General features: G+C 61.4%; 51 protein-coding genes (2 of these 51 cut by a window edge). 28 read left to right on the plus strand and 23 right to left on the minus strand.

From position 1 onward, the window contains the following. The 6 genes from J4E42_RS04145 to J4E42_RS04170 form a co-directional block, all read right to left on the minus strand. Positions 1–290: the 5' portion of a gamma-butyrobetaine hydroxylase-like domain-containing protein gene (locus tag J4E42_RS04145; RefSeq protein ID WP_008025216.1), read on the minus strand. 88 nt of this gene lie to the left of the window's left edge; only the first 290 of its 378 coding nucleotides appear in the window; its start codon is at positions 288–290; the stop codon falls past the left edge of the window. Between the two features lie 119 nt (positions 291–409). Continuing rightward, on the minus strand, positions 410–1,747 hold the full coding sequence (gene hslU, locus J4E42_RS04150) for an ATP-dependent protease ATPase subunit HslU (protein ID WP_008025214.1): 1,338 nt from the start codon (positions 1,745–1,747) through the stop codon (positions 410–412). A 54-nt stretch (positions 1,748–1,801) separates the two neighbouring features. Then, positions 1,802–2,341, minus strand: a complete 540-nt coding sequence (hslV, locus tag J4E42_RS04155) for an ATP-dependent protease subunit HslV (protein ID WP_008025213.1) — start codon at positions 2,339–2,341, stop codon at positions 1,802–1,804. Positions 2,342–2,558: 217 nt separating this feature from the next. Next, positions 2,559–3,257, minus strand: coding sequence for an SPOR domain-containing protein (locus J4E42_RS04160; RefSeq protein WP_008025212.1), 699 nt, complete (start codon positions 3,255–3,257; stop codon positions 2,559–2,561). 1 nt (position 3,258) lies between these two features. Continuing rightward, positions 3,259–4,995 carry an arginine--tRNA ligase gene (argS, locus tag J4E42_RS04165; RefSeq protein WP_192226850.1) on the minus strand — a complete coding sequence of 579 codons (1,737 nt, stop codon included), beginning with the start codon at positions 4,993–4,995 and terminating at the stop codon, positions 3,259–3,261. A gap of 221 nt (positions 4,996–5,216) precedes the next feature. Next, positions 5,217–7,436 carry a primosomal protein N' gene (locus tag J4E42_RS04170; RefSeq protein WP_008025209.1) on the minus strand — a complete coding sequence of 740 codons (2,220 nt, stop codon included), beginning with the start codon at positions 7,434–7,436 and terminating at the stop codon, positions 5,217–5,219. A 286-nt stretch (positions 7,437–7,722) separates the two neighbouring features. Here J4E42_RS04170 and rpmE point away from each other — a divergent pair, with 286 nt between their 5' ends. The 3 genes from rpmE (at position 7,723) to J4E42_RS04185 (ending at position 10,217) form a co-directional block, all read left to right on the plus strand. After that, on the plus strand, positions 7,723–7,941 hold the full coding sequence (gene rpmE, locus J4E42_RS04175; protein ID WP_008025207.1) for a 50S ribosomal protein L31: 219 nt from the start codon (positions 7,723–7,725) through the stop codon (positions 7,939–7,941). Positions 7,942–7,952: 11 nt separating this feature from the next. Further along, positions 7,953–8,765, plus strand: a complete 813-nt coding sequence (locus J4E42_RS04180; RefSeq protein WP_207284669.1) for a thermonuclease family protein — start codon at positions 7,953–7,955, stop codon at positions 8,763–8,765. Between the two features lie 183 nt (positions 8,766–8,948). Beyond that, positions 8,949–10,217, plus strand: a complete 1,269-nt coding sequence (locus J4E42_RS04185) for a malic enzyme-like NAD(P)-binding protein (RefSeq protein ID WP_008025204.1) — start codon at positions 8,949–8,951, stop codon at positions 10,215–10,217. A gap of 259 nt (positions 10,218–10,476) precedes the next feature. Here J4E42_RS04185 and J4E42_RS04190 read toward each other — a convergent pair whose 3' ends face one another. Further along, positions 10,477–12,912 carry a penicillin-binding protein 1A gene (locus tag J4E42_RS04190; protein ID WP_404943241.1) on the minus strand — a complete coding sequence of 812 codons (2,436 nt, stop codon included), beginning with the start codon at positions 12,910–12,912 and terminating at the stop codon, positions 10,477–10,479. Positions 12,913–13,130: 218 nt separating this feature from the next. Here J4E42_RS04190 and J4E42_RS04195 point away from each other — a divergent pair, with 218 nt between their 5' ends. From J4E42_RS04195 to gspM, 24 genes are all read left to right on the plus strand, one after another. After that, positions 13,131–14,195 carry a pilus assembly protein PilM gene (locus J4E42_RS04195; protein WP_207284670.1) on the plus strand — a complete coding sequence of 355 codons (1,065 nt, stop codon included), beginning with the start codon at positions 13,131–13,133 and terminating at the stop codon, positions 14,193–14,195. After that, positions 14,195–14,761: a PilN domain-containing protein gene (locus J4E42_RS04200; protein ID WP_207284671.1), complete on the plus strand. Its 567-nt coding sequence runs from the start codon at positions 14,195–14,197 to the stop codon at positions 14,759–14,761. The genes J4E42_RS04195 and J4E42_RS04200 overlap by 1 nt, the downstream gene beginning before the upstream one ends. Then, positions 14,758–15,381: a type 4a pilus biogenesis protein PilO gene (gene pilO / locus J4E42_RS04205; RefSeq protein WP_008041857.1), complete on the plus strand. Its 624-nt coding sequence runs from the start codon at positions 14,758–14,760 to the stop codon at positions 15,379–15,381. Before J4E42_RS04200 ends, pilO begins: the two co-directional genes overlap by 4 nt. Next, on the plus strand, positions 15,378–15,905 hold the full coding sequence (locus J4E42_RS04210; RefSeq protein WP_008041856.1) for a pilus assembly protein PilP: 528 nt from the start codon (positions 15,378–15,380) through the stop codon (positions 15,903–15,905). Before pilO ends, J4E42_RS04210 begins: the two co-directional genes overlap by 4 nt. 13 nt (positions 15,906–15,918) lie before the next feature. After that, entirely contained in the window at positions 15,919–18,003 is a 2,085-nt protein-coding gene (pilQ, locus tag J4E42_RS04215; RefSeq protein ID WP_207284672.1) for a type IV pilus secretin PilQ, read from the plus strand. A 4-nt stretch (positions 18,004–18,007) separates the two neighbouring features. After that, positions 18,008–18,526: a shikimate kinase AroK gene (gene aroK / locus J4E42_RS04220; RefSeq protein ID WP_032828585.1), complete on the plus strand. Its 519-nt coding sequence runs from the start codon at positions 18,008–18,010 to the stop codon at positions 18,524–18,526. A 151-nt stretch (positions 18,527–18,677) separates the two neighbouring features. Continuing rightward, a complete protein-coding gene (gene aroB, locus J4E42_RS04225) occupies positions 18,678–19,778 on the plus strand; it encodes a 3-dehydroquinate synthase (protein ID WP_008041853.1) in 1,101 nt (366 codons plus the stop codon). Between the two features lie 10 nt (positions 19,779–19,788). Continuing rightward, positions 19,789–21,402 (plus strand): AAA family ATPase, encoded by a 1,614-nt coding sequence (locus tag J4E42_RS04230; RefSeq protein WP_207284673.1) that lies wholly within the window; start codon positions 19,789–19,791, stop codon positions 21,400–21,402. Positions 21,403–21,753: 351 nt separating this feature from the next. Beyond that, positions 21,754–26,199, plus strand: a complete 4,446-nt coding sequence (gene gltB, locus J4E42_RS04235) for a glutamate synthase large subunit (protein ID WP_008025189.1) — start codon at positions 21,754–21,756, stop codon at positions 26,197–26,199. Positions 26,200–26,232: 33 nt separating this feature from the next. Next, positions 26,233–27,651 carry an FAD-dependent oxidoreductase gene (locus J4E42_RS04240; RefSeq protein WP_192226859.1) on the plus strand — a complete coding sequence of 473 codons (1,419 nt, stop codon included), beginning with the start codon at positions 26,233–26,235 and terminating at the stop codon, positions 27,649–27,651. A 241-nt stretch (positions 27,652–27,892) separates the two neighbouring features. After that, complete coding sequence (gene hemE / locus J4E42_RS04245) at positions 27,893–28,960, plus strand: uroporphyrinogen decarboxylase (protein ID WP_008025187.1); 1,068 nt, start codon at positions 27,893–27,895, stop codon at positions 28,958–28,960. 291 nt (positions 28,961–29,251) lie between these two features. Then, positions 29,252–30,718: an N-acetylglucosamine-binding protein GbpA gene (gene gbpA / locus J4E42_RS04250; RefSeq protein WP_207284674.1), complete on the plus strand. Its 1,467-nt coding sequence runs from the start codon at positions 29,252–29,254 to the stop codon at positions 30,716–30,718. Positions 30,719–30,795: 77 nt separating this feature from the next. Next, positions 30,796–31,338, plus strand: coding sequence for a cytochrome b (locus J4E42_RS04255; RefSeq protein ID WP_207284675.1), 543 nt, complete (start codon positions 30,796–30,798; stop codon positions 31,336–31,338). A gap of 101 nt (positions 31,339–31,439) precedes the next feature. After that, a complete protein-coding gene (locus tag J4E42_RS04260; protein WP_310650438.1) occupies positions 31,440–31,844 on the plus strand; it encodes a type II secretion system protein N in 405 nt (134 codons plus the stop codon). A 7-nt stretch (positions 31,845–31,851) separates the two neighbouring features. Then, entirely contained in the window at positions 31,852–33,780 is a 1,929-nt protein-coding gene (gspD, locus tag J4E42_RS04265) for a type II secretion system secretin GspD (protein ID WP_207284677.1), read from the plus strand. Further along, positions 33,777–35,258, plus strand: coding sequence for a type II secretion system ATPase GspE (gene gspE / locus J4E42_RS04270; RefSeq protein WP_207284678.1), 1,482 nt, complete (start codon positions 33,777–33,779; stop codon positions 35,256–35,258). The genes gspD and gspE overlap by 4 nt, the downstream gene beginning before the upstream one ends. Positions 35,259–35,261: 3 nt before the next feature. After that, the gene (gene gspF, locus J4E42_RS04275) at positions 35,262–36,470 is read left to right on the plus strand and encodes a type II secretion system inner membrane protein GspF (RefSeq protein WP_207284679.1); all 1,209 of its coding nucleotides are present in this window, start codon (positions 35,262–35,264) and stop codon (positions 36,468–36,470) included. A 3-nt stretch (positions 36,471–36,473) separates the two neighbouring features. Beyond that, a complete protein-coding gene (gspG, locus tag J4E42_RS04280) occupies positions 36,474–36,929 on the plus strand; it encodes a type II secretion system major pseudopilin GspG (protein ID WP_207284680.1) in 456 nt (151 codons plus the stop codon). 3 nt (positions 36,930–36,932) lie between these two features. Next, on the plus strand, positions 36,933–37,400 hold the full coding sequence (gene gspH, locus J4E42_RS04285) for a type II secretion system minor pseudopilin GspH (RefSeq protein ID WP_207284681.1): 468 nt from the start codon (positions 36,933–36,935) through the stop codon (positions 37,398–37,400). After that, positions 37,393–37,776 (plus strand): type II secretion system minor pseudopilin GspI, encoded by a 384-nt coding sequence (gspI, locus tag J4E42_RS04290; RefSeq protein WP_207284682.1) that lies wholly within the window; start codon positions 37,393–37,395, stop codon positions 37,774–37,776. The genes gspH and gspI overlap by 8 nt, the downstream gene beginning before the upstream one ends. Beyond that, positions 37,769–38,311, plus strand: coding sequence for a type II secretion system protein GspJ (locus J4E42_RS04295; protein ID WP_207284683.1), 543 nt, complete (start codon positions 37,769–37,771; stop codon positions 38,309–38,311). The genes gspI and J4E42_RS04295 overlap by 8 nt, the downstream gene beginning before the upstream one ends. Further along, positions 38,308–39,159, plus strand: a complete 852-nt coding sequence (locus J4E42_RS04300; protein WP_207284684.1) for a type II secretion system protein GspK — start codon at positions 38,308–38,310, stop codon at positions 39,157–39,159. Before J4E42_RS04295 ends, J4E42_RS04300 begins: the two co-directional genes overlap by 4 nt. Next, positions 39,156–40,262, plus strand: coding sequence for a type II secretion system protein GspL (gene gspL / locus J4E42_RS04305; RefSeq protein WP_207284685.1), 1,107 nt, complete (start codon positions 39,156–39,158; stop codon positions 40,260–40,262). Before J4E42_RS04300 ends, gspL begins: the two co-directional genes overlap by 4 nt. Then, a complete protein-coding gene (gene gspM, locus J4E42_RS04310; RefSeq protein ID WP_207284686.1) occupies positions 40,259–40,690 on the plus strand; it encodes a type II secretion system protein GspM in 432 nt (143 codons plus the stop codon). Before gspL ends, gspM begins: the two co-directional genes overlap by 4 nt. Here gspM and J4E42_RS04315 read toward each other — a convergent pair. Then, complete coding sequence (locus J4E42_RS04315; RefSeq protein ID WP_225609813.1) at positions 40,683–41,915, minus strand: MFS transporter; 1,233 nt, start codon at positions 41,913–41,915, stop codon at positions 40,683–40,685. The genes gspM and J4E42_RS04315 overlap by 8 nt on opposite strands. Before the next feature lie 167 nt (positions 41,916–42,082). On the opposite strand from J4E42_RS04315, the gene J4E42_RS04320 reads away from it, so the two are divergent. Beyond that, a complete protein-coding gene (locus tag J4E42_RS04320) occupies positions 42,083–42,985 on the plus strand; it encodes a LysR family transcriptional regulator (RefSeq protein WP_008041827.1) in 903 nt (300 codons plus the stop codon). A 478-nt stretch (positions 42,986–43,463) separates the two neighbouring features. Here J4E42_RS04320 and J4E42_RS04325 read toward each other — a convergent pair whose 3' ends face one another. From J4E42_RS04325 to J4E42_RS04395, 15 genes are all read right to left on the minus strand, one after another. Next, complete coding sequence (locus J4E42_RS04325) at positions 43,464–44,690, minus strand: beta-ketoacyl-ACP synthase (RefSeq protein WP_192418157.1); 1,227 nt, start codon at positions 44,688–44,690, stop codon at positions 43,464–43,466. Next, positions 44,690–45,418, minus strand: coding sequence for a 3-oxoacyl-ACP reductase FabG (gene fabG / locus J4E42_RS04330; protein ID WP_207284687.1), 729 nt, complete (start codon positions 45,416–45,418; stop codon positions 44,690–44,692). Before fabG ends, J4E42_RS04325 begins: the two co-directional genes overlap by 1 nt. After that, positions 45,415–45,915: a hotdog family protein gene (locus tag J4E42_RS04335; protein WP_207284688.1), complete on the minus strand. Its 501-nt coding sequence runs from the start codon at positions 45,913–45,915 to the stop codon at positions 45,415–45,417. Before J4E42_RS04335 ends, fabG begins: the two co-directional genes overlap by 4 nt. Further along, the gene (locus tag J4E42_RS04340; protein ID WP_207284689.1) at positions 45,912–47,108 is read right to left on the minus strand and encodes a beta-ketoacyl-[acyl-carrier-protein] synthase family protein; all 1,197 of its coding nucleotides are present in this window, start codon (positions 47,106–47,108) and stop codon (positions 45,912–45,914) included. Before J4E42_RS04340 ends, J4E42_RS04335 begins: the two co-directional genes overlap by 4 nt. Beyond that, positions 47,105–47,632: a hypothetical protein gene (locus J4E42_RS04345; RefSeq protein WP_225609799.1), complete on the minus strand. Its 528-nt coding sequence runs from the start codon at positions 47,630–47,632 to the stop codon at positions 47,105–47,107. Before J4E42_RS04345 ends, J4E42_RS04340 begins: the two co-directional genes overlap by 4 nt. Before the next feature lie 89 nt (positions 47,633–47,721). After that, positions 47,722–48,447, minus strand: coding sequence for a class I SAM-dependent methyltransferase (locus tag J4E42_RS04350; protein WP_207284690.1), 726 nt, complete (start codon positions 48,445–48,447; stop codon positions 47,722–47,724). Further along, entirely contained in the window at positions 48,444–49,691 is a 1,248-nt protein-coding gene (locus tag J4E42_RS04355) for an NAD(P)/FAD-dependent oxidoreductase (RefSeq protein ID WP_207284691.1), read from the minus strand. Before J4E42_RS04355 ends, J4E42_RS04350 begins: the two co-directional genes overlap by 4 nt. Further along, a complete protein-coding gene (locus tag J4E42_RS04360) occupies positions 49,678–50,835 on the minus strand; it encodes a sodium:proton antiporter (protein ID WP_207284794.1) in 1,158 nt (385 codons plus the stop codon). Before J4E42_RS04360 ends, J4E42_RS04355 begins: the two co-directional genes overlap by 14 nt. Beyond that, positions 50,835–53,174, minus strand: coding sequence for an MMPL family transporter (locus J4E42_RS04365; protein WP_207284692.1), 2,340 nt, complete (start codon positions 53,172–53,174; stop codon positions 50,835–50,837). Before J4E42_RS04365 ends, J4E42_RS04360 begins: the two co-directional genes overlap by 1 nt. After that, complete coding sequence (locus J4E42_RS04370) at positions 53,158–53,862, minus strand: outer membrane lipoprotein carrier protein LolA (protein WP_207284693.1); 705 nt, start codon at positions 53,860–53,862, stop codon at positions 53,158–53,160. The genes J4E42_RS04365 and J4E42_RS04370 overlap by 17 nt, the downstream gene beginning before the upstream one ends. Further along, complete coding sequence (locus J4E42_RS04375; protein WP_207284694.1) at positions 53,859–54,284, minus strand: thioesterase family protein; 426 nt, start codon at positions 54,282–54,284, stop codon at positions 53,859–53,861. The genes J4E42_RS04370 and J4E42_RS04375 overlap by 4 nt, the downstream gene beginning before the upstream one ends. Continuing rightward, the gene (hutH, locus tag J4E42_RS04380; protein WP_008039899.1) at positions 54,277–55,821 is read right to left on the minus strand and encodes a histidine ammonia-lyase; all 1,545 of its coding nucleotides are present in this window, start codon (positions 55,819–55,821) and stop codon (positions 54,277–54,279) included. Before hutH ends, J4E42_RS04375 begins: the two co-directional genes overlap by 8 nt. After that, on the minus strand, positions 55,802–56,749 hold the full coding sequence (locus J4E42_RS04385; protein ID WP_192226881.1) for a glycosyl transferase: 948 nt from the start codon (positions 56,747–56,749) through the stop codon (positions 55,802–55,804). Before J4E42_RS04385 ends, hutH begins: the two co-directional genes overlap by 20 nt. Then, a complete protein-coding gene (locus J4E42_RS04390) occupies positions 56,746–57,480 on the minus strand; it encodes a glycosyltransferase family 2 protein (protein ID WP_008025129.1) in 735 nt (244 codons plus the stop codon). The genes J4E42_RS04385 and J4E42_RS04390 overlap by 4 nt, the downstream gene beginning before the upstream one ends. Positions 57,481–57,611: 131 nt before the next feature. Continuing rightward, on the minus strand, positions 57,612–57,671 hold the 3' end of the coding sequence (locus J4E42_RS04395; RefSeq protein ID WP_207284695.1) for an acyl-CoA synthetase family protein. 1,623 nt of this gene lie beyond the right edge of the window; only the last 60 of its 1,683 coding nucleotides appear in the window; its start codon lies beyond the right edge, outside the window; its stop codon occupies positions 57,612–57,614.

Genomic DNA, 57,671 nt, shown 5'->3' on the forward strand with positions numbered 1-57,671 from the left:
TCTTGGCGCACGCCCAACTGGTACAGATATTCCCAGGTGAACAGGCCGCTGTCGTGGCCGTCGTCGAAGGTCAATTTCAGTGCGTACTGACCGGCCGGTTCTACCTTGGTCAGGCCTACGCCGATCTTGCCAAATTGCAGGATAGGTTTGCCGTGGCCCTGGACCTCGGCGGAAGGAGAGTGCACGCGCAGGAACTCGGCGGGCAGGTGATGTTCCTCGCCGGACGCGTATTTCAGCGACAGGGTTTTCGAGGCTTTGTGCAGTTTGATGTCGGTGGGGAGTTGGGTCATGACCTGATGTCCGTCAGTGTGGAACTCTCGCGGTCCCTTGTAGGAGCCGGCTTGCCGGCGATGGCGATCTCAAGGTCCCCATCGCCGGCAAGCCGGCTCCTACACAGGTCTCACATGACCTACAGGATATAACGGGACAGGTCTTCGTTCTGCGCCAATTCGCCGAGGTGGTTGTTGACGTAGTCGGCGTCGATCAGGATCACCTTGTCATCGTGAGCGCTGGCCAGGTCGCCGGCGCTGAACGACACCTCTTCGAGCAGACGCTCAAGCAGCGTGTGCAGGCGACGGGCACCGATGTTCTCGGTTTTCTCGTTGACCTGCCAGGCGATCTCGGCGATGCGCTTGATGCCATCCGGCTGGAACTCGATGGCCAGGCCTTCGGTTTTCAGCAGTGCGCAATATTGCTCGGTGAGCGAGGCGTGCGGTTCGCTGAGGATGCGTTCGAAGTCTTCCGGCGTCAGCGCCTTCAGCTCGACACGAATCGGCAGACGGCCTTGCAGCTCAGGCACCAGATCGCTCGGCTTGCTCAAGTGGAATGCACCGGAAGCGATGAACAGGATGTGGTCGGTCTTGACCATGCCCAGTTTGGTGTTGACGGTGCAGCCTTCGATCAGCGGCAGCAGGTCGCGCTGTACGCCTTCACGGGACACATCGACGCCACCGGAGTTACCGCGCTTGGCCACCTTGTCGATTTCGTCGATGAACACGATGCCGTGCTGCTCGACCGCTTCCAGCGCCTTGGCCTTCAACTCTTCGTCGTTGACCAGGCGGCTCGCTTCTTCGTCGCGGACCAGTTTCAGCGCTTCCTTGACCTTGAGCTTGCGGCTCTTGCGTTTGCCCTTGCCCATATTGGCGAACAGGCTCTGCAACTGGTTGGTCATTTCTTCCATGCCCGGTGGCGCGGAGATATCGACGCCGGACACTTCGGCGACTTCGATTTCGATCTCCTTGTCATCCAGCTGGCCTTCGCGCAGGCGCTTGCGGAACAGCTGGCGGGTGTTGGAGTCGGCCGACGGGGCGTCATCGTTGTTGAAACCCATGCGCGCCGGTGGCAGCAGGGCGTCGAGGATGCGCTCTTCGGCGGCGTCTTCGGCGCGGTGGCGAACCTTGGTCATTTCCTGTTCGCGCAGCAGCTTGATGGCGGCGTCGGCCAGGTCACGAATGATCGACTCGACGTCGCGGCCGACGTAGCCGACTTCGGTGAACTTGGTCGCTTCGACTTTGATGAACGGTGCGTTGGCCAGTTTGGCCAGGCGACGGGCGATCTCGGTTTTGCCGACACCGGTCGGGCCGATCATCAGGATGTTCTTCGGCGTTACTTCAACGCGCAGCTCTTCCGGCAGTTGCATCCGGCGCCAGCGGTTACGCAGCGCGATGGCGACGGCGCGTTTGGCATCGTCCTGGCCGATGATATGGCGGTTGAGTTCGTGGACGATTTCACGGGGAGTCATGGACATAATATTTTGACGGACCTTAAACAAGATGAGTCGTGGCGTGGGGCCGAAACAGACTTACTCGTCGCCTTTGGCGCAGTCCTGCTCCTCAATGGTCTGGGTGTGGTTGGTGAATACACAGATGTCGCCGGCAATGCCGAGGGCGGTTTCGACGATTTCCCGGGCTGACAGGTCGGTTTTCTTCAGCAGCGCACTGGCGGCGGCCTGGGCGTAGGCGCCGCCGGAACCCATGGCGATCAGGCCTTGTTCAGGCTCAACAACGTCGCCGTTGCCGGTGATGATCAGGGACGCGTCTTTGTTGGCGACCGCGAGCATGGCTTCGAGGCGGCTGAGGGTGCGGTCGGTGCGCCATTCTTTGGCGAGTTCGACGGCGGCGCGAACCAGATGGCCCTGGTGTTTCTCCAGTTGACCTTCGAAGCGCTCGAAAAGGGTAAAGGCGTCGGCCGTGGCGCCAGCAAAACCGGCGAGGACTTCGCCGTGGTAGAGGCGACGAACTTTCTTCGCGTTGCCTTTCATCACGGTATTACCGAGAGAAACCTGGCCGTCGCCGCCCATGACGACTTTGCCGTGGCGGCGAACTGAAACGATGGTGGTCAAGGGAGAGTCTCCACGCAGCGGGGCGAAAATGCCTTATGCCAACTCATATGGGGGTGGTGGAGCGTTTTTCAACTGCGGGGCGGGAGAGGGGACGAGCGGTGGCGTACACGAAGATGTGTGGTGGGAGTGCTGACGCCAATCGCGAGCAGGCTCGCTCCCACAGGGTTGGCGCAAATCCTGTGGGAGCGAGCCTGCTCGCGATGAACGATAACGCGGATCAGCGGTTCTGGCGTTGTTGTAACAACAGGTTGCTGAACCCGGCGCCGGACAGTTGTTTCTGCGCGGTGGTCAGTTGTTCGCGGTTGCTGAACGGCCCGACCAACACCCGATACCACGTCTCGTCCTTCACCGTGCCGGACTCAACCGATACCGCTTGGCCGAGCAGGATGATCTGCGCGCGCACCTTGTCTGCATCAGCCTCCTTGCGGAACGAACCGGCCTGCAGGAAGAACTTGGTCACCGGTGCCGCCTTGGCCACGGGTGGCGGTGGCGGCGGGGTGATGCCAGCCAATGCCGCCTGAGCCCGCGCCGTGTCGATCTTCGCCGCTTCCGCCGGGGTTACCGGCGTGGTCGGTACCGCCGGCGTCGGCGGTGTTTTCTCCGGCACGGCATCCGGCGGCACGATGACTTCCGATTCCGGCAGCAAGGTGTAGAAGTCGTACTTCGGCTTCACCGGTTGCGTCGGGCTCGGCGGGGTCTTGTTGGCCTCGGCGACCTTGGTGGCTTTCTGCTGCTCGATCTTCTCGCGCTTGACGCTGTCGCTGCCCTTGCCCGGTTCCAGCTTCATCAGGAACACAATGAACGCGCCGACCGTCAGGCCGATGGCCATCCACAACCAACCCGGGATCGGTTGCTTTGCAGGAGCTTGGTAACGGCTGGCGCCACGCTTGGGTGCAGGTTTTTTCTTGGCAGCCAACTTACATACGCTCCAGAGTTTCCAGACCCAAGAGTTCCAGGCCTTGCTTGAGAGTGCGACCGGTCAGCGCGGCAAGACGCAAGCGGCTTTGCATTTGCGCCGGGGTTTCAGCACTGAGGATCGGGCAGTTCTCGTAGAAGCTGGAGAACAGGCCGGCAACGTCGTACAGGTAGGTGCAGAGGATGTGCGGCGTGCCTTTCTCGGACACGTTGTTCAGGATTTCGCCGAATTGCGCGAGTTTGGCTGCCAGCTCATGTTCATGCGCGGCTTCCAGGACGATCTGGCCTTCGACTTCGCTGAAGTCCTTGCCGAGCTTGCGGAACACGCCCGCCACGCGGGTGTAGGCGTACAGCAGGTACGGCGCGGTGTTGCCTTCGAAGTTCAGCATCAGGTCGAAGTTGAAGCTGTAGTCGCTGGTGCGGTGCTTGGACAGGTCGGCGTATTTCACTGCGCCGATGCCCACGACCTTGGCGATGTTGCGCAGCTCGTCTTCGGCCAGCTCCGGGTTTTTCTCTTTGACCAGGTTGTAGGCGCGCTCCTGGGCTTCGGTCAGCAGGTCGATCAGCTTCACGGTGCCGCCATCGCGGGTCTTGAACGGACGGCCATCGGCGCCGTTCATGGTGCCGAAACCCATGTGTTCCATTTCCATCGGGTGCGTCACGAAGCCAGCCTTGCGGGCGACAGCGAACACTTGCTGGAAGTGCAGGGCCTGGCGCTGGTCGACAAAGTACAGCGCGCGATCAGCCTTCAGCTTGCCACTGCGATAACGTACCGCCGCCAGGTCGGTGGTGGCGTAGAGGTAGCCGCCATCCGCCTTGACGATGATCACTGGCAGCGGGTCGCCGTCAGCGTTCTTGAACTCGTCGAGGAACACGCACTGCGCACCGTTGCTCTCGACCAGCATGCCGGCGGCCTTGAGGTCGTTGACCACGTTGATCAGGTCGTCGTTGTAGGCGCTTTCGCCCATCACGTCGGCCATGGTCAGTTTGACGTTCAGCAGCTCGTAGATTTTCTGGCAGTGCGACAGCGAGATGTCCTTGAACTTGGTCCACAGCGCCAGGCAATCCGGGTCGCCGGCTTGCAGCTTGACCACCAGGCCACGGGCGCGGTCGGCGAACTCTTCGGATTCGTCAAAACGGCCCTTGGCGGCGCGGTAGAAGTTTTCCAGGTCCGACAGCTCGTCGCTGGTGATCGGGTTTTCCTGCAAGTAAGCCATCAGCATGCCGAACTGGGTGCCCCAGTCGCCTACGTGGTTCTGACGGATCACTTCGTCGCCGAGGAACTCCAGAACGCGAGCCACGCCGTCGCCGATGATGGTCGAACGCAAGTGGCCGACGTGCATCTCTTTGGCGAGGTTCGGTGCCGACAGGTCGACCACGGTGCGTTGCGCCGGGCCGGCCTTGCGCACACCGATGTGCTCGTCGGCCAGTGCGGCGTCGAGGCGGGTGGCCAGGGCGTCGGTGTTCTGGAAGAAATTCAGGAAGCCAGGACCGGCGATTTCGGTCTTGGTGATGTTTTCGTCAGCCGGTAGCGCGGCGATGATTTTCTCGGCCAGATCGCGCGGCTTCATGCCGGCCGGCTTGGCCAGCATCATGGCGATGTTGCTGGCGAAGTCGCCGTTCTTCTTGTCACGGGAGTTTTCCACCTGGATCGCCGGCGTCAGGCCTTCAGGCAACACACCTTCGTTGACGAGTTGGGTGATGGCTTGTTGGATCAACTGGCGAATGGTGTCTTTCATGGTCTTCTCTTTCGACCGCAAGCGCGGCGGCGCTTCGATGCGCTGGTGGAAAAACTGGGCATTATCCGTTGCGAAGGCGGGCTTGCCAACTATAGCGGGCAGGTTGTGGATATGTGGTGATAAATAGACCGCTATCGCCGGCAAGCCAGCTCCTACATTGGACCGGTGAACGCCTCAAATCCCCTGTAGGAGCTGGCTTGCCAGCGATGGCGGCCGATTGATCAATACAAATCCACAGGATCGACATCCAAAGACCAGCGCACCGCCCGCCCGCTCGGCATCTGCTCCAGCACCAGCAACCAACTGGCCAGCAACCGGTGCAGCGGCGCCCGGGCCGTTGCCTGCAACAATAACTGCGCGCGATAACGCCCGGCCCGACGTTCCATCGGTGCAGGCACCGGCCCGAGCAATTCGATCCCGGTCAGATTCTGTTCGGCCAGCAAACGCTCGGCCTCGCTGCACGCCTCGTCGAGAAACCCTTCAGCCTGCCCCGGTTTGTGCGCTTCGGCCCGCAGCAGCGCCAAATGCGCAAACGGCGGCAAACCGGCGGAGCGTCGTTCGCTCAGCGCCTGTTCGGCGAACGCGAAGTAGCCTTGTTCAGTCAGTTGCACCAGCAGCGGATGGTCCGCCAGATGGGTCTGGATGATCACTTTGCCCGGCTCTTCAGCCCGGCCTGCGCGACCGGCGACCTGCACGATCAGTTGCGCCATGCGTTCGCTGGCGCGGAAGTCACCGGAGAACAATCCGCCGTCGGCATCGAGAATCGACACCAGCGTCACCCGTGGGAAGTGATGCCCTTTGGCAAGCATTTGCGTGCCCACCAAAATGCACGGGTGACCCTTCTGAATGGTCGCGAACAACTGATTCATCGCGTCCTTGCGCGACGTGCTGTCGCGGTCGACCCGCAGCACCGGAACATCCGGGAACAGAATGGCCAGGCGTTCCTCGGCACGCTCGGTGCCGGCGCCCACCGGCCGCAAATCCACTTTGCCGCACTTCGGGCAGTGCCGGGGCACGCGTTCGACGTAGCCGCAATGGTGGCAGCGCAGTTCGCCGGAGCGTTGGTGCACGGTCATTCGCGCATCGCAGCGCTGGCATTCGGACATCCAGCCGCAGTCGTGGCACAGCAGCGTCGGGGCGAAACCTCGACGGTTGAGGAACACCAATACTTGCTGGCCGGCCGCGAGTGTCTGGCCGATGGCTTGGTGCATCGGCCCGGAAATGCCGCTGTCGAGCGGGCGACTTTTCACATCCAGGCGCAGGAAGCGCGGTTGCTTGGCGCCGCCAGCACGCTCATTGAGGCGTAGGAGGCCGTAACGTCCGGTGTAGGCGTTGTGCAGGCTTTCCAGCGAAGGTGTGGCGGAACCGAGCACGATCGGGATGTTTTCCTGCCGTGCGCGCACCAATGCCAGGTCGCGGGCGTGATAGCGCAGGCCTTCCTGCTGTTTATAAGAGCCGTCGTGCTCTTCGTCGATGATGATCAGGCCGGGGTTTTTCATCGGCGTGAACAGCGCCGAACGGGTGCCGATAATAATGTCGGCGTCGCCGTCACGCGCTGCGAGCCAGGCTTCGAGGCGCTCGCGATCGTTGACCGCCGAGTGGATCAGCGCGATGCGTGCATTGAACCGTTGTTCGAAGCGCGCCAGGGTCTGCGGGCCGAGGTTGATTTCCGGGATCAACACCAGTGCTTGCTTGCCGGCTTCAAGGGTTTCGCGGATCAACTGCAAATAGACTTCGGTCTTGCCGCTGCCGGTGACGCCGGCCAGCAGGAACGCGTGATAACTGTCGAACCCGGCGCGAATCGCCTCATAGGCGGCGCGTTGTTCAGGGTTGAGCGGCAATTCCGGTTGCGCCAGCCAATGCTCGTGGCGGGCGCCGGGGGCGTGCTTGCGGATCTCCACTTGCACCAGATCCTTGGCCAGCAGCAGATCCAGGCTGTCCTTGCTCAGCATCAACTTGCTCAGCAACTGATGGGCGACGCCATGAGGATGCTGCGCCAGGGTTGCCAGCGCCTCACGCTGACGCGGGGCCCGGGCGATGCGCGGGTCATCGAGGCTGGCGCCAGGCGCGGCGGACCAGAAGCGTTCCTGGCGCGCTTCGGCCAGCTCGCCCTGACGCAACAACACCGGCAGCGCCCAGCTCAAGGTATCGCCGAGGCTGTGCTGATAATACTGAGAGGTCCACAGGCACAGCTTGAACAGCGCTGGCGGCAAGGGCGGCGTGGCGTCGAGCAGGGCCAGGGCCGGTTTGAGCTTTTCTGCCGGCACTTCGCTGGTGTCGGTGACCTCTACCAGAATCCCGATCATCTCCCGCCGGCCGAAAGGCACGCGCAGGCGCATGCCCGGTTGCAACTGGGCGCGCAGGACACCGGCCGGGGCACGGTAATCGAACAGGCGGCGCAGGGGCGAAGGCAGGGCGAGGCGCAAAATGGCGTCGGGCACGCGGGGGGTCTCGATCAACAAACAATAGGGGGGGGTGACATATAACCTGTGGGAGTGAGCCTGCTCGCGATAGCAATCTTGCAGTCAACATTGTGGCGACTGGCAGACCGCTATCGCGAGCAGGCTCACTCCTACAAGGGATCGCGTATTGGGTCGGGAGCCTAGCAGACGGTCGGTCTCAGCGACAGCTTGCGTGATTGAGATTGTCTGGTAGAATCCGCGGCCTAATTACGTGCGGTATTCAACAATAGTGTTGGGTGGCGGCACGCAGCCTGAGGAAGACACCATGAAAGCTGATATCCATCCAGAATACCCAGCCATCGCTGTTACCTGCAGCTGTGGCAACAAGTTCGAAACCCGTTCGACCTTCGGCAAAGCCCTGGCGATCGACGTTTGCAACGAATGCCACCCGTTCTACACCGGTAAGCAAAAGACTCTGGACACTGGCGGCCGCGTTCAGCGCTTCGCAGACCGTTTCGGTGCTTTCGGCGCGAAAAAGGCCTAAGGCCAATCATTTTGGAAGGTCGTTCCGGCTTCTCCAGACTGATAAAAAAGGCGTCCCTTGCGGGCGCCTTTTTTGTGTCCGCGATTTGGCTTTCGGGCGCCCAGGCCTTCTGCCCGGTACCGGATGGGCTGACGTCGGTCGCGGTGCAACGGGTGGTGGATGGTGACACCGTGCGCCTGAGCGATGGCCGCAGCGTGCGCATGATCGGCTTGAATACGCCCGAGCTGGGCAAGCAGGGCCGCTCCGACGAGCCGTTCGCCGTGGCGGCGCGCAAGCGCCTGGAAGCATTGGTGGCTGCCAGTGGCGGGCGGGTCGGTGTGCTGCCGGGTAAAGAGAGCAAGGATCACTACGGTCGTACCCTTGCGCATCTTTATGACGCCAAGGGTGCCAACCTCGAAGCGCAGATGCTCGCAGAAGGGCTCGGTTTCCAGGTGGCGGTCGCCCCGAATGTCGATCTGGTGGCCTGTCAGCAAGCAGCGGAACGCAGTGCGCGGCAAGCCGGGCTCGGTGTGTGGCGCCAGTCGCCTGTACTGAAAGCGGAGCAGATCAACACGTCCGGCTTCGCGCTGGTCAGTGGGCGTGTGAGCAAGGTTCAACGCAATCGCGGCGGTGTTTGGATCGAGTTGCAGGATTCTCTTGTACTGCGTGTTGCGCCCAATGTGCTGGGGCAATTTGATGGTGCGGCGCTGGAGCGCCTGAAAGGCAAGCAGGTCGAGGCCCGTGGCTGGGTCGTGGACCGTTCGCGCCGTGGCGGATTGCAAGCGGGGCAAGCGCGCTGGCTCCTTCCATTGACCGATCCGGCGATGTTGCAAGCGGCGCCTTGATAAAAAAATTGTAGACATTTTTATTGTCGATTGTGAACAGTCTATCCCTTGTGTTCCGTGGCTCTTGGCCCAAAGTCGTAGGGCGGGGCGCTTGACAGGGGTGACTGGTCAGTCTTGTGGGGACTTTGCGAGGCGCGTATCCTCGCTGACCAGTCTGTCCAACAGTAAAAGCGGAATGCCCCCATGTCTGATCTGAAAACTGCCGCTCTCGAATATCACGCCCATCCTCGTCCAGGTAAGCTGAGTGTCGAGCTCACCAAGGCCACCGCTACCGCCCGCGACCTGTCGCTGGCCTACAGCCCCGGCGTAGCCGAACCAGTACGCGAAATCGCCCGCGATCCTGAACTGGCCTACAAATACACCGGTAAAGGCAACCTGGTTGCAGTCATTTCCGATGGCACCGCGATTCTGGGCCTGGGTAACCTCGGCCCATTGGCTTCCAAGCCAGTGATGGAAGGTAAAGGCGTGCTGTTCAAGCGCTTCGCCGGCATCGACGTTTTCGACATCGAAGTCGACTCCGAAAGCCCGCAAGCCTTCATCGACACCGTCAAGCGCATCTCCATCACCTTCGGTGGCATCAACCTGGAAGACATCAAGGCACCTGAGTGCTTTGAGATCGAGCGCGCTCTGATCGAGCAGTGCGACATCCCGGTATTCCACGATGACCAGCACGGCACCGCAATCGTGACTGCCGCCGGCATGATCAACGCCCTGGAAATCGCTGGCAAAACCCTCGCCGACGCCAAGATCGTCTGCCTGGGTGCCGGTGCGGCCGCCATCTCCTGCATGAAATTGCTGGTGAGCATGGGCGCCAACATCGAAAACATCTACATGGTTGACCGTACCGGTGTGATCCACTCCGGCCGTGACGACCTGAACCAGTACAAGGCTGTCTTCGCTCACGCGACCGACAAGCGCACCCTGGCTGACGCCCTGCAAGGCGCAGACGTGTTCGTTGGCCTGTCCGGTCCGAACCTGCTGAGCGCTGAAGGCCTGCTGTCCATGGCGGCCAACCCGATCGTGTTCGCGTGCTCGAACCCGGATCCGGAAATCTCCCCGGAACTGGCACACGCCACCCGTAACGACGTGATCATGGCGACCGGCCGTTCGGACTACCCGAACCAGGTCAACAACGTACTGGGCTTCCCGTTCATCTTCCGTGGTGCCCTGGACGTTCGCGCCAAGCGCATCAACGAAGAAATGAAAGTGGCAGCAGCCAACGCCCTGCGTGAACTGGCCAAACTGCCGGTTCCTCAGGAAGTGTGCGACGCCTACGGCGGCATCAAGCTGGAATTCGGTCGTGAGTACATCATTCCGAAGCCAATGGACAAGCGTCTGATCACCCTGATCTCCGATGCCGTGGCCAAGGCTGCAATCGAGACCGGCGTGGCAACCCTGCCGTATCCGAAGAACTACCCGCTGAAAAGCGTGGATGATGTGTTCAACGGCTAAGCCGTAGTCGCATCAAACAAAAAGCCCCGGCTCTGGTGAGTCGGGGTTTTTTTATGCCTGCAGGTTTTGTGTTGTCGGTGAGGGCCTCATCGCTGGCAAGCCAGCTCCTACAGAGATTTGGTGAGCTGCTCATATCCCTTGTAGGAGCTGGCTTGCCAGCGATGACGGCCTGACAGGCGCCACATCTATGGCGCAATGCACAGAGCGAAAAAAGCCCCGCACTTCTCTCGAAGGCGGGGCTTTTTGGGTGGTGCTGCGATCAGAACAAATCGATCGGCGCCGCTTCATCCGCTGGCAGCGGGCTGCCCGGCGCATTGCCGTTACCCAGCTCATTCACCGACGGAGGCGTATCTTCGGCCTTGAACAGCTCGAAGTACGCTCCAGGCGTGCCTGGGGTGGCTGCCCGGCCGCTGACCGGGTCAACCCGCAGGCTGAGGATGCCTTCCGGCTCCGGTTGCGTGTGCGGCGGCTTGTCTTTGAGCGCGGCGCCCATGTAGTTCATCCAGATCGGCAGGGCAACGGTGCCGCCGAACTCGCGTTTGCCCAGGCTTTCCGGCTGGTCGAAACCGGTCCAGACGGTGGTCACGTAATCGGCGTTATAGCCCGAGAACCAGGCATCCTTCGATTCGTTGGTCGTACCGGTTTTGCCTGCAATGTCGGGGCGCCCCAAGGCCAGTGCGCGACGGCCGGTGCCGAGTTTGATCACGTCCTCGAGCATGCTGTTGAGGATGTAAGTGGTGCGACCATCGACAATGCGTTCGGCCACGGCCGGCGCCTGAGGTGTTGGCAGACCTGGAGCTTCGCCCGGCGTCGCGTTGACCGTAAAGGCCTCGGCGGTCGGCGCGGCGATGCCGTCGGTGGCCACATCGCCTTTCGGTACGCTTGGCGGATTGGCGACGAACAGCGTGTCGCCATTGCGGCTTTCGATCTTGTCGATGATGTACGGGGTGATCTTGAAGCCGCCGTTGGCGAACGTGCTCCAGCCGGTGGCGATTTCCATTGGCGTCAGGGTCGCGGTGCCCAGGGCCAGCGACAGGTTGCGCGGCAGGTCCTGCTTGTTGAAGCCGAACTTGCTGATGTAGTCGATGGTGCGATCGACACCCAGCGCCTGCACCAGGCGGATCGACACCAGGTTGCGCGACTTGTACAGCCCTTCACGCAGGCGGATCGGGCCGAGGAAGGTGTTGGTGTCGTTCTTCGGACGCCAGACCTTGTCCAGGTATTCGTCGACGAACACGATCGGTGCGTCGTTCACCAGGCTGGCGGCGGTGTAGCCGTTATCCAGCGCGGCGCTGTACACGAACGGTTTGAAGCTTGAGCCCGGCTGACGCTTGGCCTGCAGGGCACGGTTGTAGTTGCTCTGTTCGAAGGCGAAGCCGCCGACCAGCGAGCGAATTGCGCCGTTCTGCGGATCAAGGGAGACCAGTGCGCCCTGAGCTTGCGGGATCTGGCTGAATTTCAGCGAATTGTCCGGCTGACGCTGTACGCGAATCAGATCACCGACCTGAGCCACATCCGAGGGCTGCTTCGGATTGGCGCCCATGCTGTTGGTGTTCAGGAACGGCCGCGCCCATTTCATGCTGTCCCAGCCGATGTGTTCGTCTCCGGTACGAGTCAGCACTTGCAGGCCGTTCTTTTCGACCTGCGTGACGATGGCCGGCTCAAGGCCGCTGATGGTGCGCTGCTTGGTCAGCTCCGAGATCCAGGCCTCGCGGGTCTTGCCCGGCAGGCGCGACTCGGGACCGCGATAGCCGTGACGCTGATCGTAGGTCATCAGGCCTTCGTGGACGGCCGTGTTGGCCATTTCCTGCAGGTTGCTCGGCACGGTGGTCGTGACGCGGAAACCCTCGGTGTAGGCATCGCTGCCGTAGCGGCCGACCATTTCGGCGCGGGCCATTTCAGCAATGTACGGCGCGTTCACTTCCGGGGTCGGCACGTGATAGCTGGCGTTCAGCGGCTCGTTGATCGCGGCGGTGTAATCGCTCTCGGTGATCTTGCCGAGCTTGTACATGCGGCCAAGGATCCAGTCGCGACGTTCCTTGCTGCGAGCCGGATTGGCCAGTGGGTTGAAGCGCGACGGAGCTTTCGGCAGGCCGGCGATCATCGCCATCTGCGCCAGGCTGACGTCACGAATCGACTTGCCGTAGTAAACCTGCGCCGCGGCCTCGATGCCGTAGGCGCGGTTGCCCAGATAGATCTTGTTGACGTACAGCTCGAGGATCTCGTCCTTGGTCAGCTGCCGTTCGATCTGCAGGGCCAGGAGGATTTCAGTGGTCTTGCGCGAGAAGCTGCGTTCGCTGGTCAGGAAGAAGTTCTTCGCCACCTGCATGGTGATGGTGCTGCCGCCGGACTGGATGTGTCCGCTTTTGACCAATTGGGTGGCGGCACGCATCAGGCTGCTGGGATCGACGCCGTAGTGGTTGGCGAAATTGTCGTCTTCAGCACTTAGTAACGCATTAATGAAATTGGGGGGAATGTCGGCGAAACGGATCGGTGTACGGCGCATTTCGCCAAACTCTGCGATCAACTTGTTGTCGCTGCTGTAGACGCGCAATGGAATCTGCAACTGGATGCTTCGCAGTGCCTCCACAGAAGGCAATCCCGGACTAAGGTAAAGAAACGCGCCACTCAGACCAAGGAGCAGTCCGCAGAAAACGGCGACGATGGACCAACCGAAGAATTTCAGCAGACGAATCAAGGCTTTGGGATATCCAGGGCAAAGAATGAATTAGGCAGCAGGGTTCAGATAAACAGGGAACGACCCGCGCTTGCAGTAAAAACCGGAAAAAAACGCTGGGCATTATAAGCATTTTTACGTCGAGAGCGTCATTTGCGCTGCTGTCAAGACGGGTGGTTTGAACGCAACGGACATTACAGAGTCCGTAAGACACGGATAGTCATAGGGAATTGGTAGTGCTAGGACTCTTCAATAAAAAAGCCAATACGCTTTTGGGGATCGACATCAGCTCCACGTCGGTGAAACTTCTGGAGTTAAGCCGCCAGGGCGACCGCTATCGGGTCGAGGCTTATGCGGTTGAACCGCTACCCGCCAACGCAGTGGTCGAGAAAAATATCGCCGAACTCGAAGGCGTGGGTCAGGCCCTTTCATGCGTGCTGCTCAAGGCCAGAACCAGCCTCAAGAATGTGGCCGTAGCCGTGGCCGGTTCTGCCGTCATCACCAAAACCATCGAAATGGATGCAGGTCTTTCCGACGACGAGCTGGAAAACCAGCTGAAGATCGAGGCCGATCAATACATCCCTTATCCACTGGACGAAGTCGCCATCGACTTTGAAGTACAGGGCGTATCGGCACGCAACCCGGAACGGGTCAGTGTGCTGCTGGCAGCCTGTCGCAAGGAAAACGTCGAAGTCCGTGAAGCGGCGCTCGCACTGGCCGGCCTGACGGCGCGCGTGGTCGATGTCGAGGCTTACGCGCTGGAGCGCTCATTCGGCCTGCTGACCGGGCATCTGGCGGCGTCTCGCGAGGATCTGACGGTCGCCGTGGTCGACATCGGTGCGACCATGACCACCCTGAGCGTGCTGCGCAACGGGAAAATCATCTACACCCGCGAACAGTTGTTCGGCGGTCGTCAACTGACGGAAGAAATCCAGCGGCGTTATGGCCTGACCGTTGAGCAAGCGGGGCTGGCGAAGAAGCAGGGCGGTTTGCCGGACGATTACGTCAGCGAAGTGTTGCAGCCCTTCCGTGATGCACTGGTGCAGCAAGTGTCGCGTTCGTTGCAGTTTTTCTTCGCTTCCGGCCAGTACACCTCGGTCGACCATATCCTGTTGGCTGGCGGCACCGCTTCGGTTCCGGGGCTGGACCGATTGATCGAGGAGCGTCTGGGCACTTCGACGCAAGTGGCCAATCCATTCTCCGACATGACCCTGGGCAGCAAGGTCAACGCCGGTGCCCTGGCCAGCGACGCGCCGGCGCTGATGATCGCCTGCGGGTTAGCCCTCAGGAGCTTCGACTGATGGCGCGGATCAACCTTTTACCTTGGCGCGAAGAGCTGCGGGACGCACGTCGCAAACGCTTTTTGCTGGCGCTGGTCGGCGTGCTGGTGGGCGCTGTGGCAGTGGTGCTGGTCGCGGATCGGGCCATCAACGGCGCCATCGACCGACAGGTCGCCCGAAACGATTACATCGGTAAACAGATTGCGGTGGTCGACGAGCGGATCAAACAGATCAGCGACCTCAAGGCGCGGCGTCAGCAACTGGTCGAACGCATGCGCATCATTCAGGACCTGCAAGGCAACCGTCCGATCAGCGGGCGGATCTTCGATCAGTTGGCGCGCACCTTGCCGGATGGGGTCTATTTCACCGAGGTGAAAATGGAAGGTAAAACCCTGTCCATCACCGGCGCGGCAGAATCCAATAACCGTGTTTCCGACTTGATGCGCAATCTGGATGCATCGGACTGGTTCGATGCGCCCACCCTGACAGAGGTCAAGGCGACCACCGCAGGCCAACTGGATCAGGCCAACGTCTTTCAGTTGACCGTGCGCCAGGCCCAGCCTGCTGCCGTGGAGGCCGTTCAATGAGGCCGGCCGAATGGATCGAAGGGCTGCGCAAGATCGACATCAACGATCTGGACACCAACAACATGGGGTCCTGGCCGCCCGCCATCAAGGCGCTGGCGGGTCTTCTATTGATGATTCTGGTGTTGGCGCTGGGCTACAGCTTTTCCATCAGTGACCTTGAGAGCCAGCTTGAACTCAAGCGCGAGGAAGAGTCGACCCTCAAGGAGCAATTCGCCACCAAGGCCCACATGGCGGCGAATCTTGAGCTGTACACCCAGCAGATGAAGGAAATGGAGAACTCCTTCGGCGTACTCCTGCGGCAACTGCCTAGCGACACTGAAGTGCCCGGTCTGCTGGAGGACATCACCCGTACCGGCCTCGGAAGCGGGCTGGAGTTTGAAGAGATCAAACTGCTGCCAGAGGTGACCCAGCCGTTCTACATCGAACTGCCGATCCAGATCACCGTCACCGGTGCCTATCATGACCTCGCCACGTTCGTCAGTGGCGTGGCGGGGCTGCCACGGATCGTCACCCTGCATGATTTCGACCTGGCCCCGGCCAACCCCGAAGGCGGCGCGAAATTGCGCATGAGCATCCTCGCCAAGACTTACCGCTACAACGACAAGGGGCTGCAAAAATGAGCCCGGTTCGTATTTTTCCGATGATCGGGATGTTGGCCGCCCTGGCCGGTTGTGGTGGCAGCAACGACTTCAGTGATCTCGACGCTTACATGAACGAAATGCGTCTGCGTGCGCCCGGTAGGATTGAACCAACGCCGACATTCCGGTCTTACCCAACGTTCACCTACAGCGCGGCTAACTTGCGAAGCCCGTTTTCCCGGCAGCTCAGAGTTGATCTGGCCGGTCAGAAGCATGGCGCACGCAATGTCAAACCAGACCCCAGCCGGGTCAAGCAGTACCTCGAAGGTTTCAACATCGAGCAGTTTGAAATGGTCGGCACGATCTCCAATGCGGCGGGCTCCTTTGCGCTGTTGCGCGGGGCGGGCGGTGTGCATCGGCTGAAAGTCGGCGATTACCTGGGGCGCAACGATGGCCGAATCGTCGCCATCAGCGGCTCGCAAGTCGATGTGGTCGAAATCGTTCCTGACGGCGAAGGCGCCTGGCTGGAGCGGCCACGGACTATCCCTTTGAAAGAGCACTCATAGTGGAACTCGAATAATGAACAGGATTTTCGCAACCTTCGGTATTTCGCTATGGATAGCGTTGCTGTCGCCGATGGTACAAGCGGCCAACCTCAAAGCGCTGGATGTTGCCGCGCTGCCGGGAGACCGCGTCGAGTTGAAGTTGTCATTCGATGGCGCGCCGCCGGAGCCCCATGGTTACACGACGGAGCAGCCTGCGCGGATTGCGCTGGATCTGCCTGGCGTGGTCAGCCGGTTGGCGAGCAAGACCCGTGATCTTGGCGGCGGCAACGCCCGCAGCGCCACGGTGGTGGAAGCCAAGGACCGCACGCGGCTGATCATCAACCTGACTCAATTGACCCCGTACACCGCACGGGTCGAAGGCAACAACCTGTTCGTTGTGGTCGGGCGGGGAGGCAGTAACGCTGCCGCGCCTGCCGCCAGGCCTTCGCGGGTCGCCACGGCAACTGCGGCGCCGGCCAAGGCTTATGCGCCGGCGAGCAAGGCCATTCGCGGCGTGGATTTCCAGCGTGGAACCCAAGGCGAAGGCAACGTGGTCATCGACCTGTCGGACCCTTCCATCGCCCCGGACATTCAGGAGCGCGATGGCAAAATCGTCCTTAATTTTTCCAGAACCCAATTACCAGAACCTCTGCGAGTGCGCCTGGACGTCAAGGATTTCGCCACGCCGGTGCAGTTCGTCAACGCCAGTGCCACCGGTGATCGGGCGACCATCAGCATCGAGCCCAGCGGCGCCTTCGATTACTCGACCTACCAGACCGACAACAAGCTCACCGTCAGCATTCGCCCGATGACCGTCGATGACCTGCAAAAGCGCAACGCCGAACGTTTTGCCTACACCGGTGAAAAGCTCTCGCTGAACTTCCAGGACATTGACGTGCGCTCGGTGCTGCAACTGATCGCCGACTTCACCAACCTCAATCTGGTGGCCAGCGACACGGTGCAGGGCGGCATCACCTTGCGTCTGCAAAACGTGCCATGGGATCAGGCGCTGGACCTGGTGCTGAAAACCAAGGGGCTGGACAAGCGCAAGATCGGCAACGTGTTGCTGGTGGCGCCGGCCGACGAGATTGCCGCGCGCGAACGTCAGGAGCTGGAATCGCAGAAGCAGATTGCCGATCTGGCGCCATTGCGTCGTGAGCTGCTGCAGGTCAATTACGCCAAGGCGGCGGATATCGCCAAGCTGTTCACGTCGGTGACCAGTGCCGAGGCAAAAGTGGATGAGCGGGGTTCGATCACTGTCGATGACCGGACCAACAACATCATTGCCTATCAGACCCAGGATCGCCTCGACGAGCTTCGCCGGATCGTCGCGCAACTGGACATCCCGGTGCGTCAGGTGATGATCGAGGCGCGAATCGTCGAAGCCAACGTCGACTATGACAAAAGCCTCGGCGTGCGCTGGGGTGGTTCGTTGCAGAACAAGGGCAACTGGAACACGTCCGGGGTCAGCAACGGCGCCGATGCTTCGTCGACCATCGGCACGCCTGGCAGCACCAGTACCAACTCGCCGTTCGTCGATATGGGCGCCGCCGCCAATACCTCGGGGCTCGGCATCGCCTTCATCACCGACAATGTGCTGCTGGATCTTGAGCTGACCGCGATGGAGAAAACCGGTAACGGCGAAATCGTCTCACAGCCCAAAGTGGTCACGTCCGACAAGGAAACCGCAAAAATCCTCAAAGGCACCGAGATCCCGTACCAGGAGGCCAGCTCCAGCGGCGCCACATCGGTGTCCTTCAAAGAGGCCTCGTTGTCGCTGGAAGTGACGCCGCAGATCACCCCGGACAATCGGATCATCATGGAGGTCAAGGTCACCAAGGACGAACCGGACTACCTGAACAAGGTCCAGGATGTACCGCCGATCAAGAAAAACGAGGTCAACGCCAAGGTCCTGGTCAATGACGGCGAGACCATCGTAATCGGTGGCGTTTTCTCAAATACTCAGAGCAAGGTTGTAGATAAGGTGCCATTTCTCGGCGATGTGCCGTATCTTGGCCGCCTTTTCCGGCGTGACGTGGTTTCGGAGAAAAAATCCGAGCTGCTGGTATTTCTCACTCCGCGTATCATGAACAACCAGGCGATTGCTGTGAGTCATTGATTCTGTGCGAAATTTGATTCTTGTTGGACCGATGGGGGCTGGAAAAAGCACCATCGGCCGGTTGCTGGCCAAAGAGCTGCGCCTGCCATTCAAAGATTCCGATAAGGAAATTGAATTGCGCACGGGCGCCAATATCCCATGGATCTTCGATAAGGAAGGCGAACCGGGCTTTCGTGACCGCGAGCAGGCGATGATTGCCGAGCTGTGCGATTGCGACGGCGTGGTGCTGGCGACCGGTGGCGGTGCAGTCATGCGCGAAGCCAATCGTCGGGCGCTGCGTGCCGGTGGTCGGGTGGTTTATCTGCACGCCTCCGTGGAGCAGCAGGTCGGCCGCACTGCCCGCGACCGCAATCGGCCTCTGTTGCGTACTGCCGACCCGGCCAAGACCCTTCGGGATTTGCTGGAGTTGCGCGACCCGCTTTATCGGGAAATCGCCGACCTGGTGGTTGAAACGGATGAGCGGCCGCCGCGTATGGTGGTGCTCGATATTCTCGAGCGCTTGCAGCAGCTGCCTCCCCGTTAAAGCGCAGCGCGAAATGCGCTATCCTCGGCGTCCAGCCACGACCGCTCAAGGTTGTGGCGGATGGCTACCGAACGGCGTCACACCATCAGATGCCCTGGATACTCGATAACTCAAGGCGGGATGCCTGATTTCATCTTCACTGTGGGGACACATGCAGACACTCAAGGTCGATCTAGGCGAGCGCAGCTACCCGATTCATATTGGCGAAGGTTTGTTGGATCAGCCTGAGCTGCTGGCCCCGCATATTCGCGGACGGCAAGTGGCGATCATCTCCAACGAAACCGTTGCGCCGCTCTATCTTGAACGTCTGACCCGCAGCCTTGCGCAGTATTCGGTGATTTCCGTGGTGCTGCCCGACGGCGAAGCCTTCAAGACTTGGGAAACCCTGCAACTGATTTTCGACGGCTTGCTGACCGCACGACACGACCGTCGCACGACCGTGATCGCCCTCGGTGGCGGCGTGATTGGCGACATGGCCGGGTTTGCCGCCGCCTGTTACCAGCGTGGCGTCGATTTCATCCAGGTTCCAACCACTCTGTTGTCGCAAGTCGATTCCTCGGTGGGCGGCAAGACCGGGATCAATCATCCGCTGGGCAAAAACATGGTCGGCGCGTTCTATCAGCCGAACGTGGTGCTGATCGATACCGCCTCCCTCAATACCCTGCCGGCCCGCGAGTTGTCCGCCGGGCTTGCTGAAGTCATCAAATACGGCTTGATCTGCGACGAGCCCTTCCTGACCTGGCTCGAAGAAAACGTCGATCGCCTGCGCGCCCTGGACCAGGTCGCCCTGACCTATGCCATCGAGCGCTCCTGCGCGGCGAAGGCGGCGGTGGTCGGCGCCGATGAAAAGGAAACCGGTGTTCGCGCCACGTTGAACCTGGGCCACACGTTCGGCCACGCCATCGAAACCCACATGGGCTATGGTGTCTGGCTGCATGGTGAAGCGGTCGCTGCCGGTACGGTAATGGCGTTGGAAATGTCCACGCGTCTGGGCTGGATCAGTGAGCAAGAGCGTGATCGCGGCATTCGCCTGTTCCAGCGTGCCGGCCTGCCGGTCATCCCGCCTGAAGAGATGACTGAAGCCGATTTTCTCGAACACATGGCAATTGACAAGAAAGTGATCGACGGTCGTTTGCGCCTGGTGCTGCTGCGCCACATGGGCGAAGCAGTGGTGACCGACGATTATCCGAAAGAGGTTCTACAGGCCACGCTGGGAGCGGATTACCGCGCCCTGGCTCAGCTTAAAGGTTAATAAGATCCCGATGACTAGTTTGCACGCCGACGAGGCTTTCCTCGGCCATTACCAGTTGAGTCATGACCCTTTTGCTCCACGGGTGCCTGGCTTCAAATTCTTCCCGGCCCAGCGCAAACCTGTGCTGGGTCAGCTGCATCACCTGGCTCGTTACAGCCAGTTGCTGCTGGTGGTCACCGGCCCGCAAGGCAGTGGCAAGACCCTGTTGCGTCAGGCCCTGGTGGCCAGCACCAATAAACAGTCCGTTCAAAGCGTGGTGGCTTCCGCCCGTGGCGCCGGTGATGCGGCGGGCGTGCTGCGTCAGGTGGCTCAGGCGCTGAACGTCGCCGAGGCCGAGACCGGCGCGATTCTGGCTCAGGTCGTGCAGCTCGCGCTGACCGGTCAGGAAGTCTATTTGCTGGTGGACGACGCCGAGCAGCTCGACGAGTCCGCGCTCGAAGCCTTGATGGAGCTGGCCGCCGGTGCGCCGGAAGGCCGCCCGCACGTGTTCCTGTTCGGCGAATCCTCGCTGATCGCTCAACTTGAGGCGCTGAGCCTTGAAGAAGAGCGCTTCCACGTCATCGAGCTGCAGCCTTACACCGAAGAAGAAACCCGCGAATATCTGGACCAGCGGCTCGAAGGTGCTGGACGGGGTATCGAACTTTTCACCGCAGAACAGATCTCTGATATTCACGAAAGCTCCGACGGCTGGCCTGGCAACATCAACCAGGTTGCCCGCGATGCAATGATCGAAGCCATGATTGCCAGCCGCTCAGCGGTCAAGCGTCCAAGTATGGGGTTCAACATGCCGAAGAAACACGTATTGGCGATTTCCGCCGTCGTCGTGGTCGCGGTAGCCGCCGCCTGGTTGATGCCGGGTCGCAGCAAAGCACCGACCACCGGCGCACCTGCCAACGAACAGGCGCAACTGCCGCTCGGGCAGGGCACGCCACAACCTAACAGCGGTGGCGCACCTGCCGTGGAATTCGCCGGTAATTCGCAACCGATGCCATTGCCGTTGGTCGGCAACTCGCAGCCGGTCATGCGTGGCCCGCTGGCTGAAGCCGCCGGTGGCATCACCGAGGGCGACGATGGCGTGCCGGTAGAGGGTTCCAGCGCTACACCGCCGACCGTGACCACCATCGCGCCTCCTGCGGGCATCCAGGCCGGTCCTGCGCCGACGCCAGCCGCCAAGCCTACGCCAGCGCCTGCACCAGCGCCGACTCAGGTCGCGACGGCCAAGCCGGTTCCGACTACGCCTGCAGCGAAGCCGGCACCAGCGCCTGCGCCAGCCAAGCCTGCGGCCGTCGCAACCGCCAAGCCTGCCGAGAAACCTGCGGCTGCGGCCAAGGCTGCCGGCGGCACCTGGTACGCCGGTCAGGCTCCGGGTAACTACGTGGTGCAGATCCTCGGCACCAGCTCCGAGGCGACCGCGCAAAACTTCGTGAAAGAGCAGGGCGGCGAGTACCGTTATTTCAAGAAAGTCCTCAACGGCAAGCCGCTTTACGTCATCACTTACGGTAACTTCGCCAACCGCGATGCAGCCATTACCGCCATCAAGGCCTTGCCAGCGAAGGTTCAGGCTGGTAAACCTTGGCCTCGCACTGTCGCCAGCGTCCAACAGGAACTGGCAACAACTCGCTGAAGATTCGGCGGCCTTACCCAGGCCGCCTCTCCCGGCACCTCAAAATTTCTACAAGCGCATGCCGCCTCTACAGGCCGCGTGCCTTGTGGTGTCTGCGTCACAGTAGTCTTTGAGTCGTTGCAGTCAAAATTAAAAAAAGTTTTGACTAGCACAGCAGATCGCTTTAAACCTTTCACAAATGCGACATAGATTTGCGACATTTCGTCGTCAAATTTGTGAGCCTCTGTGTCGGTGTGTACAATGACCTCCCTTTTGCCCCCGCAAAGCTGGCGTACGTTCGGCGCGGATGGTAAGTGGTTGAATTGAAAAGAAATTTGCCTCGATAAGAGGCAGCCTGGTGAGAAAGTGTCTATGAAAGCAGGTCTGTACCAACCAGATGAATTCAAGGATAACTGCGGTTTCGGCCTGATAGCCCATATGCAGGGCGAGCCCAGTCATACCCTTTTGCAAACGGCCATCGAGGCCCTGACCTGCATGACCCACCGCGGTGGGATCAACGCCGACGGCAAGACCGGTGACGGTTGCGGTCTGCTGATTCAAAAGCCGGACGTGTTCCTGCGAGCCATCGCCCAGGAAACCTTCGGCGTCGAACTGCCCAAGCAATATGCGGTGGGCATGGTCTTCTTCAACCAGGACCCGGTCAAAGCCGAAGCCGCTCGCGAGAACATGAACCGCGAGATCCTGGCCGAAGGCCTGACCCTGGTCGGCTGGCGCAAAGTGCCGATCGACACCAGCGTCCTCGGCCGCCTGGCCCTTGAGCGCCTGCCGCAGATCGAGCAGGTCTACATCGGCGGTGAAGGCCTGAGCGATCAGGACATGGCGATCAAGCTGTTCAGCGCCCGTCGTCGCTCGTCCGTGGCCAACGCCGCCGACGTCGATCACTACATCTGCAGCTTTTCGCACAAGACCATCATCTACAAAGGCCTGATGATGCCGGCGGATTTGACCGCCTTCTATCCAGACCTCAGCGATCAGCGCCTGCAAACCTCGATTTGCGTGTTCCACCAGCGCTTTTCCACCAACACCCTGCCGAAATGGCCGCTGGCCCAGCCATTCCGCTTCCTCGCCCACAACGGCGAGATCAACACCATCACCGGCAACCGCAACTGGGCCCAGGCCCGTCGCACCAAGTTCACCAACGATCTGATGGATCTGGAGGAACTCGGCCCGCTGGTGAACCGCGTCGGTTCCGACTCCTCCAGCATGGACAACATGCTCGAGCTGATGGTCACCGGTGGCATCGACCTGTTCCGTGGCGTGCGGATGATCATTCCGCCTGCGTGGCAGAACGTCGAAACCATGGACCCGGATCTGCGTGCGTTCTACGAATACAACTCGATGCACATGGAACCGTGGGACGGCCCGGCCGGCGTAGTAATGACCGACGGTCGTTACGCGGTGTGCCTGCTCGACCGTAACGGTCTGCGTCCGGCGCGTTGGGTCACCACCAAGAACGGATTTATCACCCTGGCGTCCGAAATCGGTGTCTGGAACTACCAGCCTGAAGACGTGATCGCCAAGGGCCGCGTTGGCCCGGGCCAGATCTTTGCCGTGGACACCGAAACCGGCCAGATCCTCGACACCGACGCAATCGACAACCGTCTGAAATCCCGTCATCCATACAAGCAATGGCTGCGCAAGAATGCCCTGCGCATCCAGGCGACCATGGAAGACAACGACCACGGTTCGGCGTTCTACGATGTCGATCAACTCAAGCAGTACATGAAGATGTATCAGGTCACGTTCGAAGAGCGCGATCAGGTGCTGCGTCCGCTCGGCGAGCAAGGCTACGAAGCCGTTGGCTCCATGGGCGACGATACGCCGATGGCCGTGCTGTCCCAGCGCGTGCGCACGCCGTACGACTATTTCCGTCAGCAGTTCGCGCAGGTGACCAACCCGCCGATCGACCCGCTGCGTGAAGCCATCGTCATGTCGCTGGAGATCTGCCTCGGTGCCGAGCGCAACATCTTCCAGGAGTCGCCGGAACACGCCTCGCGCGTAATCCTCAGCTCGCCGGTCATTTCCCCGGCCAAGTGGCGCTCGCTGATGAACCTCGATCGTCCGGGCTTCGAGCGCGCGATCATCGACCTCAACTACGACGAAAGCGTCGGCCTCGAAGCTGCCGTGCGCAACGTCGCCGATCAGGCTGAAGAAGCCGTTCGCGCCGGTCGCACCCAGATCGTCCTGAGCGACCGTCACATTGCACCGGGCAAGTTGCCGATCCACGCTTCCCTGGCCACTGGCGCGGTACACCACCGCCTGACCGAAAAAGGCCTGCGTTGCGACTCCAACATCCTGGTGGAAACCGCCACCGCACGCGACCCGCACCACTTTGCGGTGTTGATCGGCTTCGGCGCCTCGGCGGTCTATCCGTTCCTGGCTTATGAAGTGCTGGGCGACCTGATCCGTACCGGTGAAGTGCTGGGCGACCTCTATGAGGTGTTCAAGAACTACCGCAAAGGCATCACTAAAGGCCTGCTGAAGATCCTGTCGAAGATGGGTATCTCGACCATCGCTTCTTACCGCGGCGCTCAACTGTTCGAAGCCATCGGCCTGTCCGAGGAAGTCTGCGACCTGAGCTTCCGTGGCGTGCCGAGCCGCATCAAGGGCGCACGTTTCGTCGACATCGAAGCCGAGCAGAAAGCCCTCGCCGCCGAAGCCTGGAGCCCGCGCAAGCCGATCCAGCAAGGCGGCCTGCTGAAGTTCGTCCATGGTGGCGAATATCACGCCTACAACCCGGACGTGGTCAACACCCTGCAAGCCGCTGTGCAGCAGGGCGACTACAGCAAGTTCAAGGAATACACGTCGCTGGTGGACAACCGTCCGGTGTCGATGATCCGCGACCTGTTCAACGTCAAGACGCTGGCCACGCCGCTGGACATCAGCGAGATCGAACCGCTGGAATCGGTGCTCAAGCGCTTTGACTCCGCCGGTATTTCGCTTGGCGCACTGTCGCCGGAAGCTCACGAAGCCCTGGCCGAAGCCATGAACCGCCTCGGTGCGCGTTCCAACTCCGGCGAAGGCGGCGAAGACCCGGCGCGCTACGGCACCATCAAAAGCTCGAAAATCAAGCAAGTCGCGACTGGCCGTTTCGGTGTCACCCCGGAATACCTGGTCAACGCTGAAGTGCTGCAGATCAAGGTCGCCCAAGGCGCCAAGCCCGGCGAAGGCGGTCAACTGCCAGGCGGCAAGGTCAACGGTCTGATCGCCAAGCTGCGTTACGCAGTGCCGGGCGTGACCCTGATTTCGCCGCCGCCGCACCACGACATCTACTCGATCGAAGACTTGTCGCAGCTGATTTTCGACCTGAAACAAGTCAACCCGAAGGCCCTGGTCTCGGTGAAACTGGTAGCAGAAGCGGGCGTCGGCACCATCGCCGCCGGTGTGGCCAAGGCCTACGCGGACTTGATCACCATTTCCGGCTACGACGGCGGCACCGGTGCATCGCCGCTGACCTCGATCAAATACGCGGGCGCTCCGTGGGAACTCGGCCTGGCCGAAACCCACCAGACCCTGCGTGGCAACGACCTGCGCGGCAAAGTCCGGGTACAGACCGACGGCGGCCTGAAAACCGGCCTCGATGTGATCAAGGCGGCCATCCTCGGCGCTGAAAGCTTCGGTTTCGGCACCGCGCCAATGATTGCCCTGGGTTGCAAATACCTGCGTATCTGCCACCTGAACAACTGCGCCACCGGCGTCGCGACTCAGAACGAGAAGCTGCGCAAGGATCACTACATCGGCACCGTCGACATGGTGGTGAATTTCTTCACCTACGTCGCCGAAGAAACCCGTGAGTGGCTGGCCAAGCTGGGCGTGCGCTCCCTCGAAGAGCTGATCGGTCGCACCGATCTGCTGGAAGTCCTCGAAGGCCAGACCGCCAAGCAGAACCACCTGGACCTGACCCCGTTGCTGGGCAGCGATCACATCCCGGCAGACAAGCCTCAGTTCTGCCAGGTCGACCGCAACCCGCCGTTCGACAAAGGCCTGCTGGCCGAGAAAATGATCGATATGGCCACCTCGGCCATCAACGACATGAGCGGCGCCGAATTCGCGCTGGATATCTGCAACTGCGACCGTTCGATCGGCGCGCGGATCTCCGGTGAAATCGCGCGCAAGCACGGCAACCAAGGCATGGCGAACGCGCCGATCACCTTCCGCTTCAAAGGGACGGCCGGTCAGAGCTTCGGTGTGTGGAACGCCGGCGGTTTGAACATGTACCTGGAAGGCGATGCCAACGACTACGTCGGCAAAGGCATGACCGGTGGCAAACTGGTCATCGTTCCGCCGAAGGGCAGCGCCTACAAGACTCAGGACAGTGCCATCATCGGCAACACCTGCCTGTACGGCGCCACCGGCGGCAAGTTGTTCGCTGCCGGCACTGCGGGCGAGCGTTTCGCAGTGCGTAACTCCGGTGCTCACACCGTGGTGGAAGGCACTGGCGATCACTGCTGCGAGTACATGACCGGTGGTTTCGTCTGCGTCCTGGGCAAAACCGGTTACAACTTCGGCTCAGGCATGACCGGCGGTTTCGCCTACGTGCTCGATCAGGACAACACCTTCGTTGACCGGGTCAACCACGAACTGGTGGAAATCCAGCGGATCAGCGGCGAAGCGATGGAAGCCTACCGTAGCCACCTGCAACGCGTGCTGAACGAGTACGTCGAGGAAACCGACAGCGAGTGGGGTCGTGAACTCGCGGAAAACCTCGATGACTACCTGCGCCGTTTCTGGTTGGTCAAGCCCAAGGCTGCCAGCTTGAAAACGTTGCTTTCCAGCACCCGTGCCAACCCGCAGTGATATGCGCCTGAAGAGTTTGATGAGGTTTTAACAATGGCTGAACGTCTGAATAACGACTTCCAGTTCATCGACGTCGGGCGCAAAGATCCGAAGAAGAAACTGTTGCGTCAACGCAAGAAAGAGTTCGTGGAGATCTACGAACCCTTCAAACCCCAGCATTCGGCCGATCAGGCCCACCGCTGCCTGGGTTGCGGTAACCCGTATTGCGAATGGAAGTGCCCGGTGCACAACTTCATTCCGAACTGGCTGAAACTGGTGGCCGAGGGCAACATCCTCCAGGCCGCCGAGCTGTCGCACCAGACCAACACCCTGCCGGAAGTCTGCGGCCGGGTGTGCCCGCAGGATCGTCTGTGCGAGGGTGCCTGCACCCTCAACGACGGCTTCGGCGCGGTGACCATCGGTTCGGTCGAGAAGTACATCACCGACACCGCGTTCGCCATGGGCTGGCGCCCGGACATGTCCAAGGTCAAGCCGACCGGCAAACGTGTCGCGATCATCGGCGCAGGCCCGGCCGGCCTCGGTTGTGCCGACGTGCTGGTACGCGGCGGCGTGACCCCGGTGGTGTTCGACAAGAACCCGGAAATCGGCGGTCTGCTGACCTTCGGCATCCCGGAGTTCAAGCTGGAAAAGACCGTGCTGAGCAATCGCCGCGAAGTCTTCACCGGCATGGGCATCGAGTTCCGCCTGAACACCGAAGTGGGCAAGGACGTGTCCGTCGAGCAACTGCTCGAAGAATACGATGCCGTGTTCATGGGCATGGGCACCTACACCTACATGAAGGGCGGCTTTGCCGGTGAAGACCTGCCGGGCGTGCATGACGCGCTCGACTTCCTGATCGCCAACGTCAACCGCAACCTGGGCTTTGAAAAGTCGCCGGAAGATTTCGTCGACATGAAAGGCAAGAAGGTTGTGGTACTGGGCGGCGGCGACACGGCGATGGACTGCAACCGTACGTCGATCCGCCAGGGCGCCAAGTCGGTGACCTGTGCGTATCGTCGTGACGAGGCGAACATGCCTGGCTCGCGCAAAGAGGTGAAGAACGCCAAGGAAGAAGGCGTGAAATTCCTCTACAACCGCCAGCCGATCGCCATCGTGGGTGAAGACAAGGTTGAAGGCGTGAAGGTGGTCGAGACCCGTCTCGGCGAGCCGGACGCCCGTGGCCGTCGCAGCCCCGAGCCGATCCCGGGCTCCGAAGAGATCATTCCGGCCGACGCCGTGGTCATCGCTTTCGGTTTCCGTCCAAGCCCGGCGCCGTGGTTCGAGCAGTTCAGCATCCAGACCGACAGCCAGGGCCGCGTAGTTGCGCCTGAACAAGGTCAGTTCAAGCACCAGACCAGCAACCCGAAAATCTTCGCCGGTGGCGATATGGTTCGCGGTTCCGACCTGGTGGTGACGGCGATCTTCGAAGGCCGCAATGCGGCTGAAGGGATCCTGGACTACCTGGGCGTCTAATTAGACGACGCCAAACCCTGTGGGAGCGAGCCTGCTCGCGATAGCGGTGGATCAGTCAACAGAGATGTTGAATGTGAAGCCCTCATCGCGAGCAGGCTCGCTCCCACATTGGTTTCAGGGTGTTGCCAAACACTGTATTCCCCCGCGACAAATTGACCCGATAGACAAAAGGCTGACCTGCATCCGTGCCTTTTGCGTCGAGCTCTGAGAAAATGCCCGCACTTTTTTTCCGGATGCCGACATGACTGCCCTGAAGAACGACCGTTTCCTTCGCGCCCTGCTCAAGCAACCTGTAGACGTCACCCCTGTGTGGATGATGCGTCAGGCCGGTCGCTACTTGCCTGAATACCGCGCCAGCCGTGCCAAGGCCGGCGACTTCATGAGCCTGTGCATGAACCCGGCGTTCGCTTGCGAAGTCACCATGCAACCGCTCGACCGCTATCCGCAACTGGATGCGGCAATCCTGTTCTCCGACATCCTCACCATCCCGGACGCCATGGGCCAGGGCCTGTACTTCGAAACCGGTGAAGGTCCGCGCTTCAAAAAAGTCGTCAGCACGATGGCCGACATCGAAGCCCTGCCGATTCCTGATCCGCACAAAGACCTCGGTTACGTGATGGACGCGGTCAGCACCATCCGCCGCGAACTGAACGGTCGTGTACCGCTGATCGGTTTTTCCGGCAGCCCATGGACCCTGGCCACCTATATGGTTGAAGGCGGTTCGTCGAAAGACTTCCGCAAGACCAAAGCCATGCTCTACGACAACCCGCAAGCCATGCACCTGCTGCTGGACAAGCTGGCGCAGTCGGTGACCTCGTACCTCAACGGCCAGATCATGGCCGGCGCGCAAGCGGTGCAGATTTTCGACACGTGGGGCGGCAACCTGTCGGCGGCGGCGTACCAGGAATTCTCCCTGGCCTACATGCGCAAGATCGTCAGCGGCCTGATCCGCGAACACGAAGGCCGCAAGGTTCCGGTCATCCTGTTCACCAAGAACGGCGGCCTGTGGCTGGAAAGCATCGCTGATGCCGGTGCTGATGCGCTGGGCCTGGACTGGACGTGCGATATCGGCAATGCCCGGGCTCGCGTTGGCGACAAAGTTGCCTTGCAAGGCAACATGGACCCGACCGTGCTCTACGCCAAACCGGAAGCCATTCGTACCGAAGTCGGACGGATCCTCGCCAGCTACGGCAAGGGCAGCGGCCACGTGTTCAACCTGGGTCATGGCATTACGCCGGAAGTCGATCCGGAACATGCGGGTGCGTTCCTGCGCGCGGTGCATGAGCTGTCGGCGCAGTATCACGAGTAGTCCTCGCAGGTTCCATCAAGCCTGTCCGGCCAACGCCGGGCAGGCTTTTTTTTGTCTGAAATACCGTGTGCCAGCCTAATCCGTTTCATCCTGTAAGAATGTTTTCTCTCTTTGTCAGACAACTGAAGAGAGAGAGTAATCCCCATGTAAGCGGAGACTTGTCCTACATAGAATTCGTGCTCATCTCAGTAAGGTTTCAGACCTTCGTCCGGTGCAACCCACCGAACGAGATTACGAACAGCGGCGTCCTTGTGGCGCCTTAATTTTCGATAAGTAGTCTGGAACACACTCATGAAAAAGACCTTCTACAAGGGAGGTGCGCTAAGCGCATGCTCCTCTTCAATGATCCTGTTATCGGCAATGCTGGCGTCTCAAACTGTTTCGGCCCATGGCTATATGGAAGTGCCGCCTTCGCGCGCACTGCTGTGCCAGAAAGGGGTGAACACCAACTGTGGTTCCGCGCAATACGAGCCTCAAAGTGTTGGCGAAACATTCAAAGGTTTTCCGGCTGGTACAGGCGGTGCGCCTTTGCAAGGGCCGATCGATGGCAAGATTCCAAGTGGCGGTCATCCATCGTTCTCCGCTATGGATGCTCAGTCCGCTACCCGTTGGCAATTAACGGAAATCAAAGACCGCAACATCGATTTCCAATGGCGCTACACCCAGGCTCACCCGGCCACCAAGCATGAGTACTTCATCACTCGCAACGGCTGGAACGTTAACGAATCCCTCAAGCGCGCCTCGTTCGAAAGCACCCCGTTCTGCGTCGTCGAGGGGAATCATCAGCTGCCGGTGTCCGGCGCCAAACACAACTGCAACATTCCTGGCGACAAATCCAGTCAGCACGTGATTCTCGGGATCTGGACCGTCGGTGATACCGACGCGGCGTTTTACAACGCTGTCGATGTGAACATCCTCGGCGAACCGTCGTTGCCCGGTGGCTGGTCTTCCGTTGGCGGCATCACGCCATCGGCCCAATTGCAGATCGGCGACAAGGTCAAGGCCCGTGCATTCTCTGCCAACGGTGTCAGCCCGAATTACGACGTCGAGATCTCCATCGACACTGCCGAGGAAGGCTCGCCGAACAACTGGGCGTTCAAACTCGCAGAAAAAATCAACAGCACCCAATCGCTTATCCGTGCCGGTATTCGTGATGAGAGCGGCAACATCGAACCGGTCCGGGGTAACAACACCCTCTACGCCCAGAAAGAAAGCGGCGTAACCCGATTCGAAGTTCAGCTGGACATGAAGGAAGACACCGCCGCGCGCATGTCGGTGGCCTCCCAGCAAGCCGAATACGTTCTGGACAAAGGCCTGGCCAACGTCCAGTTCAGCATGATCTCGAACCGTGCGATGAACGTCGAAGCGACCTTGTTCGACGAGAACAACAAGCCGGTCGGTTCCGTCGCGAAGCAGGTAGACAGCGGTCCGACCTGGCTGACCATGGATGTTCGCAGCAATCCCGGCAAACACACCCTGACGCTGGTCGGCACCACGCTGGATGGCCGCACCACTCGCCAGGACACCCAGCCCACCCACATGACCGGTGAAGGCGCGGGCATCGAGCACGACTTCGTGTTCCCCGAAGGCATCAGCGAGTACACCGCCGGCACCAAAGTGCTGCAACCGAAGACCAATGAAATCTTCGAATGCAAGCCATTCCCCGCGTCCGGTTACTGCAAGCAATACACCCCGACGGCCAACGGCTTTGAGCCCGGTGTAGGGGGGCACTGGCACATGGCGTGGGACAAAATCTAAGTCTCTCGTAACACTTCAGGCGATCCGGAACAGGATTGCCTGAAGGCTTATCTTCCTGTTGAAAAATCGAGTTGAAAATGACGGTTTCGGGTTACGCCACCCAACGCGTATGGCTGCACTGGATGTCGGCGGCGGTGATCATCTGGACGCTGGCGTCCGGGTTCTATGTGGCCTTTGTGGACGTGCCAGCCCGCGTCGGTGAGCGGGTTGCCTTTATCAATGTGTCGCTGACGACGGTGTTCATCCCGTTTTTTGTCTGGCGGCTGTTTATTTTTGTCGTTCACGCCCGGCAGACGAGCGTGAACACCTTGTCGTCCATGGAAAAACTCGCGCTGTTTGCCCACACGCTGATCTACCTGACGGTGACTGTCGTGCTGGTGACCGGTGTGTTGATGATGGACCGCCCGATTGATGTATTCGGGTGGGTCGATATTGCGCAGCCGCTGAGTGATCCAGCGCTTATCGCGCTGTTTGTCACCATGCACGTTTGGTCATGCCTGGTGCTTTCACTGCTGATCGCGATGCATGTCGGTGCGGTGATTTTCCATGAACTGTGCGGTCACCGCGTACTGCGGCGAATGTCCTTGTGCAGCAATGTTCGCAGTGACCGCACCGAGTGAACGGGCGGCTCTGTACCCTCGGCCTGCTGCTGGTGACAGTCGCGTACGGAGCCTTTCTGGTGTGGCAAGAGTGGGGGTTTCGTCAAAGCCGTGTCGCACCAATGCCCACCGTTGCAACGATAGCGACGCCACCGTCCCCTGCACCTCTGGATACCACTGCGGTGGCGACGGTGCTCGGTCTGACGGCGGGAGCCACGTTGTTGGCCAGCGCCGAGCCGCTGACCCTGCAGGCCAGTTTTGTCCTGGCCACAGGGTTGTCCAGAGCGCTGCTGGCAGACGCTCAAAGCTCGCGGATTTATCAGGTGGGCGATCCGTTGCCGGGCGGCAGCGTCCTGCGCCGCGTCGAGGCGAATCGGGCGGTGTTGTGGAACAAGGGGCGAGAAGAAGTGCTGACGCTGCAGACGTCTGCCACGCAGCTCTTGCGTCGATTAGACGCGCAAACCGAGGCTCCGGCCCCCGCGACTCCTGCGCATTTTCTACGCCCGCTCTCCGGGCCGTCAGAGTGATCAACCCATGAACTTTTCCATCAGCGCGAAGGCGTTGCGCATCCTGCTTTTTCTCGCCGCGTTGGCGCTGTCACTCTTTCACGGTGCGGTACGGGCCGAGGAAGAAAAATGGCAACTGGCGATGAACAATGCCGAGCTGCGCGACATCGTCGAGGAAATCTCCACCATTCTCGGGACCACGGTGGTGCTTGATCCCAGAGTCTCCGGGCGCATCACCGTCATGTCCCGTCAGGCCCTCGACCGCGAAGGTGTTCGCCGATTGTTTTATTCGGTGCTGGATGCTCACAACTTCACGGTCATCGACGAGGGTGACCGGATCCTGATTACGCCGGTCACCGAAGCGAAAACCCGCGCCGGCCAAGGCATTGCAAAAAACGCCACGGCTTCGCAATTCATCACCCAGGTCGTCGAACTGAACACCAGCAGCGCTTCCGACATTGCCGGCCTGGTTCGGCCGCTGGTGTCGGCCAACGGCTATGTCGGTCCTTCGGTGTCAGCCAATGCGCTGGTGGTCACCGATACTGCGGCCAATGTGAACCGTATCGCGCAGGTGGTCCGGCAACTGGATTCCGGGCAGAACAACCAGCATGCCGTGGTGCAAATGCAGCACGCACAGGCTGCTGATGTAGCGACTGTCATGGAGTCCTCGCTGGGCAAACGCAGCGCTGATACGGCGATCCAGGTGCTGGCCGACGCCAGAACCAATCGGCTGATTCTCATTGGTCCACCGTCGGTTCGCCAGCGCCTGATCGACCTCGCACGCCGTCTCGATACCCCCGCGACCGCCACCCTCGACAATGCGCGGGTGATTCGCCTGCGTCACAGCGATGCCAGGCAATTGGCCGAAGTCCTCGAAACGATGGGGCAGGGCCGAAAGCCGGCAACGGCCGTCGGTGGCGCCCGGGATAACTCAGCCGGCACGACGTTCATGATCAAGGCCGACGAAAGCCAGAATGCGCTGGTGCTGATCGCCGAACCGGCGCAAATCCGCACCATCGAGGACATCGTGCGTCAGTTGGACCAGCCTCGGGCGCAGGTGCTGATCCATGCCGCCATCGTCGAGATTTCCGGGGACATCGCCGAGGCCGTGGGTGTTCAGTGGAGCGTCAGCGGCAGCGATGCAAAAGGCTTCATCAACTTCCCCGGCACCGACATTCCAATCATCGGCGGGCTGAACTTTGACGAGAAAAAAACCGCTCCGGATGGGGCCATCCTGCAACTGGGCAATGACCGCTTCGGCGCGTTGGTTTCGGCGCTGGCCAGCAACACCCGCAGCAACCTGCTGTCCACGCCGAGCCTGCTGACCCTGGACAATCAGGAGGCAGAAATCATCGTCGGCCAAAACGTCCCGTTCAAGACCGGCTCCTACGCCACCAACAGCAACGGCGCGGACAATCCGTTCACCACGGTCGAGCGCAAGGACGTGGGCATCAGCCTGAAGATCAAGCCGTACATCAACGAAGGCTCGACGTTGCGCCTGGAGGTCGCGCAGGAAGTGTCGGACATCGCGCCTTCGGTTTCGGGCATCGATTCTTCGGACCTGATCACCAACAAACGTGCGCTCAAGAGCACGATCCTGGCGGACGATGGCGAAATCATCGTCATCGGCGGGCTGATCAGGGACAGCGTCCGCACCCAACAGAGCGGCGTACCATTGCTGCGCGACATTCCCTACCTCGGTGCGCTGTTTCGCTGGACCCGCGACACCCAGACCAAAAGCAACCTGATGGTGTTTTTGCGGCCAACCATCGTGCGCAGCAAGGAAGACCTGTCAGACGTCAGCCAGCAGCGTTACAACGCGCTGCGTGAATTGAGCAAGCCCGGCGCGCGAGGGAACAACTCCTTGCTGCTGCCGGCCGAGGCGCGTCAGTTGTTCGACCCCGCGCCCGGCGCCCCCGTGTTCGATTTGCGTAAGCAAGCGGCGGAATCGCCATGAGCGAATCGCGTGAATCCCTCCAGCCATTGCCCTTCGGTTTCGCCCGGCGTTTCGGCGTACTGCTGGAGCACGACGGGCCGGGCTCAAGCCTTGTACTGCGCGCCAATGCGCCGCTCACGGCCTTGTCGGAAGCCCGTCGGGCAAGCGCTCGGAATCTGCCGATGCGGGTGCTTGAGCCTGATGTGTTCGCCGCACGTCTGGCCGTCGCTTATCGCGAAGGTCAGAGCGCGGCCGAGCAAGTTGCCCAAGGGCTGGACGAAGAGCTGGACCTGCTCAGTCTGGTCGATCAAGTCCCGCAAACCGCCGACTTGCTGGAGCAGCAGGGCGACGCGCCGATCATCCGGTTGATCAACGCACTGCTCAGCGAAGCGGTGCGCGAGCACGCGTCGGACGTGCACCTGGAAACTTTCGAGCAATACCTGTCGGTACGCATGCGCGTCGACGGGCAATTGCGCGAAATGCTCAGGCCACGACGTGAACTGGCCACCTTGCTGGTGTCGCGGATCAAGGTCATGGCGCGCCTGGACATTGCTGAAAAACGGGTCCCGCAGGATGGTCGAATGGCCCTGCGACTGGCCGGGCACGAAGTCGATGTGCGGGTCTCCACGCTGCCTTCGGCCCACGGCGAACGGGTGGTGCTGCGCCTGCTCGACAAGCAGGCCGGGCGCCTGGAATTGCCGCGACTCGGCATGCCTGCCGATACCCTCGCCGCGTTGCACCAGTTGCTCGCAAAACCTCACGGCATTCTCCTGGTGACCGGGCCCACCGGTTCCGGCAAGACCACCAGTCTGTACGCCGCACTGAGCAGCCTGAACGATCAGACACGCAACATTCTCACGGTCGAAGACCCCATCGAATATCACCTGCCGGGTGTGGGGCAGATGCCGGTCAATCCGAAAGTGGACATGACGTTTGCCCGCGGCTTGCGGGCGATCTTGCGACAGGATCCGGACGTGGTGATGGTCGGCGAAATCCGTGATCGCGAGACGGCGGAAATCGCCGTCCAGGCATCGCTGACCGGGCACCTGGTGCTCTCGACGTTGCACACCAACAGTGCCGTCGGTGCAGTGACGCGGCTGGTGGACATGGGCGTCGATGCCTACCTGCTGGCGTCGTCGCTGGTGGGCATTCTGGCCCAGCGTTTACTGCGCACGTTGTGTCCTCATTGCAAGACGGCGTACAGCGCCGATGAGGCTACATGCGAGCGCCTCGGGCTCGATTCGGCAGCGCCGGCGCAGCTGTTCAGGGCAGTGGGATGCGACCAGTGTCAGCACGGTTATCGCGGGCGGATCGGGATCTACGAGCTGATCAGCGTGACGCCCGCCGTCTCGGTTCTGATTCATCAAGGTGCGAGCGAACAGGCGTTGATAGAAGAGACGCGCAAGGTCTCCCGCAGCCTGTTTCAGGACGGTCGCCAGCGGGTGCTGGAGGGCGCGACCAGCCTCGACGAATTACTGCGCGTGACCCAGGAGGACTAGCGAGTGCCGACGTTCGATTACCGCGCTGACGATGCCCTGGGCCGACGCTGCAAAGGCCGACTTGAGGCCGACGGCCCGCGACATGCCCGGCAACTGATGCGTGAACGCGGCTTGTGGCCGCGTGAGTTGAGCGAGGTTAGGGCAGGTGGCGACACGGGGACGCAGCCTCGCAGCGGACGCCTGAGCGCGGCGGATCTGGCGCTGTTGACCTTGCAGTTGTCCACCCTCGTACAGGCGGGGCTACCGCTGGAGGAAGCCCTTGAAGCGGTGACGAAGCAGAGTGCGAAGCGCAAGGTTGCCGGTTTGTTGTCGGCAGTCAGGAGTCGGGTGATGGAAGGTCATGCCCTGTCGACGGCGCTGGCTCAATTTCCCAAGGCGTTCCCCGAATTGTTCCGCGCCACTGTCGCGGCTGGCGAACGTTCCGGTCACTTGGGGCAGGTGCTGGAACAACTGGCCGCTTACACCCAGGCCCGCGAGGCGTCGCGGCAGAAAATCCAGATGGCCCTGGTGTACCCGTTGATCCTGATGTTGGCCAGTGTCGCGATTGTTGGTTTTCTGCTCGGCTACGTGGTGCCGGACGTGGTGAAGATCTTCGTCGACAGTGGCCAGCCGTTGCCCTGGCTGACACAGGCGCTGATTGCCCTCAGCAATGGGCTGCGCAATCACTTTCTGCTGTTGATGGGCGTGCTGGCGACGTTGCTCGGCCTCTGGCGCTGGAGCCTGCGCCAGCCGGCCTGGCGCCTGCGCTGGCATCGTCTCGCGTTGAAACTGCCGGTCATGGGCGAGGTGCTGCGGGCGATGGAAGCCGCGCGGTTCGCCAGCACGCTGGCAATCCTCGGCAAAAGTGCAGTGCCATTGGTGGACGCGCTGGAGATCGCGGCGGCCGTCATCGGCAACCTGACCATCCGCAGCCGCATGGCCGATGTCGCGCGCTCGGTCCGTGAAGGTGGAACGCTGACTCGCGGCCTGGAACTGAGCGGCGACATCCCGCCGATGATGCTGCACATGATCGCCAGCGGCGAACGCGCCGGTGAGCTCGATCGCATGCTGGTGCGGGCCGCCGAGCAACAGGAAAGCAGTCTGGCGGCGCGTATCGCACTGGTCGTGAGCCTTTTTGAACCGGCCATGCTGGTGCTGATGGGCGGCGTGGTGCTGCTGATCGTCATGGCCATCCTCCTACCGATTCTCAGCCTCAACCAATTGGTGAATTGACCCATGAATGCTGCACAGAGAAACAGTCCTCGCGCCCAACGCGGTTTTACCCTGATCGAAATCATGGTGGTGGTCGTCATCATCGGCGTGCTGGGGGCCATCGTGGTGCCGCAGTTCATGAGCCGTCCCGACCAGGCCAAAGTCACCGCCAGCAAAATTGATCTCCAGGCCATCGCCACGGCCCTCGAAATGTATCGCCTCGACAACTTCAACTACCCCTCGACGCAGCAAGGGCTGGAAGCCTTGAGCAAACAACCTTCCGGCCTGCCGGCGGCGAGGAACTGGAACCCTCAGGGTTATCTGAAAAGCCTGCCGGTCGATCCGTGGAACACGCCCTATCAGTACCTCAATCCCGGTGTGCATTCGGTGGACGGCAGCTATGACTTGTACTCCCTCGGTTCCGATGGCGTGAAGGGTGGCGAAGGGCATGCGGCCGATATCGGCAACTGGGGCGACTGACTCATGCGCCAGCGTTGTCGGGGATTCACCTTGCTCGAACTGATGATCGTGATCGTTTTGATCGGCGTGCTGTTGGGCATGGTGAACTTCGCCATCGGGTCGAATCCGGCGCGTCAGGCCCGGCAGGAAGCGCACGGGATCGTGGGCGTGATTCAACAGTTGCGCGAACGCGCAGTGCTCGATGGCCAGGAGTTCGGCCTGCGGCTGAGTGTCGAGGGTTATCGGGTGATGAAGCTCGATGTTCAGGGCTGGGAACCGTTGGCGGCTTTTTATCGATGGCCCGAAAACGTGCGGCTACGGCTTGAGCAGGACGGTCATCCGGTAACCCTTGGCGCCGACGATGGACCCCCTCAGGTGCTGATGTTCAGCAACGATGAAACCAGCGTCTTTACGCTGTCGTTTGGCAGCGACAAAAAGACGTGGCTCAGCCTGTCCAGCGATGGCCTTGGCCAGGTGGTGATCGATGGCTAGCCGGCCGTTTGCTTCACGCATGCGTGGCTTCACCTTGCTGGAAATCATGGTGGCCCTGGCGATCTTTTCGACGCTGGCGGCCGCCGTGTTGTCGGCGAGCCAATACGTACTCAGGCAAACCGGCACGGTCGAGGAACGGCTCTTCGCCGCGTGGCTGGCAGACAACCATCTGAATGAACTGCGCCTGCAAACCGGATGGCCCCTCGACCAGCAACAACGGATCGTGTCGATGGATCGCCGCGACTGGTTGCTGCGCCAGCGCATCAGCGTTTCGCCTGATCCGCGCCTGCTCAAGGTCGATGTTGACGTCAGCCTTTCCGGGCGTGAGCAAACCGTACACCGCGCCAGTGGCTGGATACCTCATCGTGATGAATAAGCAGAGCGGTTTCACCTTGCTGGAACTGGTCATCGCCATGGCGATCTTCGCGTTGCTGGGCCTGGCCAGTTGGGGGCTGTTCGATGGCGTGGTGCGCGTGCAACGAGGGACGACGGCGCATGAGCGTGAGTTCCGAAGCCTGCAACGGGCGGTGGCGGTGATCGAACGGGATGTGCTGCACGCCACCGATCAACCTGTCGTGCTCCAGCAATCGGTGTTGCAGTTGCAGCGCAGCCATTGGCGCAACCCTTTGGACCAGCCGCGCAGCGAGCGCCAGTTGCTGACCTATCGACTCGATAACGGCACGCTGTGGCGTGAAAGTCAGGGGGAGGGGGTGCCGATCGTGCAGCGGCAAAAACTGCTGGGCGATGTTCGAGACTTGAGTTGGCGGGTGTTTGACGCACAGTCCGGTTGGCGCAGCGATTGGCCATCCGGGCGGGGCGTGAAGCGGCCGATGGCGGTGGAAGTGCAATTCTCTACCGGCCGTTTCGAGGCGATTCGTCGGGTATTGCTGTTGCCCGGCGCGTTGCCATGAGGAGGCATCAACGCGGCATCGCGTTGATCAGCGTGTTGCTGGTCATGAGTCTGGCGCTGTTGATCACCAGCGGCTTGCTGCGCAGTCATCGCCTGTCGCTGCACAGCAGCGGCCAGGCCCTGCAGCACATTCAAATGCGCCAACTCGCCGTTGCGGGGGAAAGCTGGGCGCTTTTGCGCTTGCGGGACATGGCGCAGGGCTCGCAAAAAAACGTCGACCTGACCCAGGACTGGGCGCGGATGACTCCCGACTTCGACGTCGAAGGTGCGCAGATCCGCGTTGATATCGAGGACCTCGCCGGGCGCTTCAATCTCAACGCATTGTTGACTCAGGGGCAGACCGACCAAGTCACCCTCAACCGCTGGGCGCGCTTGCTCGACGTGCTGGATCTCCCACCGCTGCAACTTGCTCAGGTGGGCGCGTTCCGAGAACTGAGCCAACTGCGCCTGCTACCGGGGGTTGACGCTCATGTGCTGCGTCAGCTTGAGCCTTGGGTGGCGATGTTGCCCGGCCACGCAACGCTGAACGTCAACACGGCCCCGGCGTTGGTGCTGAGGACGCTCGATGACGTGGACGCGACCACGGCTGCGGCGCTGGTTCGTCAGGCTTTGACGACGGGATGGGCCAGCGTACAGGCCTTTACGCAAGACCCGCTGCTCTCCGGTGCAGGCCTGAGCAGTCATGGGCTTGGCACCGGCAGCCGCTGGTTCCGCATCACGGTGCAGGTCACTCAGGGGCAGCGCCGATTGCGGCTGGCCACGGAGGTCGAACGCGACGCCGACACCCACCAATTCAACGTTCTGCAACGACGCCTTCTTCCTTTGACTGCCCACGAGATGCCGCGATGAATACCTGGCTTTACCTGACCGCCGAGGGCCTGGGCGAACCGTCGGCAGACTGGCCTTGCTGCGTCTGGTCCTCGACTGGGCAACGCCAGTCCATGCCCTTGAATCAAGCGGTGCAGTTGCTGGACGGGCAGGCGGTGGACCTGCTGTTGCCCATGGAATTGTGCAGCTGGGTGCGCAGCGATCCGTGGCCTTCCAAACGCCAGCCCGGCGCGCAAGCCGTCGCGTTTGCCGTGGAAGATCAATTGAGCGAGGCGTTGGAAAAGCTGCACCTGAGCATCGGCGCTCGCGATCAGGAAGGGCGTTATCCAGTCATGGTGATCGACCGTCAGCGGTTTGCCGCGATGCTCGCTTTACTGGCCGAAGAGGCCGTCGAGGTGCGTTCGGTGTTCGTCGATGCCGATGTTTTGCCCCTGGATCAGGCACTCGGTGTTTGGTGGTTCGGTCGATGGCTGGTCGGCGGAGGGCTGCCGGCCCGCCTGGCGTTGACGGACGACGGGTTGACGTTGCTTGGGCCGGCCTTGCCTGCGGGGATTCAATGGGTCGACGAGCGTCAGGGCGCCAGCGATGTCGATCAATACCTGGCCCAGCGTCCAGCGCAGGCCATCAATCTGCTGCAAGGCGAATTCGCCCTGCGCAACAAACGTCTGCCCTGGCGCCTCGGCGGTTTGACGATGCTGACGTTGCTGTTGCTGACCTGGGGCGCCAGCGCTTCGCGAATCCATTTTCTGGAGAGTGAAACACGCAGGCTCTACAGCCAGAACGAGCAACGGTTCAAGACGCTTTACCCCGAGCAGAGCCGCATCGTCGATCTGGCAACGCAGCTCAACGCACTACAACAGCAGACCGCCGAGCCGCAGCGCACACGCGTCGCCGAGCTGGTGACGCTGGTCGAGCAGGTGATTGGCGCAAGCAATGTCGAGGTCCGGCGCATCGAGTTTCGTGCCGGCGATGGCTGGAAAATCCAGCTGAGCGCCAACAGCTTTGCCGAGCTGGAACAACTGCGCGAGCGCGGGCGACAACAAGGCGTGCCACTGCGGCTCGACAGTGCGAGCAAAGAGCGCGACCGCGTGCAGGCGACCCTGACAGTGGAGGACCGGACATGAAAGCGGCCTGGCAACGGCTGTCCCTTCGCGAGCAACGACTGTTGCTGGCCATGGGCGCATTTTTATTGGCTGTCGTGGCGTTCAGCCTGATCTGGCAACCGACACGCCAACGCCTGGAAACCATGGAGCGCCAGCACCAACAGCAACTGGCCGTGTCTGCGCAACTGCAACGGGCACAACCGCGAAGCCCCCCGCCCGTCGTCACCCATCAGTCGTTGTCGCTGCGTGTCAGCGAAAGCGCCACAGAAGCGAGGCTTGAGATCCATCAGATGGACACCGACAACGACGTGTTGCGCCTGACCCTCAGCGGCGACGCGCAGGCGTTGCTGCAATGGCTGGACCGCACCGAACGTGACGGCGTCGCCATGCAATCGCTGACCCTGGAAAAGCGCGATGCGGTGCTTGAGGCGCGGGTGGTGCTCAGGTAGTCGAACCGTTCCCCGGCAGCAGCGGCAGGCGGGCCAGTTTCAACGCAACCAGCAACGCCACCACCAGCAGCGCACCGATGAACACGCCAATCCCGTTCCACCCGCCGAGGTGCCAGAACACACCGCCCGCCGTACCGGCAATGCTCGACCCGGCGTAGTAACTGAACAAGTACAACGACGATGCCTGACCCTTGGCTTTCGTGGCGCGGCGGCCGATCCAGCTGCTGGCCACCGAGTGCGCGCCGAAGAAACCGAAGGTGAAAATCAACATGCCAATGATCACCACGGGCAGCGGCGTGAGCATGGTCAGGGCGAGACCGGCGAGCATCAGCACGATGGTCGACCAGAGCATTTTGCGGCGTCCGAGTTTGTCGGCCAGCGAACCGATTTTCGCCGAACTGTAGATGCCCGACAGGTACACCACCGACAGCAGCCCGACAAAGGCCTGGTCCATGTGGTACGGCTCGGCCAGCAGGCGATAGCCGATGTAGTTGAAGAGCGTGACGAACGCGCCCATCAGCACGAACGCTTCAAGGAACAACAGCGGCAAACCGGCGTCGCGAAAGTGCATGGTGAAACCGTCGAGCAGGCTGCGCGGGTGCAGCGAGCGGGCGCGGAAGTTGCGCGATTCGGGGAGGATTTTCCAGAACACCGCCGCCGCGATCAGTGCCAGGCCGCCGATCACCAGCATCGCCGTGTGCCAGCTGACGAAGTCGATCAACACCCCGGTAATCAAGCGCCCGCACATCCCGCCAATCGCGTTGCCACCGATGTACAGGCCCATCGCCAGACCGATGTGTTGCGGGTGGATCTCTTCGCTCAGGTAGGTCATGGCGACCGCCGCCAGGCCACTCAACGACAACCCGATCAACGCGCGCATCACCAGCACGCCGTGCCAGCTCGGCATCATGGAACTGGCGATGGTGCACAGCGCCGCGGCAAACAGCGCCGCCACCATCACCGGTTTGCGCCCGACCCGGTCGGAGATCGGCCCGGTGATCAGCAGGCCGATGGCGAGCATGGCCGTGGCCACCGACAGAATCAGGCTGCTCTGCGCCGCGTTAATCGAATATTCGTGGGACAGCAGCGGCATCATCGGTTGCACGCAATACAGCAGCGCGAAGGTCGCAAAGCCGCCGGAGAACAGCGCCAGTACCGTGCGCATGAACATCGGCGTGCCCTTTTCGATGTAGATCTCCTTCAGTTCAGAGACGGCATCGTCCAGCGCGGCGGGCGGAACTTCATGGGCGAGTGGGGCGACAGCAGTTTTCACTTCAGACCTCGGGGGAGCGCAGCCGGTCAGGCAATGAAAAAAGCATATAGCTGCCTAATGATTCAATCCAATATATTGTTCGACCTGTTTGAGAGGTTTTACGACCTAATGGAGTTTTCATGGAATTGCGTCACCTGCGCTACTTCATTGCCGTCGCCGAAGAACTGCACTTCGGCCGCGCCGCCCAGGTGCTGGGCATCTCGCAACCGCCGCTGAGCCAGCAGATTCAGGCGCTGGAACAGGAAGTCGGTGCGCGATTGTTCGAGCGAACCAATCGTCGGGTCGAGCTCAGTGAGGCCGGGCGATTGTTTCTGGAAGAAGCCCGGTTGGTGCTGGCGCAGGTCGACAAGGCGGCGGATGTGGCGCGGCGGGCGCAGTTGGGTGAGCTGGGGGAGTTGAAGATCGGATTCACTTCATCGGCGCCATTCAACTCGACCATTCCCCAGGCGATTTTTTCATTCCGCCAGCGGTTCCCGGCGGTGCACCTGAACCTGCGGGAAATGAGCAGCACCCAGGTCGCCGAGGCGCTGGTGGACGAGTCGATCGAGGTCGGGATCATGCGGCCGTTGGGTTTGCCGGATTCGCTCAGCGTGGTGGAGTTGATGCGCGAGCCGCTGGTGGCCGTGCTCAGCTCCAAGCATCCGCTGGTGCAGGACAGTGAAGAGGGAATATTCCTGTCAGCTCTGGCCCTGGAACCGTTCGTATTTTTCCCACGCAGTTACGGCAGTGGTCTGTATGCACAATTGCTCAGCCTGGCGCGGGACGCCGGTTTCAGCCCGCACTTCGCGCAAGAGGCGGGTGAGGCGATGACCATTATCGGGTTGGTGGCTGCGGGGCTCGGCGTGTCGGTGCTGCCGGCGTCTTATCAGCGGATGCGGATTGATGGCGTTGTGTACCGACCCCTGCTCGACCCTGCAGCGGTTTCGGCGGTGTGGCTGGTACAGCGCAAGGATCAGAAATCCCCAATGGCCAAGGCGTTTGTGGACCTGCTGACACTCAAGGTCGAACCCCTCAAGTCATGAACGACACAAACCTGTAGGAGCCGGCTTGCTGGCGATCGCGGATTGTCAGTTGGCATTGATGTCGACTGATCCACCGCTATCGCCAGCAAGCCGGCTCCTACAGATTTTGCATTTTTTCAGTAGCAGTTGTGGGACGTTTCCTAAGACATCTCTAACGAGCTGAATGACCCCACAACATCGTCACACCCGCAAACCTGTAGGAGCCGGCTTGCCGGCGATGGCGGAATATCAGGCGACATCGATGTTGAATAACAATCCGCTATCGCCAGCAAGCCGGCTCCTACAGGTTTTGTATTCTTTCAGTAGTAGTTGTGGAACGTTTCCTAAGACGTCTCTAACGAGCTGAATGACCCCACAACGTCGTCACACCCGTAAACTTGTAGGAGCCGGCTTGCTGGCGATCACGGATTGTCAGTTGGCATTGATGTCGACTGATCCACCGCGATCGCCGGCAAGCCGGCTCCTACAAGGGATTGCGTTACGACCAGCGCTTGAAGATCAACGAGGTGTTGACGCCGCCAAACGCAAAATTGTTGTTCATCACATACTGATTACTCATCTGCCGAAACTCGCCGCGCAGGTAATCGAGCTTGCCGCAGTGCGGATCGACCTCATCGAGGTTGAAGGTGTGTGCGTACAAATCGCGGTTCATCATTTCGATGCTGAACCAGGATTCCAGTGCACCGCAGGCGCCGAGGGTGTGGCCGAGGAAGCTCTTCTGTGAACTGATCGGCATGTGTTCGCCGAACAGGCTGCTGGTCGCCAGTGTTTCAGCGATGTCGCCCTGTTCGGTCGCGGTGCCGTGACCGTTGACGTAGCCGATGTCCGATGGCTGCAAACCGGCGTCTTCCAGGGCCAGCTCCATCGCGCGGCGCATGGTGGCCTGCTCTGGACGGGTGGTGTGCTGGCCGTCGGCGTTGCTGCCGAAGCCGACGAGTTCGGCGTGAATGTGTGCGCCGCGTGCCAGCGCGTGTTCGAGCTCTTCCAGCACCAGCATGCCGCCGCCTTCACCGATCACCAGGCCATCGCGGCCGCTGTCGTAAGGGCGTGGTGACGTCTGTGGTGCGTCGTTTTTCAGGCTGGTGGCGTAGAGCGCGTCGAAGACCATGGCTTCGGTGGGGCACAGCTCTTCGGCGCCGCCGGCGAGCATCAAGGGCAAGCGGCCGAACTTGATCGATTCGTAGGCATAACCGATGCCCTGACTGCCACTGGTGCAAGCGCTGGAGGTCGGGATCAATCGGCCGGTGAGGCCGAAGAAGATGCTGATGTTGGCCGCCGTGGTGTGCGGCATCATGCGCACGTAGGAGTTGGCGTTCAGGCCTTCGGCCACCGAGTTGAGCAGCATGTTGCCGAATGCCTTGATTTCGTCGGTGCTGCCGGTGGATGAGCCGCAGGCGACGCCCATACGCCCGTCCTTGATCGAAGGGTCACCGAGCAAACCGGCATCGGCCAACGCCTGTTCCGCCGCGCCGACGGCCAGGCGCGAGACGCGGCCCATGCTGCGCAGTTGTTTGCGGGTCCAGTGGCTCGGCACTTTGAAATCATCAATGGGACCTGCCAGGCGCGTGTTGAGCTCGGTGAAACGGTCCCACTCGTCCATGCGGCGGATGCCGCTACGGTTGGCTGCGAAGTTGCCGGCGATGGTTTCCCAGTCGCTGCCCAGTGAGGTGATGCCGGCCATGCCGGTGACGACGACGCGCTTCATCAGCACAGGCCTCCGTTGACGGCCAGAACCTGCCGGGTGATGTACGACGCTTCCGCCGACATCAGGAAATTCACCGCGCCGGCCACCTCTTCCGGGGTGCCCATGCGCTGTGCGGGAATCATTTTCATCAGTTCTTCCACTGGCACGTTTTCGTCGAGCATGGCGGTGTCGATCAGGCCGGGTGCGACGCAATTGACGGTGATTTTGCGCTTGCCCAGTTCAATCGCCAACGCTTTTGCCGCGCCGATCAAACCGGCCTTGGAGGCACTGTAATTGACCTGCCCGCGATTGCCGATCAAACCGGAAACCGAGGTGATGCAAACGATTCGCCCGGCGGCGCGACGACGGATCATCGGCATCATCACCGGGTGCAGCACGTTGTAGAAACCGTCGAGGTTGGTGCGCATCACCACATCCCAATCATCCTCGCTCAGCGCCGGAAAAGCACCGTCACGCGTCAGGCCGGCGTTGAGCACCACGCCGTAATAGGCAGCATGGCTTTCCACGTCGGCTTCGAGAATGGCTTTGCAACTGGCGCGGTCAGACACGTCGAATTGCAGGATGCGTGCGTTGCGGCCCAAGGCTTCGATTTCGGCCTTCACCCCTTCGGCGTCAACCAGGCCGCTGCGGCAATGCAGCACGATGTCATGCCCGGCCTGAGCCAGACGCAACGCGATAGCGCGGCCGATGCCACGGCTGGAACCGGTGACCAGTACGGATTCAGTCATGCCTGCGTTCCTTGTGAAAAGCCTTGTGAAAAGCCTTGTGAAGAGCTTTGTGGGGTTTCATGAAGATATTGAGCGGCTTGCGGTGGACGAAACACGTTCAGACGGGCGGTAGCGTGAATGCCGGGGGCGTTGATGTGGCATTCGAACACGCCCATGCCGTTGTCGTCTTCCAGCGAACGCAGCCCATGGATAGTCAGCTCGGTGCCGGCGGGAAAGTGGTCGACATTGCATTCGAATTTGCGGGTGCCGAGCAGGAAGCCCAGCTCCACCGCATCGCCTCGCTGGCGCGCATGGCAGCCGGCGAAGGCGGCGACGCTCTGGGCCATCAGTTCGATGCCGACCCACGCCGGCAGGCTGCCGTCGGGACGGTTGAACAGGCCATCGGGCTTGACGGTGAGGCGGGTGTGGATCTGCTCGTCATCGAACGCGAGGATCTGATCGATGAGGATCATGTCGCCAGCGTGCGGCAGCAGTTCGGCGAGCGGCCAGTCAATCATGGGGCGTCTCCGATAATCAGGCTGACGTTATTGCCACCGAAGGCAAAGGAGTTGCTCATCAGGTAGCGAGGTGCAATGGACGCCAGGCGATCGGCCGGGGTCACCCAATTCAGGGCTGGCAGTTGCGGGTCAGGCTGGCCGTCCCAGACATGTGGCGGCAACGTATGTGTTTGATTGTCAGCGCTCAGGCTCAGCCAGCAGAACGCCGCTTCCAGCGCGCCGGCCGCGCCGAGGGTATGACCGGTCATCGGTTTGGTCGAAGAACACGGCACGCCGGCCGGGAACAAGGCCGACACCGCGAGGCTTTCCATGGCGTCATTGTGTTGGGTGGCGGTGCCGTGCAGGTTCAGGTAGCCGATCTGTTCGGGTTGCAGGTTCGCGCGGCCCAGGGCTTTGCGCATCGCTTGCAGGGCGCCACGGCCGGTCGGTTCCGGCGCGGAAATGTGGTGCGCATCTGAGCTGGCGCCACTGCCGAGCAGTGCAATCGATTGTTTATCGCCAGCCACTTTGGTCATCAGGAACAGCACCGCCGCTTCGCCGATGTTGATGCCGTTACGGTTGACCGAAAACGGATTGCAACGTTGTTCGGACACCGCCTCCAGCGCCGAAAATCCGTTGAGGGTCAGCTTGCACAAACTGTCGACGCCGCCGCACAACACTGCGTCGCACAGGCCCAGATCCAACAGACGTTGGGCACTCATCAGCGCCCGGGCGCTGGAGGTGCAGGCGGTGGAAATCACATAGGCCGGGCCGCTGAGTTGCAGCCAGTCGGCAAGGAAATTCGCCGGCGCGCCGAGTTCCTGTTGCTGATAGTCGTAATAGTCCGGGAACTGATGTTCGCGGATGTAATGGGCCAGGCCGCGACTGGCTTCATCGATGCCGGACGTGCTGGTGCCGAGGATCACGCCGATGCGGTCGCGTCCGTAGGTCTGAATCGCCTGATCAATGTCGTCGCGGATTTGCAGCGCCGCTTCCAGCAACAACTGATTGTTGCGGGTGCTTTGCTTTACCAGTTCCGCCGGGATCGGCGCCAGATCACCGCGCACTGCGGCCACCGGCAACGAACGTTCCGGTACCCAGCCAGACTCGCTGCGCATGCCGGAGCAATCGCCGACAAACAGGTTGCGCGCGACTTCGTGCTTGTCGCGGCCCAGGGCGCAGATCACCCCGAGGGCGTTGAGGTAGGCGGTCATGGTGTCTCACCGGACAGGGGCGTGACTTGGTACGTCGGACCTTTGGGCAGGTTCAATTCAAAGCTCATCGGTTGTGAATAACGGACTTCCCAGTACTCGGGCAGGGAGCGTTGTGCGCCATGCTGCCAGGCCGTTGGGTAGTTGCCGCGCAATTCATCCTTGGGCGTCAGCGCAAACACCAACGCCGCGAACAGCTCACGGGCTTCCGGGTTGGGCGGCAACAGGCCGTCTGCTTGCCATTGACCGTCGATCAGTTTTTGACGCGCCTGTGGAATGCCCAGCAGGTCCATCATCGACCAGCGAATGCCCGGGCCTTCACGCGCAATCACCAGTACCCAGTCCTGACGCTGGCCGTCCGCCAGACGCTGGATGTGCAATTGCTGCGGCAACGGCAGGCTCGGGGTTTGCTCGGGCAGCGGTGCCTTGCTGGCGCAGGCGCTGATCAGCAGGACCGCGCCAATGAGCAAAAATCTCAACACCGCCGCATACCCTGTGGGAGTGAGCCTGCTCGCGATGGCGGCCATACAGTCGACATTTATGCTGACTGACACACCGCTATCGCGAGCAGGCTCGCTCCCACAGGGTGCGCCGTTTAAGCCAATGACAGTGAACATCACACAGCACCTTCAAGCGGTTTGCGCGCCACCACATTGACCAGGGTTTCTTCCCGTTGGCCGAAGGGTTTTGGCTGGCGCAGACCCCAGCGTTCAAGCAGGCCGAAATCCTTGGCGCGACTCCACCACAAGTAAGGATAAGACACGTTGTGCGGGCCGAATTCGAAACCCTGGCGACGAATCATTTCAAGGTACCCGGCGGCGCTCTTCTGCACATGCATCGGATGGCGGAACAACCAGCGGATCACCCAAGTATCAATGTAAGCCTCGGTGGATTCGGCGAACAGCAGATAACCGCCCGGCTTGAGCACACGGTAGAACTCGGCGAGCGCTTTGTCCTGTTCCACCAGATGATGGAAGGTCTGGTGACAGAACAACAGGTCGACGCTGGCATCCGGCACGGCCAGCGTGGCGCAGTCGCTGCCGATCAACTCCACGTCCATGCCCTGACGGGTGGCTTCTGCACCGCTCAGGTCGAGGCTGTGCGGGTCGGCGTCTACACCGATCAGGCGCTGTGGCGCAAAGGTCTGGCGCAGGTACTGGAACGACTTGCCCTGGCCGCAACCGGCATCCAGCAACACCGGATGGGTGGGCAACGGTTCGCTGAACAGGCTGCGCAGGTCATTGATCGCCACACGCAGCACATGGTGCTGCCAGGTGTGGCTACGCAGGAACCAGAACCCGAAGCGCGTCTCCTCGACGTAGTTGTCGCTCAAGTAGCTCATGTGGCATCCCTTGCACAGAGTTCCGACAGCATCCGCAGCCGGCGTTTCGGTTCGGCGACGAACGGATTGCGTTCATCCCAGGCGTAACCGGCGAGGATCGAACTGATCATGCGGCGGATGTCCGGCGAGCTGTCCGGATGGAAAATCACGTCCTGGAACGTCCCGGCATACCAGCCTTCAACGTAGCAGCGGAAGGTGTCGACGCCGCGCTTGAGCGGTGTGGCGAACTCGGTTTGCCAGTCGACACGTTCACCTTGCAGTTGGCGATGCAGAACACCGGCGGCCATGCTCGCCGAACGCATGGCGATGGTCACGCCGGAGGAGAACACCGGGTCAAGAAACTCCGCCGCGTTGCCCAGCAGCGCAAAGCCTGGTCCGTGCAAGGTTTTGACGTTGGCGGAGTAGCCGCCGATGGTGCGCGCCGGCGTATCCCACACCGCGTTGTTCAACACGCCGGAGAGGCTTGGCGTCTCGGCAATGAAACCGCGCAGGCAATCGTCCAGGTTCTCGGCACGACCGGCAAAATGCTCCGCCGCCGCGACCACGCCCACCGAGCAGCGGCCGTTGCTGAACGGGATGGTCCAGAACCAGACATCGCGTTTGGTTGGATGCGTGGTGACGAGGATTTTCGTGCGGTCGAAACCCGGGTGGTCGATGTGGTCTTCGACGTGGGTGAATACCGCCTGGCGCACCGGGAAATTCGAGGGTGCCTCAAGGTCGAGCAGGCGCGGCAGGACGCGGCCGTAGCCGCTGGCATCGAGCATGAAATCAGCCTCGACGCGGTACTCGCTGCCATCCTCGCGCTGCACGCCGAGCAGCGGTTTTTCCCGCTCGATATCGACGCTGACGATCGCTTCGCCATAGCGGATTTCCGCGCCTTGCAGCGCGGCTTGATCGGCCAGCAGTTTGTCGAAATCGGCGCGCTGGACTTGAAACGTGGTCGGCTTGCCGTTGCTGAAGGTGTCGCCGAAATCGAAGGCGCTGTACTGCTCGCCCCAGGCGAACGCCGCACCGGTTTTCAGCTGGAAACCTGCAGCGTTAACCGCCTCGAGCATGCCGGCTTCTTCGACGAAATCCAGGCAGTGCGACAGCAGGCTTTCGCCGATGGAGAACCGTGGGAAATGCTGGCGTTCGATCACTAACACATCGTGGCCCTTGCGCTTGAGCAGCGCGGCGGCGATGGCGCCCGATGGACCGGCGCCGATGATCACTACCTGACGACGTTCCATTTCAACGATTGGCATGGGGGCTCCTTGCCGGGACGGCAGCTTTCAAAGGGATTCGGTGCATGCCGGCCAATGCCGGCAGCAATGTCGCGATAAGACCCATCAGCATCAGCGCAAAGTACAGCGGCGGGCTGATGAGCTGTTGTTGCAGCAGCAGGTTGAGAAAGACGATCTCGCTCAAGCCGCGAATATTGAGCAGCACACTTTCGCGCCAGCGACTGGCGCTCGCAAACGAAGCGCCGGCCCAGCCAAGTCCCAGCCAGTTGCCCAGCAGTTTGCTGGCAATCGGGAACAGCAGCAGCGCAGCCAGTTGCGCCCAGCTCAGGCTGTCCATGGCGCTGTGGACGTTGATCTGCACGATGCCGAACGTCAGGATCAACGGGATCGCGATCCAGGTCTGCAGGCGATTCATCCACGCCGCCGGCATTGGCAGCACCAGCGGCACCTTCAGCGCGGCCATGCACAACAAGTAACCGATGCCGACAATCAGCGCATTGAGCTTGTAGTGCTCGGCCACCACCAGCAACGCGAAGAAACACCCGCTGTAGAGTCGTGGCTGGCGCAAGCCGAGTACCCGCAGCAGCAAGGGCACACATGCGCAGACCAAGGGCAGCAGCAAACTGCTCAGGTGCAGGCTGCCTTGGGCGATGGCGAACACGGTCCAGCACGTGAGGTCGATGAGGATCGCGGTTTGCACCAGGCGCCGGGTCGCGGCGACCGGGTAATCGATATGCCGAAGGTACAGGTACAACACCGGAATCGCGGTAATGGCGAACAGCAGGCCGACCGCCAAAGAGCTGATCCACGGTTGTGGCGGCAGCAGCCAGATCGCTGTCGCGAGCCCGCCGGCGAACGGAATGCAGAAACTCGGCAGGGCGATTTTCAGGCTCTGGCGGTCCAGGCGCAGGTCGATCACGTCGCTGAGGATGTAGCCCAGCAACAGCGCGAAACTCAGGCTGTAGAGGTTTTTCAGCCAGATCGGAGCGACCAGCGTTGCGCCGCTCAAGTGCCATTGAGGTTCGATCCAGAAGTACATCAGCAGCGGCAAACCGACGGTGGCCAGCAACAATTGGCTGACGATCGGGATCAAACCGAAGTGGCGCCCGACACGCGTGGCCACGGCGAACAGCGCCAGGGCCATTGCCCAGAACAACACGACCATCACGCTGCCGACTCCGCGACCGTGGCCGCTTGCACGTGCCGTCCGGCCCACGGCGCGAGGATGAAGCTGAACGCCAGGCCGAGGCTCACCGACAACCCGAAGTTGCTCACCGCTGGCGTGCTGGACACGGCCAGCAATCCGAACGACAGCCACGTGGTCAACGCCGCCAGCAAGGTGCCCAGCAGGCTGACGGCGGCGCCGCCGACCTGTTCGCGCATGAGGATCGCGTAATCGACGCTGATCGCCGTCACCAGCAGCAGGCCGAACAGGCTGAACAACGTCAGCGGCTGTCCGAGCCAGCCGAGACTGGCGAGGCTGCACAGCGCCGCCAGCAACGGCAGGGCGACGATGCGCAAGGCGCCGCCAAGGCCGAACGGCAGGATCAGCACCAGTACAATCAGCACGCAGGAGGCGAGTTTCAGTTCCGCAGCGCTGATCTGGGTTTTGGCGAACACGTTATTCAATTCGCCCAGACGATCCACCAGTTCCACCCCCGGCAGATCCAGCGCTTGCACCCGCAGCAGTGCAGGGTTGTTCAGGCCTTGCAGGCTGACCATCGCCGCCACGCCGTCCTCGGTCGGGCCCAGCCACAGCGTGCGATAGGGTTCGGCCAGCGGACCGGTCAGTGCGCTGTCGATGTCTTCGACCGGCAGGGCCTGCAACTTCGCCAACTCGGTTTTCAGTGCTTCGACCGGCACGCCGACGTCGAGCAGCGGTTGCCAGAACGCCGGCAACTTGTTCAGCGCTTCGCGCACTTGCCGTTGTTCGCTAGGCTGGCTGACCAGTTGATTCAGCGATAGATAGCCTTGAAGTTTGTTCAGATTGACCAGCTGATCCAGCCGCTCGCTCAACGCGGTTTGGCGTTCGAGCAATGCTTGTTGATTGGCCGCTCGCACCAGGAAGAACTGGCTGGTGGGTTGGTAGCCGGTGATGCGCGCAATGGTCTGGGCTTCGTCGGTCAATTGCTGCGGTGCGCCGACCCATTGGCGAATATCGTTTTTGGTATCGAGCTGCAACAGACCGCCCACGCAGAAGGCAATCAGCAGCGCCAGCAGCACGGGCGTACGGGCGATTTTCAACAGCCTTTCGCGCAGTGCCAGCAAATACTCGGCGACGCGCAATGGCCATTGCGCCGGGCGCAAATCCGAACCCTTGAGCAGCGCAGGCAACAGGCACACCGCAGACAGGTAGGCGCCGAGCAGGCCGGCGGCGGAGAACACGGCGATCTGGGTCAGGGCCGGGAACGGGGTCCAGGCCAGCGCGAGGTAACCGATGCAGCTGGTGATCAGGCTCAGCGTCAGCCCCGGCAAGGTCAGGCGCAACGCCGGCCAGCTGTGCCAGGGTTTCAGGCTCCAGCTCTTGGACAAATAGTGCAGCGGGTAATCGACCGCGACGCCGATCAGGCTGGAGCCGAGCACCAGCGTCATCACATGCATATGGCCGAACAGCGCCACGCACGCCACCGCGCCAAACAGCATGCCCACCAGCACCGGGACGAACGCCAGCAATACGCGCAAACGGCGGAAGGCCAGCAACAACAGCAACAGAATGCCGACAGTGGCACCGCCGCCGACCCAGGTTATCTCGCGTGTGGCTTGCCGCTGCCCGTTGGCCGCGTAGAGCAAACCGCTGGCGGCCAGCAGTTGCACGTCAGCCTGGGCCGCTTCTTCACGGCTGTGCTTGAGCAGATCGGCCACTTGCAGCGGCAGGTTCATGTCGAAAGCATTGCCGGTGGTGCGCGCCCGCAGCAACACCCAGCTCTTGCCGTCGGCATCGGCAACCAGTGCGCCGCTGCCGATGTCCAGTTGCACCGAACCGTGTTGCGGCTGGCTGTTCTGGATGCGCCCGGTCAGGCCCAGCCAGTCATCCTGGCTCGGCACCAGGCTGAAACCGGTGAATGGGTCGAACAATGCCTGCACCCGTTGCTGGATGAACGCGTCGGGATGCTCGATCAATTGCTGGCGATCCGCTGCCGAGAGCATCGCCAACCGGCCTTGCAGCAGTTGCGTGCGCAGCGCCGGCAAGTCGGCTTGCAGGGTCCACTGGACCTTTTCGAACAAACCGCTGGCCTGCCATTGCTCGCCCAGTTTCTGCGCCATGGCGACGGCTTGCTGGCGATCGGTGTGACCGACCAGCACCAGCATTTCGCGGTTCAGCGGTTCTTGCATGCGTTGTTCGGCGCGCAGTTCCAGCGCGTCCGGCGCCGTGCCCGGCACCAGTTCCATCAGGTTGGCCGACAGCGGCGCGCCGTCCCGCCATTGCCAACCGGCGAGCGCGAGCACCGCCAGCAGCAGGATCAGAAACAGCCGTGGAAGCGTACGTTCACTCGGCAAAGTCATGTTGCTCCGCGTCGCTCAACGGTTGGGTGCTGGTGCTGTCCTGCATCCGCAGCAAGGTGCTGTCACCCTGGGTTTCCAGCAGCTCGATGGTGTTCACCAATTCGCCGCCGGTGATGTTGATCTGATTGAACACCTGCTTGAGCAGCAGCGAGCGCGGGGTCAGCGTCAGTTTCCAGTTCTGCGCCTCACCGCTCAGCGACAGTTCGAAGTCCCGTTGCAGCCCGCTGCTGTCGCCTTGCAGCACGGCGAGGAACAAGCGGTTCTGCTCGGCGCCGGCACTCTTGCCGGGCAGCATTTGCCAGCCGCTGGCGTCACGTCGCGCAATGCCTTTGCCGGTGATGCGGTAATCCTGTTGCAGCGGCGTTTTCAGCAACCACAGCAGGCCGTGGTTTTTCGCGAGTACGAAGGTGCCTTTGCTGGTCAGCGGCTGGGGCAGGGCGCGCAGGTGTTTTTCCTGGATGAAGTGGCCGTGGATCACATCGGGTTTGGCCAGTTGATCGCTGAGCTGTTGCAGATCGAAGGCATGGGCCAGGCCTGGAATGCCCAGCAACAGGCACAACACTGTAGGAGCGAGCTTGCTCGCGAAAAACCTGAGAGCGCCGCGGAGTGTCAGGTGTCCCGCGTCATCGTTAACGAGCATCGCCGGCAAGCCGGCTCCCACAGGGGAGCGGGGGTGGCAGAAAATCATGACAGGGCCCTTGCGACGGCGTCGGTGAAGATTTTGGGTGAGGCCAATTGCATCTCACGGCTGCTCATGTCGACTGCGACCTGCACCGAGACGGCGCGGGTCAAGCGTTCGCCGGTTTCCAGGTCGCTGATCAGGTAGTTGATCTTCAGCCGGTTCTCCCACTCCACCAGATTGGCGCGCACGTTCAGCTTTTGGCCAAACACGGCACCACGCACATAGCGCAATTGCAGGTCGATCACCGGCCAGGCATAGCCCGACTCGGACATGGCCGTGTAGTTGTGGCCGATTTTATCCAGCAGCGCACAACGGGCGATTTCCAGGTATTTGACGTAATGGCCGTGCCAGACCACGTTCATGCTGTCGACGTCAAAGAACGGCACGAGGATTTCCGTATCAGTGTGAAGCACTCCCTTGCTACGCATGCAGCCTCCAGTGTTGCTCGGCAATCCGTTTCAGGCACAGGCGCAATTCGCCTTCCAGCGCGCGGTCTTCGATGACCGGCGGGAAGTCCTTGGCCAGCTCTTCATGCATGGCAGCAAGGGCCGGCGGCAACGGGCGCGCGTCCTCGGCCTTGCTGCGCAGCCACACGCCTTGATTGGCGGCGAGCAGTGTGGCAGCGGCGACCTGTTCGGTCAGCTCCAGCACACGAATGGCATCGCGGGCAGCGATGGTGCCCATGCTCACCTTGTCCTGGTTGTGGCATTCGGTGGAGCGTGAAAACACGCTGGCCGGCATGGTGTTTTTCAGCGCCTCGGCGGTCCAGGCGCTGGTGCCGATCTGCACGGCTTTGAAGCCGTGGTTGAGCATCGCTCGATCTGCCGTGGCGCCGGAAAGGTTGCTCGGCAAGCCATGGTTGTAACGCTCGTCCACCAGCAACGCGAGTTGACGGTCGAGCAGGTCGGCCACGTTGGCCACCAGGTTTTTCAGGCTGTCCATGGCGAACGCGATGTGGCCGCCGTAGAAATGCCCGCCGTGCAGCACGCGCTCGGCTTCGGCGTCGATGATCGGGTTGTCGTTGGCGCTGTTGAGTTCGATCTCGATGAACGAACGCAGCCAGTTCAGGCTGTCGGCCAAGACGCCGAGCACGTGCGGCGCGCAGCGCAGGGAATATCGGTCTTGCAGGCGATGCAGCGGTGCGGTCGGCGCGTCGATCGCCAGATCCTTGCGCAGCCACGCGGCGACCTGCATTTGCCCCGGATGCGGTTTGGTGGCGAACAGGCGCTCGTCGAAGTGCTCGGGATTGCCTTGCAGCGCAACCACGTTCAGCGCGGTGATGCGCGTTGCCAGTTGCAGCAGGTAATCGGCGCGGGCATAGGCCAGGCAAGCGAGGCCGGTCATGACGGCGGTGCCGTTCATCAGCGCGAGGGCTTCTTTGGGGCGCAGCACCAGCGGCTCCCAACCGAGTTCGCGGTGCACATCGGCGGCCTGGCGGCGTTCGCCACGGAACATCACTTCGCGTTCGCCGGACAGGGTCGCCGCGACGTAGGACAGCGGCGTCAGATCACCACTGGCGCCCACTGAACCTTCTTCCGGGATCAGCGGCAAGATGTCGTGTTCAAGGAATGCTTGCAGGCGTTCCAGCAGCTCGATGCGAACCCCCGACACGCCGTGGCACAGCGACTGCAAGCGTGCAGCCAGCACCGCGCGGGTGGCTTGGGCGTCGAGCAGTTTGCCCAGGCCGCAACCGTGGAACGTGTACAGATGACGCGGCAACGCTTCGACGTGATGCAGCGGCACCGCGACCACGCAGGAATCGCCGTAACCGGTGGTCACGCCATAAATCACGCCTTCCTTGTCCAGCAGGGAATCGAGGAATCGTGCGCCCTTGGCGATGCGCTCGCGGTACGCAGGGTCAGCCTGCAACTGCGTCGGCACCTGACGGTTGGCCAGGGCCAGCACGTCTTCGATGCGCAAAGGGAGTTCGCCGAAGGTTACCGGCTCAAGCGTTGGCGTCGTCATCGGTCTTCCAGAAAGGGTAAAAGTTGAACCATTGTTGAGGTGCTTCAAGGCAATAGTGACCCAGGCGCTCGGCGTAGCGGGTCGCCCACTGATGAATGACCTGCTCGCGGTCGCTGCGCTTCCAGGTGATCGCGTCGGCGAACGGTTCGAGGGTCAGTCGATAATCGCCGTCGGGTTTTTTCAGGCACAGCATCAGGTTGACCGGGCATTTCAACAGGCCGGCCAACAACCACGGCCCCTGCGGAAATTTTGCCGGATGGCCTAGGAAATCCACGGTCACGCTGCGACCGCCGTGCAACGGCACGCGATCACCGGCAATCGCCAGCCATTCGCCGCGCTCCAGGCGCTCGTGCAGTTGCAGCATGATCACCGGGTCCAGTTCGCTGACCTGGATCAGCCGCAGATTGGTGGCCCCGGCTTCGCCCAGCAGACGATTGAACTGCTCGGCGTGCTTGGTGTGCACCAGCACGTTCATCGTGACCTTTTCGCCGATCTCCGCCAGCGCGCGGCAGACTTCGAGATTGCCCAGGTGTGCGCCCACCAGCAGTTGCCCGCGGCTGCCGCGCAACTGATTACGCAGCAACGCCGGGTCGACGATTTCGATCTGCTCGATGCTCAACTTGCCGTTCCACACGTCGAGTTTGTCGAGCATCGAATCAGCGAAGGCCATGAACTGACCGAATACCCGCCAATGGGTCGGGCGCAATTCAGTGCGAGCGCTCCAGTCGGCGAGGCGTTGCTGGTATTGCCAGGCACTGCGGCGGGCGCTGCGACCGAACAGGAAAAAGTACAGAACGATGCCGTACAACAGCGGGCTCAACAGTCGGCGGCCAAGGACTTTGGCGCCGAACGCGGTGAGCTTCATCAGCCAGAAGCTGCCGCGCTCCTCGCGGTCGGCCCAATGCTTTTTGTCGACGTTGCTGCTCATGCTCGCCACCGCCGCCAGAGAATCACCGGCGCCCGCAGCAACATGCCGAAGAACAACCGGGTGTGCATGCTCGAAATCAGCACATTGTCGTGGAACATGCGGAAATGCGAGACGCCGTCCAGGGGGTAATGCACCTTGGTGGGCAGCCACTGCATCGGCTGATTGCGCCAGGACAGGCGCACCAGAATGTCCGAGTCGAAGTCCATGCGCTTGCCGACTTTGGCCGATTCGATCACGGCCAGGGTCGGTGACAATGGATAGACGCGGAAACCGCACATGGAATCGCGAATCTGCAACGACAAGGTGTTGATCCACACCATCACGTGCGTCAGGTAACGAGCGTACAACCGACCTTTCGGCACACTGGCGTCGTATTGCGGATAGCCGCAGATCACTTCGCGCGGATGGGTGCGTGAGTGCTCGATGAACGTCGCGACGTCTTGCAGGTCGTGTTGACCGTCGGCGTCCACCTGCAAGGCGTGGCTGAAGCCCAGGCGTGAGGCTTCGCGCAGACCGGTCATGACAGCGCCACCCTTGCCCTGGTTGGCGGCGAGGCGGATCAGGTAGACCATCTCGCGCTCAGCCAGGCGATCGAGCACCTTGGCGCAGGCCGGGCTGCTGGCATCGTCCACCAGAATGCACGGCAGGCCGCAGGTGATCAGGGCGTCGACCACCGTGGTGATGGCGGTTTCGTGGTTGTAGACGGGCACAACGGCGCAGGGGTTATGCATGTTGGGTTACACCCACAAGACCGAGTTGCCTGCATCGCGAGCAGGCTCGCTCCCACACTAGATTCGTGCGCGACGCAGACACCCTGTGGGAGCGAGCCTGCTCGCGATTGAGTGCGCAGCACTCACCAAATTTATGCATCACTCGAAGCCTCCAGCAAAATCCGCCCGCTGGAACACGTGGCGGTCTCGTT

The organism is Pseudomonas sp. FW300-N2A2 (genome assembly GCF_017351735.1).
Classification (GTDB): domain Bacteria; phylum Pseudomonadota; class Gammaproteobacteria; order Pseudomonadales; family Pseudomonadaceae; genus Aquipseudomonas; species Aquipseudomonas migulae.

What these genes read in the sequence shown, in the direction of transcription:
- hslU (WP_008025214.1), bottom strand. Translation starts at nt 1,747, where the DNA reads ATGTCCATGACTCCCCGTGAAATCGTCCACGAACTCAACCGCCATATC.
- argS (WP_192226850.1), bottom strand. Translation starts at nt 4,995, where the DNA reads ATGAAAGACACCATTCGCCAGTTGATCCAACAAGCCATCACCCAACTC.
- rpmE (WP_008025207.1), top strand. Translation starts at nt 7,723, where the DNA reads ATGAAAGCTGATATCCATCCAGAATACCCAGCCATCGCTGTTACCTGC.
- J4E42_RS04185 (WP_008025204.1), top strand. Translation starts at nt 8,949, where the DNA reads ATGTCTGATCTGAAAACTGCCGCTCTCGAATATCACGCCCATCCTCGT.
- J4E42_RS04200 (WP_207284671.1), top strand. Translation starts at nt 14,195, where the DNA reads ATGGCGCGGATCAACCTTTTACCTTGGCGCGAAGAGCTGCGGGACGCA.
- pilO (WP_008041857.1), top strand. Translation starts at nt 14,758, where the DNA reads ATGAGGCCGGCCGAATGGATCGAAGGGCTGCGCAAGATCGACATCAAC.
- J4E42_RS04210 (WP_008041856.1), top strand. Translation starts at nt 15,378, where the DNA reads ATGAGCCCGGTTCGTATTTTTCCGATGATCGGGATGTTGGCCGCCCTG.
- pilQ (WP_207284672.1), top strand. Translation starts at nt 15,919, where the DNA reads ATGAACAGGATTTTCGCAACCTTCGGTATTTCGCTATGGATAGCGTTG.
- aroB (WP_008041853.1), top strand. Translation starts at nt 18,678, where the DNA reads ATGCAGACACTCAAGGTCGATCTAGGCGAGCGCAGCTACCCGATTCAT.
- J4E42_RS04230 (WP_207284673.1), top strand. Translation starts at nt 19,789, where the DNA reads ATGACTAGTTTGCACGCCGACGAGGCTTTCCTCGGCCATTACCAGTTG.
- gltB (WP_008025189.1), top strand. Translation starts at nt 21,754, where the DNA reads ATGAAAGCAGGTCTGTACCAACCAGATGAATTCAAGGATAACTGCGGT.
- J4E42_RS04240 (WP_192226859.1), top strand. Translation starts at nt 26,233, where the DNA reads ATGGCTGAACGTCTGAATAACGACTTCCAGTTCATCGACGTCGGGCGC.
- hemE (WP_008025187.1), top strand. Translation starts at nt 27,893, where the DNA reads ATGACTGCCCTGAAGAACGACCGTTTCCTTCGCGCCCTGCTCAAGCAA.
- gbpA (WP_207284674.1), top strand. Translation starts at nt 29,252, where the DNA reads ATGAAAAAGACCTTCTACAAGGGAGGTGCGCTAAGCGCATGCTCCTCT.
- J4E42_RS04255 (WP_207284675.1), top strand. Translation starts at nt 30,796, where the DNA reads ATGACGGTTTCGGGTTACGCCACCCAACGCGTATGGCTGCACTGGATG.
- J4E42_RS04260 (WP_310650438.1), top strand. Translation starts at nt 31,440, where the DNA reads ATGCCCACCGTTGCAACGATAGCGACGCCACCGTCCCCTGCACCTCTG.
- gspD (WP_207284677.1), top strand. Translation starts at nt 31,852, where the DNA reads ATGAACTTTTCCATCAGCGCGAAGGCGTTGCGCATCCTGCTTTTTCTC.
- gspE (WP_207284678.1), top strand. Translation starts at nt 33,777, where the DNA reads ATGAGCGAATCGCGTGAATCCCTCCAGCCATTGCCCTTCGGTTTCGCC.
- gspG (WP_207284680.1), top strand. Translation starts at nt 36,474, where the DNA reads ATGAATGCTGCACAGAGAAACAGTCCTCGCGCCCAACGCGGTTTTACC.
- gspH (WP_207284681.1), top strand. Translation starts at nt 36,933, where the DNA reads ATGCGCCAGCGTTGTCGGGGATTCACCTTGCTCGAACTGATGATCGTG.
- gspI (WP_207284682.1), top strand. Translation starts at nt 37,393, where the DNA reads ATGGCTAGCCGGCCGTTTGCTTCACGCATGCGTGGCTTCACCTTGCTG.
- J4E42_RS04295 (WP_207284683.1), top strand. Translation starts at nt 37,769, where the DNA reads ATGAATAAGCAGAGCGGTTTCACCTTGCTGGAACTGGTCATCGCCATG.
- J4E42_RS04300 (WP_207284684.1), top strand. Translation starts at nt 38,308, where the DNA reads ATGAGGAGGCATCAACGCGGCATCGCGTTGATCAGCGTGTTGCTGGTC.
- gspL (WP_207284685.1), top strand. Translation starts at nt 39,156, where the DNA reads ATGAATACCTGGCTTTACCTGACCGCCGAGGGCCTGGGCGAACCGTCG.
- gspM (WP_207284686.1), top strand. Translation starts at nt 40,259, where the DNA reads ATGAAAGCGGCCTGGCAACGGCTGTCCCTTCGCGAGCAACGACTGTTG.
- J4E42_RS04320 (WP_008041827.1), top strand. Translation starts at nt 42,083, where the DNA reads ATGGAATTGCGTCACCTGCGCTACTTCATTGCCGTCGCCGAAGAACTG.
- J4E42_RS04325 (WP_192418157.1), bottom strand. Translation starts at nt 44,690, where the DNA reads ATGAAGCGCGTCGTCGTCACCGGCATGGCCGGCATCACCTCACTGGGC.
- fabG (WP_207284687.1), bottom strand. Translation starts at nt 45,418, where the DNA reads ATGACTGAATCCGTACTGGTCACCGGTTCCAGCCGTGGCATCGGCCGC.
- J4E42_RS04335 (WP_207284688.1), bottom strand. Translation starts at nt 45,915, where the DNA reads ATGATTGACTGGCCGCTCGCCGAACTGCTGCCGCACGCTGGCGACATG.
- J4E42_RS04340 (WP_207284689.1), bottom strand. Translation starts at nt 47,108, where the DNA reads ATGACCGCCTACCTCAACGCCCTCGGGGTGATCTGCGCCCTGGGCCGC.
- J4E42_RS04345 (WP_225609799.1), bottom strand. Translation starts at nt 47,632, where the DNA reads ATGGCCGCCATCGCGAGCAGGCTCACTCCCACAGGGTATGCGGCGGTG.
- J4E42_RS04350 (WP_207284690.1), bottom strand. Translation starts at nt 48,447, where the DNA reads ATGAGCTACTTGAGCGACAACTACGTCGAGGAGACGCGCTTCGGGTTC.
- J4E42_RS04355 (WP_207284691.1), bottom strand. Translation starts at nt 49,691, where the DNA reads ATGCCAATCGTTGAAATGGAACGTCGTCAGGTAGTGATCATCGGCGCC.
- J4E42_RS04360 (WP_207284794.1), bottom strand. Translation starts at nt 50,835, where the DNA reads ATGGTCGTGTTGTTCTGGGCAATGGCCCTGGCGCTGTTCGCCGTGGCC.
- J4E42_RS04365 (WP_207284692.1), bottom strand. Translation starts at nt 53,174, where the DNA reads ATGACTTTGCCGAGTGAACGTACGCTTCCACGGCTGTTTCTGATCCTG.
- J4E42_RS04370 (WP_207284693.1), bottom strand. Translation starts at nt 53,862, where the DNA reads ATGATTTTCTGCCACCCCCGCTCCCCTGTGGGAGCCGGCTTGCCGGCG.
- J4E42_RS04375 (WP_207284694.1), bottom strand. Translation starts at nt 54,284, where the DNA reads ATGCGTAGCAAGGGAGTGCTTCACACTGATACGGAAATCCTCGTGCCG.
- hutH (WP_008039899.1), bottom strand. Translation starts at nt 55,821, where the DNA reads ATGACGACGCCAACGCTTGAGCCGGTAACCTTCGGCGAACTCCCTTTG.
- J4E42_RS04385 (WP_192226881.1), bottom strand. Translation starts at nt 56,749, where the DNA reads ATGAGCAGCAACGTCGACAAAAAGCATTGGGCCGACCGCGAGGAGCGC.
- J4E42_RS04390 (WP_008025129.1), bottom strand. Translation starts at nt 57,480, where the DNA reads ATGCATAACCCCTGCGCCGTTGTGCCCGTCTACAACCACGAAACCGCC.